The organism is Streptomyces sp. TLI_55 (assembly GCF_900206255.1).
In the GTDB taxonomy this organism is placed as follows: domain Bacteria; phylum Actinomycetota; class Actinomycetes; order Streptomycetales; family Streptomycetaceae; genus Streptomyces; species Streptomyces aquilus.
Genome location: NZ_OAOJ01000001.1, coordinates 5,927,454 through 5,982,106, shown reverse-complemented (window position 1 = coordinate 5,982,106; position 54,653 = coordinate 5,927,454). Strand labels below are relative to the sequence as shown.

The 54,653-nt window shown below is 70.4% G+C and carries 57 protein-coding genes (2 of these 57 cut by a window edge); 18 read left to right on the top strand and 39 right to left on the bottom strand.

Going from position 1 to position 54,653, the window contains the following annotated elements:
• The 3 genes from CRP56_RS27720 to CRP56_RS47725 all read right to left on the bottom strand — a co-directional run.
• On the bottom strand, positions 1-325 hold the beginning of the coding sequence (locus CRP56_RS27720) for an LLM class flavin-dependent oxidoreductase (RefSeq protein WP_097268467.1). 563 nt of this gene lie to the left of the window's left edge; 325 of the gene's 888 nt are visible here — the first part of the coding sequence; its start codon is at positions 323-325; the stop codon falls past the left edge of the window.
• Between the two features lie 132 nt (positions 326-457).
• Entirely contained in the window at positions 458-1,495 is a 1,038-nt protein-coding gene (locus CRP56_RS27715; RefSeq protein ID WP_097268465.1) for a hypothetical protein, read from the bottom strand.
• Entirely contained in the window at positions 1,483-2,142 is a 660-nt protein-coding gene (locus tag CRP56_RS47725) for a hypothetical protein (RefSeq protein WP_179851335.1), read from the bottom strand. Before CRP56_RS47725 ends, CRP56_RS27715 begins: the two co-directional genes overlap by 13 nt.
• Before the next feature lie 371 nt (positions 2,143-2,513).
• Here CRP56_RS47725 and CRP56_RS27700 point away from each other — a divergent pair, with 371 nt between their 5' ends.
• A complete protein-coding gene (locus CRP56_RS27700; RefSeq protein WP_097268460.1) occupies positions 2,514-2,894 on the top strand; it encodes a DUF192 domain-containing protein in 381 nt (126 codons plus the stop codon).
• A 22-nt stretch (positions 2,895-2,916) separates the two neighbouring features.
• Here the strand turns inward: CRP56_RS27700 and CRP56_RS48505 are convergent, their stop codons facing one another.
• From CRP56_RS48505 to CRP56_RS27690, 3 genes are read right to left on the bottom strand one after another with little or no spacing between them, the layout of a single operon-like run.
• Positions 2,917-3,048 (bottom strand): hypothetical protein, encoded by a 132-nt coding sequence (locus CRP56_RS48505; protein WP_257041100.1) that lies wholly within the window; start codon positions 3,046-3,048, stop codon positions 2,917-2,919.
• Positions 3,049-3,094: 46 nt separating this feature from the next.
• Positions 3,095-3,301, bottom strand: a complete 207-nt coding sequence (locus tag CRP56_RS27695; protein ID WP_097268457.1) for a DUF397 domain-containing protein — start codon at positions 3,299-3,301, stop codon at positions 3,095-3,097.
• Between the two features lie 8 nt (positions 3,302-3,309).
• Complete coding sequence (locus tag CRP56_RS27690) at positions 3,310-4,146, bottom strand: helix-turn-helix domain-containing protein (protein ID WP_097268455.1); 837 nt, start codon at positions 4,144-4,146, stop codon at positions 3,310-3,312.
• A 200-nt stretch (positions 4,147-4,346) separates the two neighbouring features.
• Between CRP56_RS27690 and CRP56_RS27685 the strand changes: the two genes are divergently transcribed.
• The 3 genes from CRP56_RS27685 to CRP56_RS27675 all read left to right on the top strand — a co-directional run bounded on the left by CRP56_RS27685 (position 4,347) and on the right by CRP56_RS27675 (position 6,031).
• Positions 4,347-4,745: an ATP-binding protein gene (locus CRP56_RS27685; RefSeq protein ID WP_097268453.1), complete on the top strand. Its 399-nt coding sequence runs from the start codon at positions 4,347-4,349 to the stop codon at positions 4,743-4,745.
• Between the two features lie 165 nt (positions 4,746-4,910).
• Positions 4,911-5,615, top strand: coding sequence for a DUF4232 domain-containing protein (locus CRP56_RS27680; protein WP_097268451.1), 705 nt, complete (start codon positions 4,911-4,913; stop codon positions 5,613-5,615).
• 38 nt (positions 5,616-5,653) lie between these two features.
• Positions 5,654-6,031: a nuclear transport factor 2 family protein gene (locus CRP56_RS27675; protein ID WP_079308016.1), complete on the top strand. Its 378-nt coding sequence runs from the start codon at positions 5,654-5,656 to the stop codon at positions 6,029-6,031.
• Between the two features lie 150 nt (positions 6,032-6,181).
• On the opposite strand, the gene CRP56_RS27670 is transcribed toward CRP56_RS27675, so the two are convergent.
• The 16 genes from CRP56_RS27670 to CRP56_RS27595 all read right to left on the bottom strand — a co-directional run bounded on the left by CRP56_RS27670 (position 6,182) and on the right by CRP56_RS27595 (position 19,936).
• Complete coding sequence (locus tag CRP56_RS27670; protein WP_097268449.1) at positions 6,182-6,568, bottom strand: hypothetical protein; 387 nt, start codon at positions 6,566-6,568, stop codon at positions 6,182-6,184.
• A 22-nt stretch (positions 6,569-6,590) separates the two neighbouring features.
• The gene (locus CRP56_RS27665) at positions 6,591-8,708 is read right to left on the bottom strand and encodes a PrsW family glutamic-type intramembrane protease (protein WP_097268447.1); all 2,118 of its coding nucleotides are present in this window, start codon (positions 8,706-8,708) and stop codon (positions 6,591-6,593) included.
• Between the two features lie 2 nt (positions 8,709-8,710).
• Entirely contained in the window at positions 8,711-9,337 is a 627-nt protein-coding gene (locus CRP56_RS27660; protein ID WP_097268444.1) for an OmpA family protein, read from the bottom strand.
• A gap of 8 nt (positions 9,338-9,345) precedes the next feature.
• Positions 9,346-9,930, bottom strand: coding sequence for a hypothetical protein (locus tag CRP56_RS27655; protein WP_097268442.1), 585 nt, complete (start codon positions 9,928-9,930; stop codon positions 9,346-9,348).
• A gap of 34 nt (positions 9,931-9,964) precedes the next feature.
• Positions 9,965-10,564 (bottom strand): pilus assembly protein TadG-related protein, encoded by a 600-nt coding sequence (locus CRP56_RS27650; protein WP_097268440.1) that lies wholly within the window; start codon positions 10,562-10,564, stop codon positions 9,965-9,967.
• The gene (locus CRP56_RS27645; protein WP_097268437.1) at positions 10,564-10,758 is read right to left on the bottom strand and encodes a Flp family type IVb pilin; all 195 of its coding nucleotides are present in this window, start codon (positions 10,756-10,758) and stop codon (positions 10,564-10,566) included. The genes CRP56_RS27650 and CRP56_RS27645 overlap by 1 nt, the downstream gene beginning before the upstream one ends.
• A gap of 96 nt (positions 10,759-10,854) precedes the next feature.
• Complete coding sequence (locus CRP56_RS27640) at positions 10,855-11,676, bottom strand: response regulator transcription factor (RefSeq protein WP_097268435.1); 822 nt, start codon at positions 11,674-11,676, stop codon at positions 10,855-10,857.
• On the bottom strand, positions 11,673-13,076 hold the full coding sequence (locus CRP56_RS27635; protein WP_097268433.1) for a sensor histidine kinase: 1,404 nt from the start codon (positions 13,074-13,076) through the stop codon (positions 11,673-11,675). The genes CRP56_RS27640 and CRP56_RS27635 overlap by 4 nt, the downstream gene beginning before the upstream one ends.
• Before the next feature lie 13 nt (positions 13,077-13,089).
• The gene (locus CRP56_RS27630; protein ID WP_097274525.1) at positions 13,090-13,977 is read right to left on the bottom strand and encodes a DUF5936 domain-containing protein; all 888 of its coding nucleotides are present in this window, start codon (positions 13,975-13,977) and stop codon (positions 13,090-13,092) included.
• A 24-nt stretch (positions 13,978-14,001) separates the two neighbouring features.
• Positions 14,002-14,946 (bottom strand): type II secretion system F family protein, encoded by a 945-nt coding sequence (locus tag CRP56_RS27625; protein ID WP_097268431.1) that lies wholly within the window; start codon positions 14,944-14,946, stop codon positions 14,002-14,004.
• A 13-nt stretch (positions 14,947-14,959) separates the two neighbouring features.
• Positions 14,960-16,297 (bottom strand): CpaF family protein, encoded by a 1,338-nt coding sequence (locus CRP56_RS27620; RefSeq protein ID WP_097268429.1) that lies wholly within the window; start codon positions 16,295-16,297, stop codon positions 14,960-14,962.
• 13 nt (positions 16,298-16,310) lie between these two features.
• Positions 16,311-16,679, bottom strand: coding sequence for a TadE/TadG family type IV pilus assembly protein (locus CRP56_RS27615; RefSeq protein WP_097268427.1), 369 nt, complete (start codon positions 16,677-16,679; stop codon positions 16,311-16,313).
• 1 nt (position 16,680) lies between these two features.
• Positions 16,681-17,001, bottom strand: a complete 321-nt coding sequence (locus CRP56_RS27610) for a septum formation initiator (RefSeq protein WP_097274523.1) — start codon at positions 16,999-17,001, stop codon at positions 16,681-16,683.
• Between the two features lie 71 nt (positions 17,002-17,072).
• Positions 17,073-18,329, bottom strand: a complete 1,257-nt coding sequence (locus CRP56_RS27605) for an AAA family ATPase (protein ID WP_097268424.1) — start codon at positions 18,327-18,329, stop codon at positions 17,073-17,075.
• Between the two features lie 7 nt (positions 18,330-18,336).
• Positions 18,337-19,053 carry a Flp pilus assembly protein CpaB gene (gene cpaB / locus CRP56_RS27600; protein ID WP_097268422.1) on the bottom strand — a complete coding sequence of 239 codons (717 nt, stop codon included), beginning with the start codon at positions 19,051-19,053 and terminating at the stop codon, positions 18,337-18,339.
• Between the two features lie 40 nt (positions 19,054-19,093).
• A complete protein-coding gene (locus CRP56_RS27595) occupies positions 19,094-19,936 on the bottom strand; it encodes a hypothetical protein (protein ID WP_097268419.1) in 843 nt (280 codons plus the stop codon).
• Between the two features lie 322 nt (positions 19,937-20,258).
• On the opposite strand from CRP56_RS27595, the gene CRP56_RS27590 reads away from it, so the two are divergent.
• Positions 20,259-21,953, top strand: coding sequence for a chitinase (locus CRP56_RS27590; protein WP_097268417.1), 1,695 nt, complete (start codon positions 20,259-20,261; stop codon positions 21,951-21,953).
• A gap of 13 nt (positions 21,954-21,966) precedes the next feature.
• Here the strand turns inward: CRP56_RS27590 and CRP56_RS27585 are convergent, their stop codons facing one another.
• The 5 genes from CRP56_RS27585 to CRP56_RS27565 all read right to left on the bottom strand — a co-directional run bounded on the left by CRP56_RS27585 (position 21,967) and on the right by CRP56_RS27565 (position 27,308).
• Complete coding sequence (locus CRP56_RS27585) at positions 21,967-22,251, bottom strand: hypothetical protein (RefSeq protein WP_097268415.1); 285 nt, start codon at positions 22,249-22,251, stop codon at positions 21,967-21,969.
• Between the two features lie 38 nt (positions 22,252-22,289).
• Positions 22,290-24,455, bottom strand: coding sequence for an RNA polymerase recycling motor ATPase HelR (gene helR / locus CRP56_RS27580; RefSeq protein WP_097268413.1), 2,166 nt, complete (start codon positions 24,453-24,455; stop codon positions 22,290-22,292).
• A gap of 121 nt (positions 24,456-24,576) precedes the next feature.
• Positions 24,577-25,806, bottom strand: coding sequence for a glycosyltransferase (locus CRP56_RS27575; protein WP_097268411.1), 1,230 nt, complete (start codon positions 25,804-25,806; stop codon positions 24,577-24,579).
• 150 nt (positions 25,807-25,956) lie between these two features.
• Positions 25,957-26,946, bottom strand: coding sequence for a hypothetical protein (locus CRP56_RS27570; RefSeq protein ID WP_097268409.1), 990 nt, complete (start codon positions 26,944-26,946; stop codon positions 25,957-25,959).
• Positions 26,943-27,308 carry a hypothetical protein gene (locus CRP56_RS27565; RefSeq protein WP_097268407.1) on the bottom strand — a complete coding sequence of 122 codons (366 nt, stop codon included), beginning with the start codon at positions 27,306-27,308 and terminating at the stop codon, positions 26,943-26,945. Before CRP56_RS27565 ends, CRP56_RS27570 begins: the two co-directional genes overlap by 4 nt.
• 146 nt (positions 27,309-27,454) lie before the next feature.
• On the opposite strand from CRP56_RS27565, the gene CRP56_RS27560 reads away from it, so the two are divergent.
• Positions 27,455-27,964 (top strand): SigE family RNA polymerase sigma factor, encoded by a 510-nt coding sequence (locus tag CRP56_RS27560; RefSeq protein ID WP_097268405.1) that lies wholly within the window; start codon positions 27,455-27,457, stop codon positions 27,962-27,964.
• Positions 27,965-28,023: 59 nt separating this feature from the next.
• Complete coding sequence (locus CRP56_RS27555) at positions 28,024-29,301, top strand: hypothetical protein (protein WP_257041097.1); 1,278 nt, start codon at positions 28,024-28,026, stop codon at positions 29,299-29,301.
• On the opposite strand, the gene CRP56_RS27550 is transcribed toward CRP56_RS27555, so the two are convergent.
• Positions 29,277-30,593, bottom strand: a complete 1,317-nt coding sequence (locus tag CRP56_RS27550) for an Nramp family divalent metal transporter (protein ID WP_097268403.1) — start codon at positions 30,591-30,593, stop codon at positions 29,277-29,279. The two genes, CRP56_RS27555 and CRP56_RS27550, sit on opposite strands and share 25 nt — an antisense overlap.
• Before the next feature lie 212 nt (positions 30,594-30,805).
• Here CRP56_RS27550 and CRP56_RS27545 point away from each other — a divergent pair, with 212 nt between their 5' ends.
• Entirely contained in the window at positions 30,806-32,152 is a 1,347-nt protein-coding gene (locus CRP56_RS27545) for a M14 family metallopeptidase (protein ID WP_097268401.1), read from the top strand.
• A 45-nt stretch (positions 32,153-32,197) separates the two neighbouring features.
• On the opposite strand, the gene CRP56_RS27540 is transcribed toward CRP56_RS27545, so the two are convergent.
• Positions 32,198-32,689 (bottom strand): hypothetical protein, encoded by a 492-nt coding sequence (locus CRP56_RS27540; protein WP_097268399.1) that lies wholly within the window; start codon positions 32,687-32,689, stop codon positions 32,198-32,200.
• A 127-nt stretch (positions 32,690-32,816) separates the two neighbouring features.
• Here CRP56_RS27540 and CRP56_RS27535 point away from each other — a divergent pair, with 127 nt between their 5' ends.
• Positions 32,817-33,740: a PfkB family carbohydrate kinase gene (locus CRP56_RS27535; RefSeq protein WP_097268397.1), complete on the top strand. Its 924-nt coding sequence runs from the start codon at positions 32,817-32,819 to the stop codon at positions 33,738-33,740.
• A 112-nt stretch (positions 33,741-33,852) separates the two neighbouring features.
• Positions 33,853-35,727 carry a caspase family protein gene (locus CRP56_RS27530; RefSeq protein WP_097268395.1) on the top strand — a complete coding sequence of 625 codons (1,875 nt, stop codon included), beginning with the start codon at positions 33,853-33,855 and terminating at the stop codon, positions 35,725-35,727.
• On the opposite strand, the gene CRP56_RS27525 is transcribed toward CRP56_RS27530, so the two are convergent.
• The 7 genes from CRP56_RS27525 to CRP56_RS27495 form a co-directional block, all read right to left on the bottom strand.
• On the bottom strand, positions 35,724-36,377 hold the full coding sequence (locus CRP56_RS27525) for an RES family NAD+ phosphorylase (protein WP_097268393.1): 654 nt from the start codon (positions 36,375-36,377) through the stop codon (positions 35,724-35,726). The two genes, CRP56_RS27530 and CRP56_RS27525, sit on opposite strands and share 4 nt — an antisense overlap.
• A gap of 44 nt (positions 36,378-36,421) precedes the next feature.
• Complete coding sequence (locus tag CRP56_RS27520; protein ID WP_097268391.1) at positions 36,422-37,099, bottom strand: hypothetical protein; 678 nt, start codon at positions 37,097-37,099, stop codon at positions 36,422-36,424.
• Positions 37,096-38,217: a hypothetical protein gene (locus CRP56_RS27515; protein ID WP_097274521.1), complete on the bottom strand. Its 1,122-nt coding sequence runs from the start codon at positions 38,215-38,217 to the stop codon at positions 37,096-37,098. Before CRP56_RS27515 ends, CRP56_RS27520 begins: the two co-directional genes overlap by 4 nt.
• A 159-nt stretch (positions 38,218-38,376) precedes the next feature.
• Positions 38,377-39,858 (bottom strand): GntP family permease, encoded by a 1,482-nt coding sequence (locus CRP56_RS27510; RefSeq protein WP_097268389.1) that lies wholly within the window; start codon positions 39,856-39,858, stop codon positions 38,377-38,379.
• Positions 39,859-39,967: 109 nt separating this feature from the next.
• Positions 39,968-40,378 carry a RidA family protein gene (locus CRP56_RS27505; protein WP_097268387.1) on the bottom strand — a complete coding sequence of 137 codons (411 nt, stop codon included), beginning with the start codon at positions 40,376-40,378 and terminating at the stop codon, positions 39,968-39,970.
• Positions 40,375-41,139, bottom strand: a complete 765-nt coding sequence (locus tag CRP56_RS27500; protein ID WP_097268385.1) for an IclR family transcriptional regulator — start codon at positions 41,137-41,139, stop codon at positions 40,375-40,377. Before CRP56_RS27500 ends, CRP56_RS27505 begins: the two co-directional genes overlap by 4 nt.
• The gene (locus tag CRP56_RS27495) at positions 41,136-42,254 is read right to left on the bottom strand and encodes a sugar kinase (RefSeq protein ID WP_373559769.1); all 1,119 of its coding nucleotides are present in this window, start codon (positions 42,252-42,254) and stop codon (positions 41,136-41,138) included. Before CRP56_RS27495 ends, CRP56_RS27500 begins: the two co-directional genes overlap by 4 nt.
• Positions 42,255-42,452: 198 nt before the next feature.
• Between CRP56_RS27495 and CRP56_RS27490 the strand changes: the two genes are divergently transcribed.
• Both CRP56_RS27490 and CRP56_RS27485 read left to right on the top strand, forming a co-directional pair.
• Positions 42,453-43,733, top strand: coding sequence for an amino acid deaminase (locus CRP56_RS27490; protein WP_097268383.1), 1,281 nt, complete (start codon positions 42,453-42,455; stop codon positions 43,731-43,733).
• Positions 43,734-43,761: 28 nt separating this feature from the next.
• Positions 43,762-45,366, top strand: a complete 1,605-nt coding sequence (locus CRP56_RS27485) for an N-acyl-D-amino-acid deacylase family protein (protein ID WP_097268381.1) — start codon at positions 43,762-43,764, stop codon at positions 45,364-45,366.
• 1 nt (position 45,367) lies between these two features.
• Here CRP56_RS27485 and CRP56_RS27480 read toward each other — a convergent pair whose 3' ends face one another.
• Positions 45,368-46,282, bottom strand: coding sequence for a trypsin-like serine peptidase (locus CRP56_RS27480; RefSeq protein WP_097268378.1), 915 nt, complete (start codon positions 46,280-46,282; stop codon positions 45,368-45,370).
• Between the two features lie 186 nt (positions 46,283-46,468).
• Positions 46,469-47,146 (bottom strand): hypothetical protein, encoded by a 678-nt coding sequence (locus tag CRP56_RS47720; protein ID WP_179851126.1) that lies wholly within the window; start codon positions 47,144-47,146, stop codon positions 46,469-46,471.
• 125 nt (positions 47,147-47,271) lie between these two features.
• Between CRP56_RS47720 and CRP56_RS27470 the strand changes: the two genes are divergently transcribed.
• The 6 genes from CRP56_RS27470 to CRP56_RS27445 all read left to right on the top strand — a co-directional run bounded on the left by CRP56_RS27470 (position 47,272) and on the right by CRP56_RS27445 (position 53,558).
• Positions 47,272-48,483: a pyridoxal phosphate-dependent aminotransferase gene (locus tag CRP56_RS27470; protein ID WP_097268373.1), complete on the top strand. Its 1,212-nt coding sequence runs from the start codon at positions 47,272-47,274 to the stop codon at positions 48,481-48,483.
• 81 nt (positions 48,484-48,564) lie between these two features.
• Entirely contained in the window at positions 48,565-48,960 is a 396-nt protein-coding gene (locus CRP56_RS27465) for an SCO4983 family protein (protein WP_079312342.1), read from the top strand.
• A 249-nt stretch (positions 48,961-49,209) separates the two neighbouring features.
• Positions 49,210-50,283, top strand: a complete 1,074-nt coding sequence (locus tag CRP56_RS27460) for a substrate-binding domain-containing protein (protein ID WP_097268371.1) — start codon at positions 49,210-49,212, stop codon at positions 50,281-50,283.
• Positions 50,280-51,449 carry a toxic anion resistance protein gene (locus tag CRP56_RS27455; RefSeq protein ID WP_097268369.1) on the top strand — a complete coding sequence of 390 codons (1,170 nt, stop codon included), beginning with the start codon at positions 50,280-50,282 and terminating at the stop codon, positions 51,447-51,449. Before CRP56_RS27460 ends, CRP56_RS27455 begins: the two co-directional genes overlap by 4 nt.
• Complete coding sequence (locus tag CRP56_RS27450; RefSeq protein WP_097268367.1) at positions 51,446-52,972, top strand: substrate-binding and vWA domain-containing protein; 1,527 nt, start codon at positions 51,446-51,448, stop codon at positions 52,970-52,972. The genes CRP56_RS27455 and CRP56_RS27450 overlap by 4 nt, the downstream gene beginning before the upstream one ends.
• Positions 52,959-53,558: a hypothetical protein gene (locus CRP56_RS27445; protein ID WP_097268362.1), complete on the top strand. Its 600-nt coding sequence runs from the start codon at positions 52,959-52,961 to the stop codon at positions 53,556-53,558. The genes CRP56_RS27450 and CRP56_RS27445 overlap by 14 nt, the downstream gene beginning before the upstream one ends.
• A 5-nt stretch (positions 53,559-53,563) precedes the next feature.
• Here CRP56_RS27445 and CRP56_RS27440 read toward each other — a convergent pair whose 3' ends face one another.
• Positions 53,564-54,653, bottom strand: partial view of a hypothetical protein gene (locus tag CRP56_RS27440; RefSeq protein WP_097268360.1) — the 3' portion only. Its footprint extends 83 nt past the window's final position; 1,090 of the gene's 1,173 nt are visible here — the last part of the coding sequence; the start codon falls outside the window, past its right edge — the gene reads right to left on this strand; the stop codon is at positions 53,564-53,566.

Here is a 54,653-nt window from a genome sequence, read left to right as displayed (position 1 = left end):
CGACCCGTGCCCCGACCTGCCCCATCCAGTCCTGCACCCCATGCCCGACCCCGACGACGGCCCGCCCCGGGAACATGCGGTGCAGCGAGGCGATTTCCATGGCGGTGATGGCGACGTTGCGCAGGGGTACGGGGAGAAGTCCGACGCCGACCTTGACCCGCTCGGTCCAGGCGAGCGCGGCGGCGGCGGTGGAGATACCGCCCTCGCTGAAGCAGTCCTCCCATAGCCAGAGTTCTTCGAGCCCGGCGTCGTCCGCGAGACGGGCTACGTCGCGGAGGCGTTCGGGGGGTAGTTGGGGGCGGAAGACTGCGCCGAGTGCGGTCATGGGGTCCTTCCTACCCATGGGGAGCGCGGTGGACAACTGCTTTACGCACCGACCCGCGCCGCCCCCGCACGACGAGTCGGGCGATCACTCTCCTGTGGGGAGTGATCGCCCGACTGTGGGATGTGATGATCGTCAGCGGTTGACGGCCTGGATCTCCTGTACGACGACATCCTGCGTCGCGCCGAAGTTGCCGTCGGGCAGATCGCCACCGGCGCCGCCGGTGCCGGTCCAGGTGATCTTCCAGGTGACCGTGGCCCGGAGGGGGTACGTGCCGTCGCCGGAGGAGCGCAGGTACTTCACTCCGCAGGGCGGCGTCTGGTCGGCCTTGCCCTTGGCATAGGGCTCGCCGATACGACCGTTGTTGATCTCGCAGACGCCGGATGCCGGGTAGGTGACGGCGTCGGCGGTGCCGGGCTCGATCTTCAGGGACACCGGTTCCGCGGTCGCGGTCGCCGAGATGTTGATCTCTTGGACGGAGGCCGTGACGGAGACCGGCTTGAAGTCGGCAGCGTCGAGCCAGGCCCAGGTCGGGAGGTTGACCTTGGTGGCGTTGGCGGGGGCCAGGGTCACTTTGGTGCCGGGGACCCGGATCTCGTTGTAGGCGAGTTCGGCGAGGATCTCAGGGGTGACGGCATTCTTGATGTTGGCGGGTGGAGCGTCGCCCGTGTCCACCCAGAAGTAGTCGTCCGTGAAGCACGAGTCCCAACCGGCCGGGTAGCTCTTGTTGACGTACGTGCCCCACCAGAACCCGTCGCCGCTCTTGTCCTTGTTGAAGCCCTTTTTCTCGTCGTTGGCGTTGTACTTCTCCCGCTGCGAGTTGTCCCACTGCGAGCCGGTGGATCCGGCCTCCCAGATCGGCTCCAGCTTCTTCTGCAGCTGATCGGGGGTGTACATCGGGGCGTACCAGCACGCGGGGGGCGTCCAGGACGTGGTGGAGGTCAGTGCGCCCGTGGAGTTGCCGCTGCCGTTCTTCGAACGGTCGAAGACGACGCCGCCGACGGTCACGCTCAGCGCGCCGTCGTCGCGCGAGTTGGCTCCCTGGTTCGTCCCTCCGTCGCCGACATCGCCGTGGTCGTCCAAGTCCGCGAAGGCGGTCTGTGACGCGAAGGCGGAAGCAAAAACGAGCGTCAGAACCGTTGCAACTCTCGCCAAGTCCCTTACGGCTGGCATGTCTTGTCCCCCCTGTCGGACACAACGTTCGCGGTCTGCCACACACCGTCGGCGTTCTTGGTGAGGCTCGAGTGGTACAGCACGTAGGAGTTGGCGGTCGCCGCCTCCTTCTCGACCTTCTGCGTCTTCTTGTCCTTGATGTAAGCCTTGCTCTCGTCGGAGCAGTAAGTGACGTAGGCCTTCGCCTTGCCGGAAAGTTTCACGTCGTAGTCGAAGTACCGGATCTCACCGACCCAGGTGTCACCGGAGTCGATGAAGCGCTGGACGTAGGTGATCGATGACTCCAAGGCCTTGTCCGTGTTGTAGAAACCGAGCGCCTTCGTCCCCGTGCTTCCCTTGAAGATCGCCTCGTTCAGGGATTTGACACTCAACGTGCTGTCCGAGAGGGCCGCGTCCTTCACCGCGTCGCCGGTCTTCTCGTACTCGAAGACGTTCTTGGCGTCGGACGGGAACGTGATCTTCGGGCGGCCGGCGGCACCCGCCGAGCTCGGGCTCGGGGACTGCGACGTCTCCTTGCCCGTATCGGCTCCCGCGATCTTGTCGTTGTCCTTCTTGGAGCTGTCATCGCTCCCGCACGCGGACAGCGTCAGGGCCGCTGCGGCGGTCAGCGTGAGCGCTGCGATCAGGGTGGGGCGGCGATTCACGATCGGCTCCTGGTGAGGCGAGGCTTCTCTTGAGCGAACCAACGCTATCCAGCGGGGTGGGGTGACACCAGGGTGAAGCGGCCCACTCGGTGGTGCGAAAGGGGCCAAATTGGCTGCACCCAGGCCCGCTTATGCGGTCACGGTTGCGTAACGTGCGGCGAACTGGTTGTTCCACTTATGAATGAGCAAAGGAGGAAGTGGCGAGGTCGCTTGCTGTGTCGGCGACGCGCTGCTGTCGGCGCCTGACCCTGCCTCTTCGGCCTCCTCTTGGGGCGACAGTTCACTTCGGCTCCCTGGGATGTGTGTGTCCTCTTGGGTGAAGCGACGCTATTCAGGGCACGTCAGTTGCAGGGAGTGAAGAGAGAGGCCTGGGCATGGGGCGGCGGTTGCGGGATGGGCTGGGGTTGTTGGTTGTGCGGGGGGAGGTGGGGAGCGTGTCTGTTCCGTTGGAGATCGCCGCCTCCTATCGGGCTCGCACCAAAGGACTGTTGGGGAGGGAAGGGGTTGAGGGGGCGATCCTGTTGTCGCCGGCCAACAGCGTGCACACCTTTCGGATGCGGATTCCGATCGACGTCGCCTATCTCGATCGCCATCTCGTCGTCCTCGCCGTACGGACCATGAAACCCGGGCGGTTGGGGATGCCTCGGGTGCGGGCTCGGCATGTCGTTGAGGCCGAGGCCGGGGCCATGGGCGGGTGGGGGCTGCGGCGTGGGGTGCGGGTGGAGGTCTTGGCGGAGGGGGATGCCGTCGAGTAGGGGGGCCGTCCGAGAGCTACGCTCACCAGCCCGTCTGCTCCTCCCCCAGCACCTCGCTGCCGATGTGCGCCGCCGGCTTGCGAGCCCTCGGCAGGCCTGGACGCCGTCGTACTTCGGCGAGCCGTAGTGAGCCTTGCGGGAGGACCTTCGCCATCGGGCGTACCTCCGCGACCGTGTGCAGCTCCGCCGTCAGCCGAGCCTCACATGTCGATGCGGGGCGCCGTCAACGTGTTTCCGTGAGCCAGGGCTTCGATGAAGGGGGTGAAGGTGGTGGTGGGGAAGGTGAGGGTGGCTCGGGTGGGGGTTTTGGAGTCCCGGATGGCTACGTGGGTGGGGGTGGTGGCGATTTCCACGCACTCGTTTCCGTCGTCGGGGCCCGAGTAGGACGACTTGCGCCAGTTGTCCATGGGGTGCCTCACAGCTCCTTCGCCAGGTGGTTGATGAAGTCACGCGACCGTTTGGGGTCGAGTGAGACACCTTCCACCTTACGGAAGCGCGTTCGAAAGGCGGCGAGCTGTGCCTCGCAGTCGATGAAGGCCGAGCCGTGGGGTACATCTCGCACCACGGTGTCCAGCTTGGGAACCGGGCCACCGACGTACGTCATGGTGCTGGCCGCCCTGCCGAAGCCGTCGAGGTCGAACGGGATCACGCGTACCGATGCGTCGTCCGCCTCGGACACGTCCAGAAGCGAGGCGAGTTGCGCCTTGGCGGCAGCGCGGTCGCCGACCCTGATGCGCAGGGCCGCCTCATGGATCACCAACTCGTAGGGGAAGTCGATCTTTTGGCCGGCCATTCGATGCTGGACGCGTACCTCCAGCTCTTCCGGGGTGAGTTCGGGGACCCTCGCGGAGAAGACACCGCGGGCGTACGCCTCCGTCTGCAAGAGGCCCGGCACGTAGAGGATCGCCACATCGCGGCGGAACACGGCGTGGTGGTTCAGTTCGGAGAGGTCCAGGAACGACGTGGGCAGCAGTCCTCGGTACTCCTCCCACCAGCCACGCGTCCGATCCGTGGCCATGGCGGCCAAGGCATCGACGAACTCCGCGTCCCCACAGGCGTAATGGGACGCCATGCGACGAAGTCGCTCCTCGCTCACGCCCGCGAGCCCGGATTCGATCTGAGTGATCTGGACTCTGTTCGCCCCGAGTAGCGCCGCCGCCTCGATGGTGGTGAGCCCCGCCCCCTCACGCAGCCTGCGCAGCTCGATCCCCAGGCGCATCTGACGCGCAGTCGGTTCGCGCCTCAGGACCATCAGCCGCCCCCTGTTTCAACCTGCCTGCCGATAACGCTCGTTCGGGGTCAGATTACGGGATCGGCTTGCTAGGTATTACATGCAAGCCCTACCGTCAGTGACGCAACGTACACGCTGCGGAAGTGCACCGCTCCGCCCTGCCATGGCGCCTGCGGCACCGCCACCGCGCCAACACCCCCCACCCCGAACGGAGTTCCTCCATGCCCGAATCCGAACCCTGGGAGTACACGCTCTACATCCCGAACGACACCCGCTCCGTCACCGTCAGCCGCCGCACCCTCCGGCTCATCCTCACCATGCACGGCCTGATCCGCCTCGTCGATGTCGCCGAGCTGCTGGCCACCGAGCTGGTCTCCAACGCCGTGCGGCATACGACGGGGCCCGCCGCGTTGCGGGTGCGCTGGGCGGCGGGGGTGTTGCGGATCGGGGCCTGGGATGCCGACCCCCAACCTCCCGAGCCGGTCAGGGAGTTGGCGCTCGCGGAGGAGGGGCGGGGACTGGCGCTGGTTCGGGCCTGCGCCGATCTCTGGGGGTGGCAACCCCTGTCGCGGGACGGCAGGAGCGGGAAGTACGTGTGGTGCGAACTTGCCGCCGCCTGACCCCTTTCACGCCGCTGACCTGGCGAAACGGAAGTGTCCCGTCCATGTCCTTGATCCGTAACGATCGCGGAGGGTGGCTGGATCGGTGCGCTCCGCTGTGCAGAATCAGAGCGCCGGTCCGGACAAGTTCACTTCAGTCCAGTTCACATCACTCGGGGGAACACCATGGGCGCTGCCCGTACCAGACTCCAGACGTACGTCCTCGGCGCCGCGGCCGTCGCCGCGCTGCTGGCTTCCACTGCGTGTGAGGCGGGCGGGGGTACGGATGAGGCGGCGGCGAGCGGTACGCCGTCCAGTTCGTCCAGCGCCCCCAATCCGTCCGGTGCGTCCGATGCATCCAGCAGCGCTCCGAGCGCGCCCGGTACCGTCACTCCCGGCGCCGACGACGAGAACGTCGACGAGACCACCGGTGAGGAAGCCCGGCCCTGCACCGACTCCGACGTCTCCGTCGTCTCGAAGGTCTATCCGCACGACGAGGCCCGGCATCTGCTCCTCACCGCCACCAACATCAGCGACTCGACGTGCACGCTCTACCTCTACCCGTACGTGTCCTTCGGTGACGGTGCCGTGGAGCAGATCGGTCCGATGGAGTCCAAGCCGAAGAAGCTCGCGACCGTCGCGCCGGGTGGGAAGGGGTATGCGGGGCTGCTGCTGTGGCGGGCCGGCGAGGAGACGACCGCCGTGAAGTCGATGACGATCGGCTTCGTGGACAGCGAGGACGTCGAGGCGGGGGTCGCGCAGCTCGCCGTCGAGTTCCCGGACGGGACCGACTTCCTGAACGTCGGGGATCCCGCCGTCAGCGCCACACCTCAGGTCACCTACTGGAACACCGGCCTCGCCGCCACCGAGAAGTTCATGTTCGCCCGGTGACGCTGAGGCGCTCGTACGCCGGCTGGTATTACTGATGCATGCAGGAAGAGACGGCGCGGTCCGCGATCGACACGTTCATCTCCGCCTTCAACGCCTCGGACGACGCGTATGTGACGTCGTTGCTGTCCCAGGCTCTGACCTCGGACGTGGTCTTCTGGGGGCCGTTGGGGCGGAGCGAGGGGATCGAGGCGGTCGAGCGCTTCGTGCTGGACATCCGGCGGCATCCGGCAGGGGCGGGCACGATGGTGCGCTGCTCGGCGGTGGACATGCCCGATGAGTGGGCGCGGTACGAGTGGGTCTTCACCACCCCCGACGGCGGTCCTCGCCTCGCCGGTACGGACGTCGTCCATCTGCGCCGGAGCCTCATCGACCAGATCATCGTCTTCGCCGGGGAGATCAAGCCGTCGGGCGCCTGAGCAGATCCGTTCCCCGGCTTCAGAACCGGATGATGCCGGGCCGACCCGCTCGCCATGCCGCAACGAGGTCTACGTCCAGGCACAGTCGGCCCGGCGAGGCCGTTACGCCCAGGACAAAGCTGTCCTCTAGGTAGACATCCTCGAATCCGCTCAGTTGTGGGTAGTCGACCCGTCTCCCTCCCCCGCCTCGGACGAGGCGAGCAGCTCTTGCAGGTCTCGTACGAGGATCAGGTCGTAGCGGCCGAGGGCGCGAAGGTTCTCGAAGATCCGCCGGGCCGTTTCTTCCTGGCGCTTCGGATCCGCGCCGAAGTCCCTGACGGTGAGGAGGGAGTCGTACCGCTCGAACGGCATGCCGTGGTCGTCTTCGTATTCGTGAGTGAACTCGACCTCCACGGCCGCATGACCGAGGTTTCCCGCACAGTCGATGAACTCGTTGTCCGTGGGCGTCAGTTCGACACCGCAAGCCGTGGAGATGTCCTGGACCAGTCGATTCCGCGGAAAACCAGGGCGGATGAAGACGTAGTGATACTCACTCACACGAAACCTCCATACAGCACCCTCAAGGCCAATGAATACTGTAACCGTCGCCGATTATCCGGATCGAGTTCATTCGTCCCGGCGGATTGTTGCGCAGGAACTTCCCCAGCCCTTCACGCGCCCCGCTCTCGTCCAGGCCGCTTCCCCGCGCATCGACCACGGCATCACGGGCCTGCTTCTTCGCTGTGTTCAGCGTGTTCTTGACGGAATTCGCACCCGCTCCGGGGTCCAGGGTCTTGAACTCGGTCGGAACGCCGTCCACGATCGCGTCCGGAGTTCTCTGCCCTTCCACTGATGACTCCTTGAGAGCCTTCACGTGACGGCCTTCGTTCTGCAGTGTCTCGGCAATCCGTCGTTCCTTGGGGTTGAACGTCTTTTCGGACTCGTCGAGGGAACCCTTCCGGGAGTTCCCACCGTCGCTCTCCGTTCGCCCTTCGCTGCCGTCGTTCTCCTCGCCCCCGCCCGCTGCCCCGATGACCATGAGCGCTATGCCGGCCAACCCCAGTCGCGCGGCCAGCGCCGCGCCCAGCGCGCCCTCCCCCGTGGCCGTGACGCCGGCCAGGGCGAGGCCCGCGCCCGGTGGGAACAGGGCCAGGAGGGAGAGGAGGAGCAGGGCGAAGCCGAGGTAGATGAGGAAGCGGTTCAGGGCGTCCAGGAGGTGGGCGGGTGGGATCGCCTGGCCCTCTGTGCCTGCGTCACCGGCCAGGCTTCGCCAGAGCAGGAGGGTTGCGGCGGTGGCCGAGCCCAGGGCCGAGGCGGTGCGGAAGCGGTGGGTGGCGAGGTGGGCGCCGAGGACCGGGGTGGCCGTGGTCGTTCGGTGCCAGGTGCGGAGCAAGGTTGCTAGTTGCCAGGCTATCCAGGCCAGGGCGGCTACCGCGAAGGCCCGTAGGAGCTTGGGGCCCGTGCCTGTCGTGAAGTACTCCTGCACCTCGGCCGTCGACCCGAACGAGCCCACCCCGAGGAAGAGGACGGACGGCAGGACCAGGACGCTGGGGATGAGGAGCCTCAGCAGGCGTCTGCTGCGGGAGGTGGCCGTGTCGGCGGTGGTGGCTTGTGCCGCTGCGCGTATACGGGCTCTCAAGTCAGGGGTACGCCATGCTCTCGGGTCGTCGGTCGCCGCTATGCGGGCGGCTATGTCGGCCACCGCCCGACGTAACGCGGTCTGGGCGGTGGCTTCATAAGACGCTTCGTAGAACAGGGAGCGGCGCAGGCGGATGAAGCGCAGGGCTATGAGCGGGGTCCAAGGGACGCGCAGCGACGCGTAGTGGAGTACCGCCGCGATCGTGTCGCCGTCCCGGCGTTCGGCGGGGAGGAGCGTGTCGGGGAGCTCGCGTTTCGCTCGGTGCAGGGCTACGGCGTCTGCCGTCATGGCCAGGAGCAGTGCGGCCAATGGGGCCAGGCGGAGGGGGGTCTGGAGGTTCGCCAGCCAGTCGTCCGCGGGGGTACGGGCGTGTGTGGCCGCGTAGTTGTTGAGGGTGTGGTGGGCCACCGCCGCGCCCAGCGGGAGCAGGGCCAGGGGCTTCCACCAACCCCTCGCTCGCCACAGCACTCCCACGCCCAGGCCCGCGAGCGCCGACCACACCAGGTGCGTGAACGTCCCGACCGCCACCTCGCCTCCGCGGCCCAGGTCCAGGGGTGCCACCGGTGCCGGCAGCCAGGAGGTGAGGACCTGCGCGAGGCCCGGGACGTACGGCGCCGACAGGCTCTCCGGCACGATCCAGCCGCTGTGGGCCGGGATGGCACGGTCCGCGTCCAAGGCGTATCGCAGCAGCGCCTCCAGGAGGCCGAAGCCGGCGCCCAGAGCGGCTCCCAGGAGCGTGAAGTCGGTGAGGCCCCACTGGCGGCGGACCTTGGCGTACAGGCCGACGAGGAGGAGTGGGGAGATCTTGACCAGTTCCTCGACCCAAGGTGCCGTGGTGTACGCGGTGGTGTTCACGACCCTGATCAGGGACTGGTTCGTCTGCTCGGCGATCAGTCTCGTGTACGTCAGTTCCAGGAGCGCCGCCGCCGTGCCGCACGCGTACACGCCGACGAGGACGGCGAGCAGCGTCGTCGTCACGCCCACGGAACGCGTGGGTACGGAGAGCAGGAGCAGTTGTACGACCCCGTACATGGCGGCGGCCACCATGAGTACGGTCACGGTCAGCCCTCGGAGCGCGGGAAGGAGACCTCCACCCTTCGGTTCTTCTTCCGGCCCGTCTCCGTCGAGTTGTCGGCGATCGGGTACTGCTCGCCGTAGCCGCGTACCTCGTACGTGATGCCCGCGTCGTTCAGTTCCTCATCGAGGACGTCCTGGACCGCGTTCGCGCGCTGGCGCGAGAGGACGTCACCGTGGGCCGACGAACCCAGGTTGTCCGTGAAGCCGAACACCCTGATCCGCGTCGCGTTCTGCTTCTTGATCTCGTCCGCGATCGCGGCGATACGGGCCTTGGAGTCGTCGCTCAGCTTCGCGCTGTCCTTGCTGAACAGGACCTCTGCCTGGAGGGCGAACTTGACGTCGGCGTTGGTGTCCTCACGGCGCTCCTCGCCGCCCTCGTCCTCGACCACCTGCTTGATGTCGAGGACCTTCGGCTCGGCGAGCGTGGCGCCCTCGGGGAGTTTGAGGTCGGGGTCGTTGGGGTCGACCTTGACGGGGGCGGAGGCCGTGGCTTCGGTGCCTGGGGGGACGCTGGGGGTCTCGTCGGCGTGCGCGGTCGTGATGCCGTAGACATTCGTGACGATCAGGACCGCGGCCGCGGCCCAGGCCACGCGGGGGGTGGGGAGGGTCATCGCCTGCCTCACCCGGAGATCTTGATCGTGGCGCTTGAGAAGGTGGGGAGTTGGAGGGTGACTTCTGTGGTGGATTGGGGTGGGGAGGGGAATTGCATGAAGACGGGCAGTTCCTCGCCCGCCTTGAGGATCGAGAGGCCGGTCGTCGTCAGGGGGCGGCCCTCGGTGTCGCGCAGGACGTAGTAGCGCTTCTTTTCCTTGGAGTCGACGAGAGTGGCTCCGCCGAGGGACCTGTCGTGCGCCATGATCTCGGTTTCGTCGCCGCGCAACGCATACGGCACCGTGATCGGCTTGGCACCGTCGTTTTTGAGCGTGCCGTTCACGGTGACGAATCCGCCCGAGTCGCGTGCGGCATCGCCGATCTGAAGGATCAGCCCGGTCGATCCCTTCAACTCGGCCTGGACGTCGTCCGACTGGCCCTCTTGAGGGCTCGGGTCAGATCCTCCCTTCTGGGGAGCGGACGTTGACGACTCCGGCTTCTTGTCGTCGTCTCCGCCTCCGCCGCAGCCGGCCACTCCGACGGCCAGTCCGGCCGCGAGCGCCAGCGCGGCCACCCCTCTACGGGCCTGCGCAGTGAACCGAATGCTGCTCATGCGTCTGCTTCCTTCGTCACTCGTCGTTCGCTTGTCAGTCGGCCAGGTGGACGTCGAAAAGGTCCTCGGGCTTGGGCAGATCGCCGAGCTGCTCCGGGTCCAGGTCCCAGTTCTCGCCGTCCTTGCAGGTGAGGCGTGGCAGCACGTCGTCCGCCGCGTCCTCCCCTGGAGGTTCGAACGTGCATCGAGACTCGATCTCGGCGGTGGCGGACGCCTTGGACCGCTTGTTCTCCGTGCCCGGGATGACGGACTCCCCCACGGACTTGTTGGTCTGCACCTCGACCGTGAAGGCCAACGGCCCCTCCGGGTCGCAGACCAGCACCACGGCGTCGTTCTGCGCCGCCAGTTGGTCCGCCCGCCCGCAAGAAGGATCGAGCCCCTCCGCGTTGCCGTCGAAGATGTCCTGCCACTTCGTGGGGTCGAGGACGTCCGTCACCCATTGGCCCGCGAGTTGGTCCCGCCGGTCCTGGGCTGCCGCCAAGGCCGCCGCGTCAGCGGCGGTCTGGGCACCGTTCTTGTTCGCCGCGGCCTGGCCGACCGCAAGGTACGCGAACGCGAGAAAGAGCAGGCCGCCCACCACGGTGATGTAGATGGGGAAGGCCTGCCCTGTGTCTCCGCGAGCGCGCCCGCGCATCAGCCCGTGATTTCGCCGATCTTTGTAGTGATCGCGTCGGCGATCGTGCCGCCGAAGTCCGTTGCGAGCAGCACGAGGATGATCGCGACGACCACCGCGATGATGCCCAGGTATTCCACGGCCGTCTGTCCCTTGTCGTTTCGCTCGACGCGGGCCTTGAGGTACGAGACCGTGGTGTTGATCCAGTTGCTCATGGCGTTGCCCTCCGTTGTCCGTGGTGCGTGCAACGTACGAGGCGACGCCCTTCTTTCCAGAGGGTCCCAGGGCCCAAATCCGGGCCCAAATCGCGCTCACCGCGGGTCTCCGTGTGAATTCGGGGCCGTTCCGAGCCACTTGGCGGCGGCCTCGGCTCGGCTGGTGCTGTGGAGTTTGGCGAAGATGCGGTTGATGTGGTTCTTGACCGTCTTCTCGCTGATGAAGCAAGTGGCGGCGATCTGCTGGTTGTTCATGCCGGATGCGATGAGCTCCATGATCTCCGCCTCCCTCATGCTGAGTTGATACCGAGACTGTGCCACAGGTGGTTGCAATCGCGAAAGCGGTTTGGCGAAAGTCCCTTGTGAGTGGCGGTTTGGGATCTCTGTATCGTATGCAGTTGCACTTGCTCGGCCGAGGTTCTCGGGCAGGGGCCCGGGCTGCGAGCTGCGCAGTCCGGCCATCACCGCGCCCGCCGCCGACGCGGTGAAATGGGCGCTGCCCGAGCCGACGTCCCGTACCGCCGCCACCAGTTGGTCCGCGGTGAACTCGCCGTGCACCAAGTAGCCGCCGGCGCCTCGGCGGAGGGCCTCGTGGACGATCTCCGACTCGCTGCTGTACGTCAGCATCAGCACCGGGGCGATCGGTACCAGGTGCGGGAGGGCCGAGATGCCGTCCACCCCGGGCATCCGGACATCCAGGAGGATCACGTCGGGGCCGTGGAGGCGTGCGGCCTCGTAGGCCTCGCGGCCGTCCGTCGCCTCCGCCACGACCGTGATGTCCTCGCGGCCGGAGAGGAGGGCGGTGAGGCCCGCGCGGACCACCGGATTGTCGTCCGCCACCAGGACCCGTAGGTGGGTGCGTCCTGCTGCCTCGGCGGGCTCGACCTGGTCGTGCGGGATCGTCTGGTCGGGCGTCATGCGGCCTCCTCTCGGATCGTGGCCAGCGGGAGTTCCAGGCGGACCTCCGTGCCCTTGGAGTGGTCTCCTCGGCCGATGCGGATACGGGCGCCGACGGACACGGCTCGTTCGACCATGCCCACCAAGCCGAAGTGGCCTGCTCTGCGGAGTTGTTCGAGGGTGGTGTCCTGAGGGAGGCCGCGGCCGTCGTCGTAGACCGTGATGCGCAGGAGGTCGCCGTGGATCCCTGCGCTCACGTCCACCTGGGTCGGGGAGGCGTGGCGGTGGGCGTTCTCCATGGCCTCCGTGGCGATGGTGAGGAGGTTGCGGGCCACCGTGGGTGGGAGTGGGGGGAGGGTGGTCTTGTCGTCGCCGGTGGGGTGGTAGGTGGCGGGGATGTTCGTGCGGGTGCTGAAGTCCGTTGTTCTGGCCGACAGTTCGGCCATCACGTCCGTGGTCTGGTCCGGGGTTGCCTGGCGGCGGAGGTCTGACAGGAGTTCGCGGGATTCCGCGGCTGCTCTGCGGGCTGAGCGGGCCACCAGGTCGGCCTGGCTTTTCAGCTGGGTCGGGTCGGTGTTCGCCGCTGCCGCCGAGGCCGCCAGGCCGTCCGCCGCCAGGGCCACGCCGTGCAACGTCTTCGCCACCGAGTCGTGCATCTCGCGGGCCAGGCGGGCGCGTTCCGTGGCGACCGCTTCTGTTGCTGCCAGGCGGGCCTGGACCTCGGTCAGGGCCTGGGTGGCTGCGCCGAAGCGGAGGAGGAGGTTGCGCAGGGTCACGCCCATGGCGCCCGTGACCACGCAGAGGCCGGGGAGGAGCAACGCCTCGGCGACTGTGGGGTGGAGGTCCTTCGAGGCGGCGTAGACGGTGACGAGGATCAGGCCCTGGAGGGAGGCGAAGCAGCCTGCGCCTCGCCAGCCGTAGACGAGGCCCGCGAGGAGGGGGGTGCAGACGCTGACGTAGGCGAGGGTGGTGTCGGGGCCGGCCGAGATGAGGAGGAGGGCGCCGAAGAGGGTGTCCGCGGCCAGGAGGGTGGGGTGGCGGAGGAGTAGGGGGCCGAAGCGTTCCCAGTCTCTGAAGAGGGCGTACGAGCCCATGAAGGTGACGAGTACGGCTGCGGCGACCAGGCGTGCGCCGAGGCCGGGGGCGGCGTTGAGGAGGGCGGCGGGGGCGGCTAGCGCGATCATGGCCAGGCGGAAGCCGAAGACTTGGCGGCACATTGCCTGGAGGGCGTTGGCTTGGAGGGGGATGGTAGGTGCGGGTGCGTGGGTGGGCATCCGGCCTTCGGCCGGATTGGGGTTGCCACCCGCACCACCCGTGCAGCTTTCGTCGTCGAGTGCAGGTGGCCCCTGTGGGGGCTCAGCGCCATCGGCGCCTGACCGCACAGTCGCAAGGGCCTCCGCCCTCACCCTCGTCATCGCCATGCCGGCCTCCGCCCTACTTCCCCGTGATCGAGCCGAAGTCCGTCCCCGAGCCCAGGATCAGGCCGGCGCCCAGCAGCAGCATCGTCGCCGGGACCATGAACGTGGTGATCATCATCGTGGCCTTGGGAACCGCGCGCGCGGCCTTGCGGCGGGCGTTCTGGGCGTCGGTGCGGCGCATGTCCTTGGCGAGGGCGATGAGGGTGTCGACGATCGGGGCGCCCAGTTCCTCGCCCTGTTGCAGCGCCGTCACGAACATCGCGACCTGTTCGGAGTCGTTGCGGCGACGCAGTTCCGCGAACGCCTGCCTGCGGCTCATGCCCAGGTCCATCTGGCGCAGCGTGATGCGCAGTTCGTCGGCCCACGGCCCCTCGTACTTCGTCGCGACCCGGTCCAGCGCCTGCCGGAAGCCCAGGCCCGCGCTGACCACCACCGCCAGGACGTCCAGGAAGTCCGGCAGCGTGCGCTCGATGACGTCCTTGCGGACCCGGATCGCCGACCAGATGCCGACCTCCGTCCAGAACGCGCCGAACGCGAAGAGGAGGAGGGCGAGGAGCCAGCTGCCCCGCATGATGCACAGCAGGCCGCCGAAGCCGCCCAGGAAGCCGTACACCGCCCGGCGTGCCGCGTAGCGGTCGATCGTCAGGCCGCCCGGATTGCCGGCGAGGTCGATCTTCCTGCGGTACTTGGCCACCTGCTTCGGGCCCATCAGCCGCAGTACCGCCGGGGCGTACCGCATCCCCAGCCGGTCGATCACCGAGTCCACCGCGCCCGTGCGCGTGGCGCCGACCTCCAGGGCCAGCATCAGGTCGCTCGGCAGCTTCGCGTCCGCCCGGTACATGCGGATGCCCGCGAAGATGCCCCAGACGGACAGCCCCATCAGCAGTGCGAGTGCGATTCCGATCGTCATGGCCTTCGCTCCCCTCCCTCACACATCGATACGGGACAGACGGCGGATCAGGATGAAGCCCACCGCGTACATCGCGAACGCCACGATCACCACGCCCTGGCCGATCGGGGAGCCGGTCATGCGGTCCAGGGCGCCGTCCTTCACCCCGTTCATCAGGAACAGGGAGCCGATGCCGAGGACCGGGACGGCGTACGACGTCATGTTGACCTGGGAGAGTTGCGTACGGACTTCCCTCCTCGTCTCCTTCCGCTCCTCCAGCGTCTCCGTCAAGTTGCGCAGGGCACCGACCACTTGGCCGCCCGCCCGGTTGGAGAGGACCAGGGTCGTCACCAGGACCACCAGCTCCCTCGACGGCAGCCGCTCCGCCATCTCCCCCAGCGCGTCGTCCAGTGACGCGCCCAGCGCCAGCTGGTTCGCCACCTTGCCCAACTCCTCCCCCGCCGGGGCCTCCAGTTCCTCGGCCGCCATGCCGATCGCCGTGCGCAGGGCCAGGCCCGCCTGGGTGGCGTTGGCCAGGATGCGTGACAGCTCCGGGAGTTGGTTGATGAACTTCTCGATGCGTTTCTGGCGTTGCCAGTTGAGGAACTGGAGGGCCGCCCAGATGCCCAGCAAGCCCGCGATCGGGCCGAAGAACGGGGCCAAGGAAGCCTGGCCGATCAGGAACAGGCCCGCCGCGCTCGACATCATGTAGACGAAGAACTCGCCAGGCGTGATGTCGAGGCCGGTCGCCGCGAGCCGTAGCTCCAGCTTCCTGCCGAACCGGGTGCGGCGCAGCCGTCGGTCCAGTTTCGGGAAGCGGCGCCTGCGCAGGCCCGCCTCCACCTGGCCGGTCGCCGAGAGGCGGTCGATGAGGGCCTGGCGCTGGGCCTTGCCCATGGCGTACGCGTGCAGGCCCGCCACCGCGAGGCCGCAGGTGAGCAGGGTGAGGCCGGTGGCGAGCTGGACGAGGGTGTGCAGTTCCATCGGGCGCGTCCACCTACCTGGTTTCTCGGGTTGTCAGCTCGGCCACGGACTGGGCCACGCCGAAGGCCTGCGGGATCGGCTGGCCCGCCATGTAGAGGCGGTTCGCCGTGGGGCGCGGCAGCGGGGCGTACGCGAAGGAGCCGTAGACCCGGCCGTCCGCCGCCATCGGCTCGGCGTCGAAGCGGGCCACCGTGGCCAGGCGGTACGGCTCACCGCCGTGGCTGTCCAGCACGGCGATCTCGGTGATCCGGCGGGCCCCGTCCGGGAAGCGGGTCAGCTGGATGATGACATCGACCGCGCTGTTGATCTGGTCGTGCAGCGCCTCGAAGGGGACGCCCACCTCGGACATCGATGCCAGGGTCTTGAGCCGCATGAGCGCGTCCTCGGTGCTGTTGGCGTGGACCGTGGCGAGTGAGCCGTCGTGGCCCGTCGACATCGCCTGGAGCATGTCCAGGGACTCGCCGCCGCGGACCTCACCCACGACGATCCGGTCGGGGCGCATCCGCAGGGAGTTGCGGACCAGGTCGCGGATGGTGATCTGGCCCTTGCCCTCGACGTTCGGGGGGCGGGACTCCAGTCGGATGACGTGTGCCTGCTGGAGCTGGAGTTCGGCCGAGTCCTCGATGGTGATGATGCGTTCGTGCTCGGGGATGAGGCCGGAGAGGGCGTTCAGGAGCGTGGTCTTCCCGGTGCCCGTCGCGCCCGAGACGATGATGTTGAACTTCGCCCGCACCAACCCCGCCAGCAGATACAGCATGTGCTCGTCCAGAGAGCCGAAGCCGATCATCTCGTGGAGCGTGAAGGAGCGGGGGAAGCGGCGGATGGTCAGGGTCGCGCCCGTCAGGGACAGGGGCGGGATGATCACGTTCACGCGCTCGCCCGACGGGAGACGGGCGTCCACCATCGGGTTCGACTCGTCCACCCGGCGGTTGACCGTCGACACGATCCGCTCGATGGTCTGCATCAGCTGGTCGTGGGAGGGGAAGCGGAGCGGCAACTGCTCGACCCTGCCGCCGCGTTCGACGAATATCGCGTCCGGGCCGTTGACCATGATCTCGGTGATCGACGCGTCCTCCAGCAAGGGCTCCAGGATGCCCAGCCCCAGCGCCTCGTCGACCACCCTCCGGATCAGCTGCGAGCGCTCGACCGTCGACAGGACCGGGCCCTCACGGCTGATGATGTGCCCGAGCACCCGCTCCAGCCGGGCCCGGCGCTCGGCCGCCGCCAGCGAACTCATCTCCGCGAGGTCGATCTCCTCCAGCAGCTTGGCGCGGTACGACGAGACGAGGTGGCCGTCCTCGCCCCGGGCGCCGTTCTCCTCGGGGGTGCTGATGCGTGCGCGCAGGCTCATGGTCGTACCTCGTTCAGTGGTCGAGCGGCATGGTGGCGGTCTTGGTCGCGTTACCGAAGTCCCAGACGAGGAGCGGGATGTCGACGGTGGCGGTGACCGTCACCGTGTCGTCGCCCTGGGCGGCCGAACAGGACACGGACAGCCAGTCGCTCACCGCGTTCGCGCAGCCCTCCTGTGCGCTGCGCTCCAGCGAGGCCGCCCGCGCCCCCGCCCTGGCCGCCGTACCGGCCTGCTGGGCGGCGTAGGCGATGAGCCCGACCTGGACGCCGGCGAGGGCGACGAGGAGCAGGATCGGGATGAAACCCAGGTACTCGATGGCGACTTGGCCCCGGTCACGCCGGGCTCGGTCACGGACTTTCGCGCCGCTTTTGTCGTACGACATCTCAGTCCTTCTCCTCCTGCACAGCCCCCGCGTGGCCCTCGACGGTGAACGGGAAGCCGATCGAGCCGGGGAAGAGCACGGGCACCTTCAGGGACACGTCGGCCGTGACGTAGTCGCCGTCCCCCGTGCAGGTCACCTCGGCGTCGCCCTGCCACGCGCCGGGCAGGTCCTTGAGGCCCGCCTCCTGGCAGGCCGCCTGGCCCTCCGACGCCGTCCCCGCCCGTACCGCCTCGTCGGCGGCATGTCCGGCCAGCGTGAACGTGTAGCCCACCAGCACGAACTGCCACACCAGCACGAGCGTGGCGATGATCAGCGGTGTCATCCCGAGGAACTCGATGGTGACCTGACCGGAGTCCCGCGGGCCTCGCCCGCCATCGCTGTACCGGCGCCGCCTCACGGCCCGATCTCCCTGCGCCTGCGGAAGCTCACCGCGCCCCGGTCGCCGCGACCGCCGCCCTTGTGCGCACCGGCCCCCTCCCGTGCCTTGACCAGCCCCAGCTCCCCCGCCAGGGCCCACAGCGCCTGCTTGACCGTGCTCTTGTTGTCCAGCTCGTGCACGCGGCCCGCGTCCACGACTCCCTGGAGTTCCTTGAAGTGGGCGGGGATCGCGGTCCCGGCGACCGGCGTGCCGGTGATCTTCTGGATCAGGTGCGGCTGGATCTCCGTACCGCGGGTGTGCCGGTTGACGACGACGGTCGTCTCCTCGGCCTTGCGGATCTGGAGCCGGTCCCACATGCGTACGGCCCGCTTGGCGCCGCGTACCGCGACCACGTCCGGCGTGGTGACCAGCAGGGCCGCGTCCGCCATCTCCACCGCCGCCGCCCCCGCGCCGCCGAGCTGCGCGCCGCAGTCGACGACGACCACCTCGTAGCGCGAGCGCAGGGCGCTGACGATCTGGCGGGCGGCGCGGTCGGTGACCTCCTCGCCGCGTTCGCCCTCGCCGGGGGCGAGGAGCAGGGCGACGCCGGTGTCGTGGCGGTAGACGGCGTCCGCGAGGACCCTCGGGGAGATGTCCGTGATCGCCGCCAGGTCCACCACCGACCTGCGGAACTGGACGTCCAGGAAGGAGGCGATGTCGCCGGTCTGGAGGTCCATGTCGACCAGCACGGTGGAGCGGCCGGACGCCTGGGCGGCCAGGGCGAGTTGGATGGCGGTGAGGGTGGCGCCCACGCCGCCCTTCGCGCCGCTCACCGTGACCACGGTGCCGCCGACGCCGGTGAACACGTCGGCCCCGGCGCCGAGATGACGTCGTACCCCCACCGACCAGGCGGCGACGGCCTGCACGCGGTTGGCCAGCTCGTCGTAGTGGAGCGGGAGGGCGACCAGGCCGCGGGCGCCGTAGTCCATGGCCGCCTGGAACAGGCCGGGGCTCGCGTCGGAGGTGACGAGGATGACGCCCACCGCCGGGAAGCGCAGGGCGACCTCGCGGATGAGCTCCAACGCGGGGACCGGGCCGATGCGTTCGTGGACGACGACGACCTCGGGGAGTTCGTCGACGGACTCGGCGGCGAGGCGGGCCAGGGTGTCGACGAGCTGGGTGGAGTCGACGACCGGGGCGACCGGTTCGGCGTCCGGGAGCTGGCTGAGGAGGGTGGTGATGGAGCGGACGGCGTCCGCGTCACCTACGGCCGGCAGGATCCTCGTGGGCATACGGCTCTCACTTGTCCTTCGCGAGTTCGTACGTGCGGTCCTGGTCGGGAACCGGCCGGTCGCCGCCGGGAGCCACCAGGGCGAGCCGGACCCGCTCGGCGAACGACTCGGCGTAGGTGAGGCGCTGGGCGTCGAGGGTGGAGAGGGCGAAGGTGATCGGGACGGCCTCCTTGGAGCGGCGGTCCCGGTTGCTCTCGTCGGGGTCGAGCGAGGTCAGCTTGCCGACGTCGAGGACTTTCGCGTTCGTCACGATGATCTTCGACTGGGAGGGCTGGGTGGAGCTGCCGTTCCGTTCGCCCTCGAAGGTGGCGTACACGTTGACCGTGGAACCCGGCGTGATCTTGCCGGCTACGCCGGTCGCCGCGTCGATCATGATGGCGACCTCCTGCTGCCCGGGCTGCAGGGCCGGCTGCGCCACGATCATGTCGCTCTGCAGCAGGGAGCCCTTCTCCAGCTTGGTCACCGCGATCTTGCCCTCGATGTCGCGGAGATCGGTGACGGCGTTGGCCGACAGCCAGCGCTCGGGCATCGAGATCTTCTCGAACTGGGCCCTGCTCAGCGCCGTGTAGGGCTGGATCTCGGCCTTGACCTCGTACGCGGTGACCTCGGGGCCGACCTTGGACTTCACGTCGTCGATGACGGACAGCACACCGGCGAAGGCCGCCAGGGCGCAGACGACCGACAGGATCAGGAGTATGACGCCGCGGCGCTGACGGGAGTTCATGAACCGGACAACCTCATTGGGGGATGTGGGTCGGCAGGGCTCACCCGGTGGTGAGTTGGTGCTGTTCGAGGGGCGATGTCGCGGAGCAGAAGACACAGCGGTCGCCGATGACGTCGATGCCGCACCAGTGGCAGCTGGACTGCCGGACGGACGTCACCAGTTGGTAGAGGACCGAGAGGTCGGGCAGGAAGGTGCAGAACTCGACCAGCTTCGGGGTGCCCCACCAGAGGGCGGACTCGACGGGCAGCGGGGCCTCCCGCAGTCCCTGGACGTTCCAGGCGGGCGCGAGGGTGCCCGCGATCCAGTCGGTCTGGAGCTGGCCCTTGGCGACCAGCATCGAGGTGGCGAACTCGGGCCCCGACAGGGACGCTTCGGGGCCGATGCGGACGAGTTGCGGCTCGGGGTGGGCGATCACGCCGAACTGGCTGCCGGGCACCCAGGACTTGGCGTGGGACTTCAGCCCGACGGGGACGCGGTCGAGCTTGGTGACGGAGCCGAGGACGGCACCGGCGTGGATGTAGTGGGTGAGCAGCCGGCCGGCGGAGGCGAGCACGCCGGGACTGAGGTCGCAGGAGGCGAGCTGCCGCAACTGGCGGGCCAGGACGGCCAGTCCGAGGGGCGGCAGATCGGGACGGAAGAACGCGATCCGGTCGCTTTCCAGCAGCGAGCGGATGGTGTGCAGCCGCCGCTCGACACCGGGTGCGACCACCCGCGAGCACACGACGATCACATGCCCGCACTGGTCGATCAGCTGTTGCAGGGCCGCCAGCGCCTGGTCCAGCGGCTGCCGGTCGAGGTCCTTCAGGACGACCGCGGGCACGGTCCGTTCGTCCAGCGGCGGCAGTGCCATGTCGGCACCGGTCACGGCAATGGCAGTTGGCACGCGCAGCTCCCCGTTCCCATGCCTCGCCGGCCCGACCGGCGTTACCCGACCCACCCAGTCGACTTCACTGCGTGACTACGCAAGCACTCTAACCACGCGGTTGTGACCGGAGAACAGCGTTTGTGTAGCTGGCGAGGAACTGCCGTTACACAAGTTGCGTCAAATCGGGGCAGGTTGAGCATCTCGCCCGACACATTTCGGCCCTGGGGCCCTTGCCAGGGTCGCCGGGTGGGCCCAGGGACCCATGCCGGTCGGACGGTCACGGCGGGCACTTTGGTCTGGACCTATTGACAGATGGATTGGTCTGGACCAGCTTATTGTCATGTCCCCACAGAGACGATCGACCCGGCTCTGGTCCGGAGTCGTCACCGCCGCCCTCGTCGCCTTCTCCCTCTCCCTCGCGGGCGCGGGACAGGCCTCCGCAGCCGACGTCAACAACGCCAAGAACGCCGGATTCGAGTCCGGCCTGACCAACTGGACCTGCACGGCGAGCAGCGGGGCGACCGTCTCCTCGCCGGTCCACTCGGGCGCCGCCGCCCTGAAGGCGACCCCGGCGGGCCAGGACAACGCCAAGTGCACCCAGTCCGTCGCCGTGAAGCCCAACTCGACGTACACGCTGAGCGCCTGGGTCCAGGGCGGCTACTCCTACCTGGGCGTCACCGGCACCGGCACGACGGACGTGTCCACCTGGACCCCCGACTCCGCGTCCTGGAAGCAGCTGTCGACCACCTTCACCACCGGCGCCTCGACGACGTCGGTCACGGTCTACACCCACGGCTGGTACGGCCAGGCCGCCTACTACGCCGACGACCTCTCGGTCTACGGCCCCGACGGGGGCGGCGGCACCGACCCGACGCCGACGATCCCGGCCGCACCGGCGGGCCTCGCGGTCTCCGGTACGTCGTCCTCGTCGGTGTCCCTGACCTGGAACACGGTCTCCGGCGCGACGGGCTACAACGTCTACCGGGGCGGTACGAAGGTGACGGCGGTGACCGGCACGTCGGCCACGGTGACGGGCCTCGCGGCCTCCACCTCGTACTCCTTCCAGGTCACGGCGACGAACTCGGCCGGTGAGTCCCCGAAGTCGGCGGCGGTGACGGGCACGACGACGGCGACCCCGACCGGCCCGGCGCTCCCGAAGCACGCGGTCACCGGCTACTGGCAGAACTTCAACAACGGCGCCACCGTCCAGAAGATCTCCGACGTCCAGTCCCAGTACGACATCATCGCCGTGGCCTTCGCGGACGCGACGACGACGCCGGGGGCGGTGACCTTCAACCTCGACTCGGCCGGTCTCGGCGGTTACACCGTGGACCGGTTCAAGGCGGACATCGCGGCGAAGAAGGCGGCCGGGAAGAAGGTGATCATCTCGGTCGGCGGCCAGAACGGCACGGTGTCCATCAACGACTCCACCTCGGCGGCCAACTTCGCCAACTCCGTCTACTCCCTGATGCAGACGTACGGCTTCGACGGCGTCGACATCGACCTGGAGAACGGCATCAACGCCACGTACATGACCCAGGCGTTGCGGTCGCTGTCCTCGAAGGCGGGCTCGTCGCTGATCATCACGATGGCGCCGCAGACCATCGACATGCAGTCCACGTCGAACGGCTACTTCCAGACCGCGCTCAACATCAAGGACATCCTCACCGTCGTCAACATGCAGTACTACAACAGCGGTTCGATGCTCGGCTGCGACGGCAAGGTGTACTCGCAGGGCTCGGTGGACTTCCTCACCGCGCTCGCCTGCATCCAGCTGGAGGGCGGACTCGCCCCGTCCCAGGTGGGGTTGGGCCTGCCCGCCTCGACGAGCGGCGCGGGCAGCGGGTACGTGTCACCGACCGTCGTGAACAACGCCCTGGACTGCCTGACCAAGGGCACGGGGTGCGGTTCCTTCAAGCCGTCGAAGACCTATCCCGACCTGCGGGGCGCGATGACCTGGTCGACGAACTGGGACGCCTCGGCCGGGAACGCGTGGTCGAACGCGGTGGGGCCGCACGTGCACGGGCTGCCGTAGGCGGCCGGACGGCTCACTCGCCGTCGAGCATCTCGTAGGTCTCGGCGAAGATCTCGGGCTCACAGGCGTAGTGCTCGCCGCGCACTCCCTCGATCAGCATCCAGCCGGGCGGGATCTCGTCCGGCGCCGAGCCCCGCTCCATGGTGCGGATGCGGAGGACCCGCCCGCTGTCCCGCTCTTCCGAGGCGACGAAGTCGTCGCCGAGGAAGGCACGGACGGCGGGCAGATCCTCTTCTCGGCCCGTCCAGAGCAGCGCGCGCACGGTCACCGGAAGCTTGCGGGCGCGGACGACGGGCATGAAGGGCTCCTGAGTGGTCGACGTCGTGCACCACATTGTCAGGAGCTGGACAGAACAACCAGCCGTTCGGTCGCGCGTGTCATGGCTACGTAGCGGTCCACCGCCCCCTCCACCCCTGTCCCGAAGTTCTCCGGGTCGACCAGGATCACGAGGTCGAACTCAAGGCCCTTCGACAGCTCGGGCGTCAGGGACCGGACGCGGGCCGTGGGCTCGAAGGTCTCGTCGCCGATGACACAGGCGATGCCCTCGGCGGGGTGGTCGGCGAGCCAGGTGTCGAGGATCGAGGGGAGGTCATCGACCGGGCCGTGCAGAACCGGGATGCCGCTGCCGCGGATGGAGGTGGGGACGTTGGCGTCCGGGAGAGCGGCGCGGATGACCGGCTCCGCCTCCGTCATCACCTCTTCCGGGGTGCGGTAGTTGATACTCAGCGACGCCATGGTGATGCTGGTCAGGCCGACGCGGCGCAGGCGCTCCTCCCAGGTCTCGGTGAAGCCGTGGCGGGCCTGGGCTCGGTCGCCGACGATCGTGAAACTGCGGGACGGGCAGCGCAGCAGGAGCATCTGCCATTCGGCGTCGGTGAGTTCCTGTGCCTCGTCGACGACGATGTGCGCGAACGGGCCGGCGAGGAGGTCCGGTTCGGCGGTGCTGAGTTCGGACTCGTCCACCAGGTTGCGCTGGAAGTCCGCGCGGCCCAGCTGGGTCATCAGGCCCTCGCCGTCCGGGTCGGCCGCGATCAGGTTCTCGACGACCCGCGCCATCTGCTCGCGCTGGACGGCGAGGGCGGCCTCCTGCCGGCGCTTGCGGCCGTCCGCCTTCGGGTCGCCGAGGCGCTGCCGGGCCGCGTCGAGGAGGGGGAGGTCGGAGACGGTCCAGGCGGTCGGGTTCGCGCGTTGCAGGGTGCGGACCTCGTCGCGGGTCAGCCACGGCGCGCACAGGCGCAGATAGGCGGGGACCGTCCACAGGTCGCCCACCACGTCCGCCGCCTCCAGCAGGGGCCAGGCGCGGTTGAGCGCGCCCACCAGCTCCTTGTTCTGCCGCAGCACCCGGCGGAACAGCTGCGGCGGCACGTCGTCGCGGCCCTCGTACTTCTCCTCCAGGATCGCGACCAGCTTGTCCCAGATCTGGCCGCGGGCCTCGTTGTGCGGGGTGCCCGGTTCCGGGGCGTCGAAGGCCTCGGCCCAGTCGGCGGCGGTGAGGCGCAGGTCGGTGTGGTCGACCGTGACGGTCAGGCCCTCGCTGGGCGGCTCCTCGTAGAACCGTACGGCCTTCTCGATCGCCTTCACCAGGTCCGCCGAGGACTTCAGCCGGGCCACCTCCGGGTCGGGTTCCAGGCCCGCCGCGGCGCCCTCCTCGACCAGGTCGCGCAGGATGCAGGTCTGCACGCCCTCCTCGCCGAGGCTGGGGAGGACGTCGGCGACGTAGGAGAGGTAGGGGCGGTGCGGGCCGACGAAGAGGACGCCGCCCCTGCGGTGGCCGAGGCGCGGGTCGGAGTAGAGGAGGTGGGCCGTGCGGTGCAGGGCGACGACGGTCTTGCCGGTGCCGGGGCCGCCGTCGACGACGAGCGCGCCGCGGGAGCCGGCGCGGATGATGGCGTCCTGGTCGGCCTGGATGGTGGCGAGGACGTCCCGCATCCGGTCGGAGCGGTTGCTGCCGAGGCTGGCGATGAAGGCGGACTGGTCGTCGAGGGCGACCTGCCGCTCCAGTCCGTCGGCGGTGAACACCTCGTCCCAGTAGTCGCTGATCCGGCCGTCGGTCCAGCGGTAGCGGCGGCGGCTGGTCAGGCCCATGGGGTGGGCGTGGGTGGCGGCGAAGAAGGGCTCGGCGGCCGGGGAACGCCAGTCGATCAGCAGTCGGCGCCCCTCGCTGTCGGTGAGGCCGAGGCGGCCGACGTAGAGCGGCTCGGGGTCGTCGGCGGTGACCATACGGCCGAGGCACAGGTCGAGGCCGAAGCGGCGCAGGGTGCGCAGCCGGGCGGTGAGACGGTGGATCTCCGCGTCCCGGTCCATCGCGGCCCGGCCCGCGCCGCCGGGCGCCTTGAGCTCGGCGTCGAGGCGGGCGGAGAGGTCGGCGATCGACTCCTCCAGGCTCGCCGCGATCGCCGCGAAGTGCCGCTCGTCACCGGCGATCAGGGTGGGGTCGGCCTTGGCGGAGAGACGGTCGGGGAGGGCGAACGCCGTGGTGGTGGCGGTTCCCTGGGGATTCACGTGATCAGCTCCGATGCGAGGCCGGATGTGGCCGTTACGGCTGTTTGCGGCTTTTTGTTGATTAGTACGACATTACGTGGACGGTGAGGCTCCGGGCGCGGCGCCGTGGCGCCGGGCGACCCTACGCGGCGGCGGCCTCTTCGAGCAGCAGCTTCGCCGCCACCGTCGCCCCGTCCGTGCGGACCTCGGCCGCCAGGGACCGCGCCCGTTCGCGGGTCTCGGGGGCCAGGGCGACGGTGAGCGCGGCCGTCAGGGAGGCGTAGGTGGGTGTCGGGCCGTCGTGGGCCGCGCCGATGCCCAGCTCGGCGATCCGGCCGGCCCAGTAGGGCTGGTCGGCCATCTGAGCCACGATCACCTGGGGCGCTCCGGCCCGGGCGGCGGTCGTGGTGGTGCCGGCGCCACCGTGGTGCACGACGGCGGCCACCCGGCGGAACAGCTCCTGCTGGTTGACCTCGCCGACGACGAAGCAGTCGTCCTCGCCGTCGATCAGCGCGAGGTCGGCCCAGCCGCGCCCGAGCAGCACCCGGTGGCCCTGCGCGCGGACCGCCGCCACGGCCGCCCGGGAGACGCCGGCCGCGTCCCGCAGCGGCATGCTGCCGAAGCCGACGTACACCGGCGGGGCGCCCGCCGCCAGGAACTTCTCCAGGTCGCCGGGGAGCGGCCGGGCGTCGGTGCGGAGCCAGGCGCCGGTCTGGACGACGTCGAGGTCGGCCGGCTCCTGCCAGGGGCTCAGGGCCGGGTCGGCCGCCAGGAACGGGCGGTCGGTGAGGACGTGGTGGCGGAGGTCGGGCACCGGGGGCAGGCCGAGCGCCGCGCGCCGGGCGTTGACCGCCCCGCCGAACAGCTCGTTGAGGATCTCGGCGTTCTGGTCCCACAGCACCCGGTTGTCCGTGACGTCCGCCGGGAGCGGGTGGCCGGGGAAGGCGAGCGGGGGGTGGTGCGGGGAGGGCAGGTAGGACGGGAAGTAGGAGACGAACGCGTACGGGACGCCCGCCTTCTCCGCCGCCGCCCGCGCACCGGCGGCGGCCGGGAGCAGCCCCGTCGCCACCACCAGGTCACTCCCCTCGGCGACCGAGGCGACGGCGTCGTACACCGAGTCGAACAGCCCGGCGGCCCGCTCGGCCATGGTCGGGGGCAGCTTCGTCGGCTTCCCGGTCAGGGCGTCCGCCGCCAGCGCCCGCACCGACGGCCCGATCGGCACCAGCGGGACACCGAGGCCGGCCAGCAGCTCCTCGAAGTCGGGCGGCGCGCAGACGTGCGCCTCCGCGCCGAGTTCCCGCAGCGCCAGGGCGAGGCCCGCCATCGGCTCCACGTCTCCGCGCGACCCGTACGTCAGCAGCACAACACGCATCCGGGACTTCCTCATTTCCGCAGGTGACGGCTTCAGGCCGACGATTCTGCGGCACGAGGGGGGCCTTGCCGCAAGGCCCCCGGTGCGCTATACATTGAATATGGCAAGAGGTGTCCGCACCTTCTTGCCTTTCGTGTTTCCGGGCTCGGGTCAGCCTTGCAGGGACGTGCGGTGGCCGTGCGCCGGGTCCGCAGGGCAGACGAAGACGTTGAGGCTGCCGACTCGACCCACACTGACGTGGGTGGGGGCGAGGACCTCGTCCTCCAGGGGAATCCAGCTGCGGCTGCCGCCGTGTTCCGAGGGGCGGATCGCCAGCAGGAGTTCCATGGCCGTCCCGCAGGAGCAGACCATCGGGTGCGGTCCGGTGACACCCCAGTAGGCGTGACCGCCCACCTTCCAGCCGGCGGCCACCGCGAAGTCGGCGTCGTAGCTGAGGGGTTCGCCGCCGTCCTCTTCGCTCTCCCAGAGCCCCTCCTCCCACTCCTCGATCCTCGACTGGACCTCCTCATCGAGGAGTTCGGGCCACTCGTACTCCACGACCCCAGGCTCCGGGTGCAGTACGCAGGGCTCGGGGACCAGACCCTCGTAGCCGACGACCGGCGGGAGCGGCGGGTTCGTGAGTACGGCGTCCGTCGCGGCCCCGGAGTCGCGCCAGCGCAGGTGGACGGCGGGGGTGTGCGGGAGGCCGTGTGCCTCGAAGGGGCACCACAGCACCTGGAGGAGGTCGCGGCCGGGCGGTGCCGGGAGGTTCGGCACGTCACGGGCGTACAGCTGGGCCAGGGCGAGGAGCGGGACGGGGTGGGTGTCCCCGATGTCCGGCACCTTGTGGCGGCGTTGGAGGGCGGTGAGCCGTTCGCGTTCCTCGTCGGTGAGGGCGCGGTCGTGCGCGGCCGCGTGGATCCGCCGCTCCTCGTGGATGTCCTCGATCCTGCGGCCCTTGTTCCTCCGGTGCTCCTGTGTGCAGGCCGGCCAGGGTTCGTCCGCGGGCCACAGCAGCGGGCCGCCCACCGAGCTGTCGTACGGGGTGGGAGTGCCGGGGCGGGGGTGCAGGCGGGTGGTGGTGCCGCGGTGGGCGGCGAGTTCGGGGAACAGTGCCTCGATGTCGAGAGGCCGGGGCGGGGTCGTACGGGTACGGCTCATCGCAGCGGCTTGTAGTAGCCGAGGATCGCCTGGAGGCCCGCGAACCATTCGCGCAGGCGTTCCTTGGGCTTGGCCTCGACCTGGCACTCGTAGAGCTGGCCGTTGTGGAGGACCACCGCGACGACCAGGGCCTTGCCGTTCGGGGTGGCCTTGTAGTGGACCGTGTGGATCTCGGGCCAGCTGAACTCGGCCTCCGCGTCGCGTATTTCGAAGGTGATGCCGGACATGTCGACGACCACGGAGTTGTGGCGGTCCACGGCGAGGAACTCCGGGGCGGCGGGGGGCGGCGGTTGGGGCGCGTACTGCGGGGGCGGGGGGCCGAAGGCTCCCGGTGGCGGGTTGTAGGGCGGCGGCTGGGTCATCGGTCCCCCGGGGAGTGCCTCGTGCGACGGTCGTACAACTTCCGTGACGCAACCTATCGGGGCGCCCGTGAAACATTTCCCGGGGCCCACCGCATCAGTACAAGTGAGGACGGTGCACGCCGGGCACCCACGAGCAGGGGGAACACATGAGACAGGTCCTCGCGGACCAGTACGCGGAGTTCGCGGCGGCGCGTGCGGGGCATCTGTACCGCTCCGCGTGCCTGCTCACCGCAGGTGACACGCATCTCGCCGAGGATCTCGTGCAGGAGACCCTGGGCCGGCTCTACATCGCGTGGCACCGGGTGAGCCGGGTCGACAACCCCGCCGGGTACGCGCAGACCGTGCTCACCCGGACCTTCCTCGCCCACCAGCGGCGGCGCAGCAGCACCGAGCGGGCCACCGACGCCTTCCCCGACCGGGCCGCCGCCGACCAGCGCGACGTACCGCTGCGGCTGACGCTGCTGGAGGCGCTGGCGCGGCTGCCCGTCAAGGACCGGGCCGTGGTCGTCCTGCGCTACTGGGAGGACCGCTCGATCGAGGAGACCGCCGACGCGCTGCACGCCAGCTCGGCCGCGGTGCGCACCCGGTGCACGCGCGCGCTGGGCAGGCTGCGCGAGCTGCTCGGCGAGGATCTCGGCGAGTACGCGCGCTTCTAGCCCAAGTCCCGCCCCTACGACTTCACTTCACTCCGACCCCGCGGAAACGGTGGTTTGCCATGCCCGTACACCAGGACAGCGATCCCTTCGAGGACCGCCTCGCCGCCGGACTGCGCGATGCCGGTCAGACCTTCGCCCCCGACCCGCACGCCCTCACGACGGCCGGGCTGGCCCGTGGGCGCCGGCTGCGGCTGCGGCGCCGGGCCGCGGTGGTGGGCGGCGCGGCCTCGCTCGCGCTCGTGGGGGTGGGCGGGGCGCTGCTGCTGCCGGGTGGCGGATCGGACGCGGACCGGTCGTCGGTGGCGTCCACGCCCAGCGGCAAGGCGACCGCGGCGGCCGTGTCCGGTGAGCAGCTCATCAGCACGCTCAAGGAGCAGCTCGGGTCCGGCAAGTTCAGCGAGGAACGCGGTCGCGGTACCGAGGACAGGGGGACGTACGCGGCGCTCGTGTGGGACGACGGGGACGGGGCAGCCGCCGTCTCCGTGAACCTGGACCGGGTGCAGCCGGGCGGGGACGAAGCCCGTCAGCTGGCCGCGTGCCCGGACAAGCTGTTCATCCCCTACGACGACTGCAAGTCCAGCCGGCTCGACGACGGTTCGGTGCTGAAGATCGTCCAGGGGTACGAGTATCCGGACAAGCGCGTGCCCACCAAGTGGTGGTACGCCGATCTCGTCACGGCCAAGGGGCAGCACGTCTCGGTGAGTGAGTGGAACGCGGCGGCCGAGAAGGACGCGCCGGTCACCCGTGACCAACCGCCGCTGGACAACGCCGGGTTGCAGAAGGTGGCGACCGCGCCGGCCTGGCTGAAGGCGATCGACGCCCTGCCCGCGCCGCCCCCTCAGGAGCCGGAGCCGACGCACTCCGCGCCCGTCACCGATGTGACCAAGAGGCTCGTCAGCCTGCTCCCCGACACCATGGACGTGGTCTCGCACAGCAGTGACGAGGGCGAGTACGGCTATGTGGTCGTCAACGACGGCAAGGGCAAGAGCCTCGTCGAGATCAACGTGCAGCCGAACATGGGGGACCTCCTCGGCGAGAGCATGTTCAGCGGTGCCGAGGACGTCGGCGACGGGACGATGCTCGTCACCCACGAGGACGCCGGTGACAAGGACGTCGCCGGTGCGGTCAGGTGGACCGTGGACACGGTGCGGATCAACGGCCTGCGGGTCGTGGTCAGCGCCTACAACCAGGGCGGGCCGCACGAGGCGCCCGGTCGTGAGAAGCCCGCCCTGACGATCGATCAGCTCAAGACGATCGCGCTCAGCTCGGCGTGGGGGCCGAGCCGGGAGGACCTCTACGGGCACAAGAGCGGTCAGAAGAACTCCGACCAGGGCTGATCCCAGATCTGCTTCACGCACAGCACCAGGAACAGCAGCCCCGCGATCACCAGCATCGCGTTGCTGAGCGGGCCGTTGCGCCATGCGGCGGGGGTGCGGGAGGAGTTGAGGAGCCAGATCAGGGTGCCGGCGAGGAAGGGGAGGAACGCCGCGCCCAGGACGCCGTAGAGGATGATCAGGCGGAAGGGCTGGCCCTGGAAGAGCAGGACGATGGGCGGGAAGGTCAGCCACAACAGGTACGCGCGGAAGGGCCAGGAGCGTTCGCGCGCACCGGAGGCGACCTCCTCGCCCTTCGCCGCGTGTGCGGTGCGGTAGCGGGCGACGAAGTCGGCGAACATCAGGCTCACGCCGTGCCAGACGCCGATGAGGGAGGTGAAGGACGTGGCGAAGAAGCCGACCAGGAAGAACTTGGCGGTCGCCGAGCCGTACTCCTCCTCCAGGATGTCGCTGAGCTGGATGAGGCCCTTGTCGCCGCTCGCGATCGCCACGTTCGCCGAGTGCAGCAGTTCCGCGCCGACGAAGAGCATCGCAATGACGAAGATGCCGGTGGTGGCGTAGGCGACGCGGTTGTCGAGCCGCATGACCTTCATCCAGCCGGTGTCGGTCCAGCCCTTGGCGTTGACCCAGTAGCCGTACGCGGCCAGCGTGATGGTGCCGCCGACGCCGCCGATCAGGCCGAGGGTGTTGAGGACCGAGTCCTTCTCGTCGGGCAGGACGGGGAGGAGACCGGCCAGGGCGTCGGGGAGGTTCGGGGTGACGCGGATCGCCAGGTAGACCGTCACCACGAACATGACGCCCACCAGGACCGTCATGACCTTCTCGAAGACCTCGTACTTGTTGAACCAGACGAAGACCAGACCGACCAGGCCGCAGCCGACCGCCCACCACTCCAGGTCCATCACGTCGGGGAACAGGGCCTGCAGCGGCAGCGCGCTCGACGACATCGCCGCCGCCCCGTACACGAAGCCCCAGATCACGACGTAGACGACGAAGAACCAGCTGGTCCAACGGCCCAGGCTCGCCCAGCCGTCGAAGAGGGTGCGGCCGGTGGAGAGGTGCCAGCGGCCCGCGGCCTCGGCGAGGGAGATCTTCACCAGGCAGCCGATCACGGCGGCCCACAGCAGGGTGTAGCCGAAGTTGCTGCCGGCGATGAGGGTGGCGACCAGGTCGCCCGCGCCGACGCCGGTGGCCGCGACGACGATGCCGGGGCCGATGTACTTCCAACTGGACTTGCGCGGTGTGGGGGTGGTCGATACCTGGGTGGCGGTGGGGTTTCCCGTGGTGTCAGCCATGAAGGTCAACAAACCGCAAAGTCACGGAAGTGGCAAGGGGGCCTACGGGTGTCGCGCACCGCGGCCGTCCGCGCGGAGGTGAGGATTCGATTCGCGCCAGCGTGGCTTTATGCGCTCTTGACCTGCTCATGCCATACGTCGACGATGAGCCGCACACCCGCACCACGTACGTCGCACTGAATCGCCACTCCCCACTCCCACAAGGAGACTTCATGCGACTTCGGACACGAGGCGCAGGCGCCCGGGGCGGCAGACGCACCGCCGCGTTCGCCGCCCTCCTCGCCCTGGCGCTCGCCGCGCCCCTGACCTCCATGGACGCGTCCGCCGACAGCGCCCGCAAGCCGGCTCCGTCCGCGGACGACATCCGGCAGTACGAGATCCACCAGCACACCAACCCGGTGACCCGCACCGCCATCCAGCAGACCGGTGTCACGGTGGACGAGGCCGACGAGGAGACCGTCGTGGTCTCCGGGCGGGCCGACCAGATCAAGAAGCTGCGCCAACTCGGATACGAGGTCCAGGCGTTGGGCGCCGCCCCGGACCGGCTGGCCCAGGACGAACTGCGGCTGTACGACTTCCCGTCGGCCGACTCGCGCTATCACAACTACGCGGAGATGACGAACGAGATCAACGCCGTCGTCGCGGCCCACCCGGACATCGTGAGCCAGCGCGTGATCGGCACGTCGTACCAGGGGCGGAACATCGTCGCCCTCAAGATCAGCGACAACGTGGGGACGGACGAGTCCGAGCCCGAGGTGCTGTTCACCCACCACCAGCACGCGCGCGAGCATCTCACCGTCGAGATGGCGCTCTACCTGCTCGACCAGCTGACCTCCGGCTACGGCACCGACTCCCGCGTGACCAACCTGGTCAACAGCCGTGAGATCTGGATCGTGCCGGACCTCAACCCCGACGGCGGCGAGTACGACGTCGCCACCGGCTCGTACCGCTCCTGGCGCAAGAACCGGCAGCCCAACTCCGGTTCCTCGTCCGTCGGTACGGACCTCAACCGCAACTGGGACTACCGGTGGGGCTGCTGCGGCGGCTCGTCCGGGTCGACGTCCTCCGAGACGTACCGCGGGGCGGCCGCCGAGTCGGCTCCCGAGGTCAAGGTCGTCGCGAACTTCGTGCGCAGCCGGATCGTCGGCGGGGTGCAGCAGATCAAGGCCGGCATCGACTTCCACACGTACAGCGAGCTGGTGCTGTGGCCGTTCGGGTATACGACGTCCGACACGGCCACGGGCATGACCGCGGACGACCGCAACGCGTTCGCCACGGTCGGGCAGAAGATGGCCGCGAGCAACGGCTACACCGCGGAACAGTCCAGCGACCTGTACATCACCGACGGGACCATCGACGACTGGCTGTGGGGCAACCAGAAGATCTTCTCGTACACCTTCGAGATGTATCCGACGTCCAGTTCCCAGGGTGGGTTCTATCCGCCCGATGAGGTGATCGCTCGGGAGACCTCTCGGAACCGGGACGCCGTGTTGCAGCTGCTGGAGAACGCGGACTGCATGTACCGGTCCATCGGGAAGGCGGCCCAGTACTGCAGCTAGGTGCGCCCCGCGGCGGAGCCGCGAAATGTCACAGCCCCGCGCCCCTCAGTCGGACTCCTCGAAGTAGGCATCGAGTACAGCGTCCAGCTGCTCTTCCCACTTCTTGAAGTCCGCCCTGGCCGTCGCCTCGATCTCGATCGGGTACCAGCGGCGGTCAGGGGTGTGGACCGTGATCGTGAAGCGCTTGCCGAAGCGGGGTGACTCCGTCTCGACCGCGCCGATCTCGTCCCAGCCGAACTCGCACCGCTCCTCGTCGAGGCTGAGGCGGACGCCCTTCGCGTCGGCGACGATCTTCGCGCGGCGGTCGGAGGCCTCGAAGACGGGGCCCTCGGCCGCCGTCTCCTCCTCGGTCTCCGCCTCTTCGGCCGTCTCCGGTTCCCCGGGGGCGGCCTCCTCCTGCGCGAGGGGCTCCTCGGCGTCCGCCGGCTCGGCGTCCTCGGGCTCGCCGGACACGGGTGAGGTCAGCCCGGGGATGAAGGCCGGGTCGAATCCGGCGCCTTCCAGGGGCTTGCTGCTCGAACCTATGCGCTGCTCCACGGTCGGAAGTATGGCGGACGAAGCTGTGTCGTGGGGCCCCGGGGGCCGAAGCGGCGGGAGAAGGCCTTGCGGAAAATTTCTGCAAGATCTTGCCCGCCCGGAAACACCGCTGCTTGACTCGGCTCCCATGAGCCCCGAGACCGATGTCCTCGTCCTGGGCGGCGCCGGCGTGGACACCATCGTCCACGTCCCCGAACTGCCGCTCCCCTACGCCGACAGCTACATGATCGAGCCGGGCATCGTCAGCCGCGCCGGGCAGAGCGGGGACTTCGTCGCGCTCGGCGTGCACGCGCTCGGGCTGCGCGTCCATCACCTCGACGTCCTCGGCGACGACCACGAGGGCGACCTGGTGCGGGCGTTGCACCGGGACCGGGGCATCCCGTTCACCGAGGTGCGCTCGGCCTCGGGAACGAAGCGGGCGGTCAACCTGGTCGGCCCGGACGGGCGCCGGCTCTCCCTGTACGACGTCACGCGCGGCCAGGACGCCGACGGGTTCCCCGAGGACACCCTGCGCACCCTGGCGGGCGCCGCCCGGCACGCGCACGTGGTGATCACCCACCCGTGCGCCCACACGCTGCCGGTGCTGCGCGCGGCCGGGGTGACGGTCTCGACGGACCTGCACAACTGGGACGGTGAGAATCCGTACCACGAGGCGTTCGCCCTCGCCGCCGACCTGGTCTTCCTGTCCACGACCGCGCTGGCCGACCCGGAGGCCACCATGAGGGACATCGCCGCTCGCGGCCGGGCGGGTGTCGTGGTCGCGACCGCCGGGGCGGAGGGGGCGTACCTGCTGGCCGACGGCGAGCTGACGCATGTGCCCGCCGTCCAGCCGCCCGCTGCGGTGGTGGACTCCAACGGCGCCGGCGACGCCTTCGCCGCCGCGTTCCTGCTCGGCCGGCTGACGGGCGCGGACCCGCTGCGCTGCGCGCGGTACGGGGCGGTCGCGGGCGCGTACGCCTGTACGGTGCCGTCGACCCGGGCGGATGCCATCGGCCGGGACGAACTCCTGGCGCGGGTGGCCGAGTTGGAGGCGGAGAAGGCCTTCGGGTGACCCGGCCGGGGGCGGGACCCCGCCCCGTCACCGCAGCCGCGGCCCGAATCCGCCCCGCTACCGACCGGTTCCGCCCGCCCCGCGACCGTCCCGCCTGACAGACTTTCCGGCCATGGGGACGATCTACGCGTTCATGGCGGGCGTCAACGCCTACCCGCCGCACATCGCCACACCGCTGTCCGGCTGCCTCAACGACGTACGAGCGGCACGGGAGTTGCTGGAGGAGCGAGGCGAGGACGCCGTCGCGGTACGGGCCGTGCTGGACGGGGAGGCGACGGTCGCGGCCGTCGAGGAGGGGGTCCGGGCCTTCCTCGGGGCGGCCGGGCCCGGCGACACGGCGTTGTTCTGGTTCTCGGGGCACGGCAGTGAGCGGGTCGCCACCGGCGCGGAGTTGCTCGTCGAGGCGACGGGCTGGAGTCAGGCGCTGGTCTGTGTGGACGGCCCGCTGTCCGACAAGCGCCTGGGCGCGCTGCTGGACGAGGTGGCGGGGCGCGGGGCGCAGGTCGTGGCGGTCCTCGACTGCTGCTTCTCGGGCGGCGCGACCCGCGAGGACCGCGTCCCGGCCGGCCTGACCGCCCGGCACGCGCCGGCCCGTCCGGAGTGGCCCGTCGCCCGCGACGCCGCACCCCCGCGCGGCGCCGCCCGCCATCTGCTGCTCGCCGCGAGCCGGCTCGACCAGCTCTCCTACGAGGACTGGTTCGACGGGCGCCGCCAGGGCGTCTTCACGCACGCCCTGCTGGGCGCGGCACGGGCGGCGGGCCCGGACGTCACCTACCGGCAGTTGCTGGCGGCGGCGGACGCGCGGGTACGGCGGTCGGGGGGCCGGCAGCAGCCGGTGCTGTTCCCTGAGACGGCCGCGGTCGCCGATCTGCCGTTCCTCGCGGGTGCGGTGGCGGAGGGGGCCGTCGGTGACCATCTGCTGCGGTGCGGGCCGGAGGGGTGGGAGGTGGACTGCGGGACGGTGCACGGGCTGCGGGGCGGGGCGGATGCCGGGGGGACGGAGTTCGCGGTGGTCGGGGTCGGGCTCGTCGTGCGGGCGCGTGTGGTGCGGGCCGAGCGGGCGCTGGTGGAGCCGGTGGGCTGGGTGCCGGACCCGGAGCGGGTGTACCCGGTCGCGCCGACCGCCCTGTCGACGCCGCCCGCGACGGTGAGTGTCGAGGGGGCGGACGAGCGGCTGAGGGCCGCCATCGCCTCGTACGACACTCCGCTGCTCCACGTCGTCGACAGGCCCGAGGAGTTCGGTGACCTGCACTTCCGGGTGGTGCCGGGCGGTGGTGCGGTGGAGGTGCTGGGGCGGGACGGGACGCGGTTCGTGGAGCCGCTGCGGCTCGGCGCGAGGTCGGCGGAGCGGGACGGTTCGGCCGCCGGGGCGGCAGCGTCGTACGACGCCAAGGGCCTCGTCGACTGTCTCGTGCACCTGACCCGCTGGCACCGGCTGCGGGACCTCACCTCCCGCCCCTCCGTCCTGGACAACCAGGTGCGGGTGGAGATCGCCCCCTGGGGCGGCGGGGACCCGCTGGTGCCGGACGGGCGCGGGGAGATCGTGTGCGCGTACGGGCCGGACCGGGAGCCGCCGTTGGTGTCCGTCCGGCTCGTCAACCGTTCGCAGCGGCCCCTTTGGTGCGTGCTGCTCGATCTCACCGACAGCTACGCCAGTGATCCGGCGCTGTACCCGGGCCACTTCATCGGGCCGGGACGGACGGGGCACGCGCTGGACGGGGGGCCGGTGCGGCTGGCTCTGCCGGCGTCGAGGGCCGTCACGTCCGGCGCGGAGGCGCGGGACTGGCTCAAACTGATCGTGGCGGAGAGCGAGTTGAACACCGTGCCGTTCCGGATGCCGGCGTGGAGCCCGTGGGCGGCGGGCGCGGGCGAGGAGGTGCTGCGCTTCGGCGCCCCCTCCGACGGCCGCGACCTCGGCCCGGCCGGCCAGGCCACCCCGGGCCGCTGGGCCACCCGGACGATCACCCTGCGGACCGTCGTCCTCTAGGGCGCCAACTGGACGTAGTACGGCTGGAGTACGGAGTTGAGCCACTCCTGGCCCTCGGCCGTGTCGAAGTCCACGGTGTCCTCCTCCTCGGCGCGCAGGGCGCCGGCCGGGCTGCGGTCGCCGAACAGGACCACCGTGCGGTCGGCCGGTTCCCGCTTCGACGCCCACAGCAGGCCCTGGGCCCAGGGTTCGGTGTGCCGGCGGATCCAGTGGGCCCAGTCGCGGGTGTACGGGTACTCGTGGGCCTCGGTGTGCACCAGCCAGGTGTCCTGGTGGACGGCGGCCAGGTCCTGGGCGCTGACCAGCGGCAGGACGTTCAGGTCGGCGGCGAGCCGCAGGGTGCTCAGGCGGCGGCCCTCGACCGCGCGGCGCGGCAGCAGGCGCGGTCCGCCGGCCGGGTCGAAGGGCAGGGAGCGCAGCAGGGTCTCGCAGACGGCGGCCGTGGGGCCGAGACCGGCGTAGAGATAGCCGTAGGTGTCGCAGGAGGTGGCGTCGAAGCGGCCGCCGCCGTAGAGGCAGTGGGAGGGCCTCGGGTTGAAGCCGGCGGCGGGGCGGTGGGAGCCGTGGATGCGGTAGAGCGGGGTGCCGCGGGTGAGCGTGACCTTGCCGGGGGTGCCGGTCAGGGCGTCGGGCGGCCGGTAGTTGGGCACGGTCAGTCACTTCCCATCCGGCAGGCCGTCTTCCGTTCTCGGACTCATTCCCCACTCTCCATCAGAAACCTTGCTGTATCGACGAGTTGGCGGTCGCGGCCGGTGCCCAGCAGGCTCACCGGGCTGGTGCCGAGCCAGGCGTTGGCGGACAGCCACCAGTCGGCGGCGCCCCACGGGTCGCGGTCGGCGGCCAGCAGGGCGTTGACCTCCAGGACGACCAGCCAGGGCAGGGTGTCCTCGGAGAACTGGAACCGCGGCAGGCGCAGCCGTCCGCCGACGCCGGGCAGCCGGATCAGGTCGGGCGCGAAAGGGGCGCCGCCGCGCTGGAGCAGCGTCTCGGCGTCCAACGCGGGCTCGGCGAGCAGCCGTTCGCGCACCGGACCGAGGACGGGGCCGACCATGCGGTGCCCGTCGATGAGCAGGACGGCGAGGTCCTCGGCGGCGAAGCCCTGCACGGTCGGCCGCCCGCCACCGGGCACCGGCGTCCCGGTGTACCGCGCCCCGGTGTCCGCCCCGAACTCGTCCGGCAGCCACTCCGCGAGCAGGTCGGCGGCCTGCCGGGCGGCGGCGTCCCGCAGCCGCTCGTCCCGTTCCCCGTCGCGGACCACGCCGACCAGGCCGGCGAGCCGCTCGCGTTCCTCGGCGCCGAGACGGCCGGCGACCCGGTCCCAGCGGGCCGCGGCGGCGGCGAGGACGACGTACGGATCGTCGGGCGCGCTCATCGGTCGTCCTCCGCGGGGGCGTGGGGGGCCAGCAGGCGTTCCAGCAGGTCGGCGCGGGCGTGCCGGCGCACGACGAAGTGGATGTCCCAGTCGGCGCCGCGGGCGAGTTCGGCCTCGACGGCGGCCCACAGCGCGCCGAAGCTCTCCAGCGGGGTGAGGCCGCCGCGCCCGGCGCCGAGCAGGGGCAGGCAGACGGAGCGCAGGGGCGGGTCGTGCGCGCCGGACTCCTCGGCGAGCAGCGCGAAGACGCGGGCGACGCCGCGGGTGATGTCGGCGGGCTGGACGTCGTAGTCGTTGGTCTCGGGGCGGGGTACGGCCACGGCGACGTGGTAGATCCGCCGGATGCCCTGGTCCGCCAGTGCGCCCGCCGAGGTGACCGCGACCGTCCCGGGCTGTGCCGCCCGGCCGGGAGCCCCGTGCCGGGCGGTCCAGCCCCGTAACTCGTCGTCGATCCTGTCGTCGACGAGTCCCCCGACGGGGTCCCGGTGCGCGCCCGCGCGGCGCAGGGTGGCGGAGACGGACGACTTGTAGGGCGCGGGCAGCGCGAAGTAGATGTTCGTCGGCGAGACGACGACGTCGATGTCGCGCAGCAGGTCGACGGAGTGGACGTGCAGGGTGACGGGGACGGTACGGCGGTCGATGCGCGGACGCAGGGTGCGGTGGGCGGCGGGCATGCGGACGGGCGACGGGTCGTACGGCGGTGCGGGCGCCTCCCTCCGGGGCACCCCCTGGGCGACGAGCTGGACGACCTGTTCGGCGACCTGCCCGAGGACCATGAGCTCGTGGTGCTTGCGGAACCGCTCGACGCTCACCCCGTACACCTGGGCGGCCCGCCGGCGCCGGTCGGCGGCCGGCCAGTCGCGGGTGCCCTGGGCGAGGCCGAGGCTGTACTCGGCGGCGGTCTGCAGGGTGCCGCCGCCCATCCTGGAGACGGCGAGCCGCAATACCTTCTCCACCGGCCCCCCTGGCGACTCGCCGTCTCCCCGCGGGAGTTCACGGGCGGCCCCGGCGAGTGCCGGTACGTCGAGCGCGCGCAGCCTGACGACTCCGGCCCGCCGCACCTTCCGCACCTCCGCGAGAACCGCTCCGTGATCGGGCACGTGAGGCGACGGCGGCATGACGATCAGCATCGCACCGCCGTCGCGACCCTCACAAGCCCGCTCCGTACAACCATTCCAGCGCACGCCCCGGTCGCGAACGGGTCGCGTCCGGGGCGAAGTCAGGGCACAGGGAAGGGAGTTACGAGACGAAAGCGGCTCAGGGCACGGGGAAGGGAGTTACGAGACGAAGAGGCTGAGCACGGCCGCCACCACGAACCCGACCACCGACAGCACCGTCTCCAGCACGGTCCACGTCTTCAACGTGTCGCGTTCGCTGATGCCGAAGTACTTGGCGACCATCCAGAAGCCCCCGTCGTTGACGTGCGAGGCGAAGATGGAGCCGGCCGAGATGGCCATGATGACGAGCGCGACGAAGGCCTGGGAGTGGTCGCCCTCGGCGAGGAGGGGCGCCACGATGCCGGCCGTCGTCACGATGGCGACCGTGGCCGAGCCCTGGGCGACCCGCAGGACCACCGAGATCAGGTAGGCGAGGACGATGACCGGGAGGCCGACGTCGTTGAAGGTGTCGGACAGGGCCTGGGCGACGCCGCTGGCCTTGAGGACGGCGCCGAACACCCCGCCCGCACCGACGACCAGCAGGATGTTGCCGACCGGCTTGAGCGACGAAGTCGACACCGTCTCCAGGGACTTGCGCGACCAGCCGCGGCGGATGCCGAGGAGCCAGTACGCGAGGAGCAGGGCGATCGTCAGGGCGACGAAGGGGCTGCCGAAGAACTCGACGACCGAGCGTCCGGTGGACGGGTCGAGGGCGATCGAGGAGAAGGTCGCGGCGAGGATCAGGACCAGCGGGGTGCCGATGATGCCGAGGACCGTGCCGAGCGGGACGGGGTCCTCACGCGGTACGACACCCTGTGCGCGCTGCTCCTCGATCACCGCCAGCCGCGCCTCCGCCGCCGCCTCGACCATGTCCTGCGGTACGGCCACGAAGATGCGGCGGCCGACCCACGCCGAGAACGCCCACGCGGCCAGCACCGCCGGGATGCCGCAGACGACGCCCATGAGGATGACCCAGCCGAGGTCCACGTGCAGCAGGCCGGCCGCGGCCACCGGGCCGGGGTGCGGGGGCAGGAAGGCGTGGGTCATGGACAGGCCCGCGAGCAGCGGCAGGCAGTACAGCAGGATCGACTTGCCGCTGCGCTTGGCGGCCGCGTAGACGATCGGGGCGAGCACGAAGATGCCGACGTCGAAGAAGACCGGGATGCCGAAGATGAGGCCGGTGAGGCCCATGGCGAGGGGCGCCCGCTTCTCCCCGAAGAGGTTCAGCAGCCGGGACGCCAACACCTCGGCGCCGCCGCTGACTTCGAGGATCGCGCCGAGCATCGTGCCGAGGCCGATGATGATCGCGACATGGCCGAGGATGCCGCCCATGCCGGACTCGATGGTGGAGACGGCGTCGGAGCGCTGGACGGTGCCGAAGAGTTCGGTGACCGACAGGCCGGCGAGCAGGCCGACGGCTATGGAGACGGCCAGCAGCGCCACGAAGGGCTGGATCCTGACCTTGATGATGAGGAAGAGGAGCAGGGCGATACCGAGGGCGGCGACGGTCAGCAGACCGGCGGTGCCGTCGACGAGGAGGAGCAGGCCGCCGGTGTGGGGTGGGGCCTCGGCAGGGGCGGTCGCGGCGAGCGGAAGGGACATGGGGGTCCTCTGCGTAAGTCCATCGAGCTTTCGGGCAGGGCGAATCGCGGCATGGCCACCCGTGGGGGGCCATGCCGGCTGCTTACGGAGTGCGGGAGTTGAGGGGGCGTCAGCCGAGGACGGCGAGCGCGTCGATCTCGATCAGGAGACCGGCGGGGAGACCGACGTAGACGGTCGTACGGGCGGCAGGCGGCTGGGTGAGCCCCTGCTCCTCGAAGTAGGTGTTGTAGATGCCGTTCATCTCGGCGAAGTGGTCGACGTCCGTGAGGTAGACGCGGATCATCATCACGTCGTCCCAGGAGGCGCCGCCCTCCTCCAGGATCGCCTTGACGTTGGCGAGGGTCTGGAGGGTCTGCTCGCGCAGGGTGGGCCCGGCGGGCGTCGGCGCCTGCCCCTCCACGGCCGGCAGGAACCCGACCTGCCCGGCGACCTGGAGGATGTTGCCCTTGCGCACCCCGTGCGAGAACTTCGCGGGCGGGGTGGTGTGGGTCTTGGGGGTGAGGGCGATCTTCTCGGTCATGGGGTGACTTCCTTGACGGGGGGTCTGCCGGAGTACTCCCCGCTGATCGTGTCCGCCGTACGGCGGACCAGCGGGAGCAGGGTGAGGAGTTCGTCGGCGGTGACGACGACGTTCGGCGCGGAGACCGACATCGCGGCGACGACACGGCCGTCGGCGCCGCGGATCGGGGCGGCGATGCAGTTGATGGACTCCTCGTGGCCACCGAGGTCGGTGGCCCAGCCCTGTTCGCGCACCCGCTCCAACTCCTTGAGGAAGGCGGGGGCGTTGGGGGTCGAACGGGCCGTGTACAGGGGGTAGTCGAGCTGGTCGGCGAGCGTGCGGCGCTCGGCCTCCGGGAGGTCGGCGAGCAGCAGCTTCGCGACGGCGGCGACGGTGATCGCGACGGGCTTCCCGATCCGGGAGTACATCCGCACCGGGTAGCGGCTGTCGACCTTGTCGATGTAGAGGACGTCCCCTTCCTCGTACACGGCGAGGTGGACGGTGTGGCCGACCTGTTCGTTGAGGCGTACGAGGTGGGGGTGGGCGATCTCGCGGATGTCGAGGTTCTCCATCGCCTCCTGGGCGAGGGCGATGAGGCGGGCGCCGAGGCGGTAGCGCTGGTCGGACTGGCGGTAGACCAGGCCGTGTTCGTGGAGCGTACGCAGGAGGCGGAGCGCCGTTGACTTGTGGACGCCGAGGCGGTCGGCGACCTGGCCGAGATCGGCGGGGCCCTCGGCGAGCAGCGGCAGGATGCTGAGCGCGCGGTCGACGGTCTGGCTCATGGGGTGCGTACCTCCTCCGGGGCCTGCGCGGCTTGCGTCCAGCCGGGGCCGAGTCGAAGTGTCTCCCACGCGTGGTCGTCGAGGGCGACGAGGCGGTCGGCGTGTGCGCGGGTGGGGGGTGTGGTGAGGTCGCCGGGGGTGGTGAGGGTGGCGGCGGCCCAGAGGTGGCCGAGCCTCAGTCGCTCCCGTACGGGGAGTCCACGCAGGGTGCCGGACAGGAACCCGGCGGCGAAGGCGTCTCCGGCGCCGGTGGTGGAGACGATGTCGACGGTGGGGGCGGGTTCGAAGGTGCGGGGGGTGGGGGCTGGGGTGGGGGGCGTTTCGCCGGCCCGCGCTGGCGGGGTGCCGCTGCGCCCACCCGTGCCGCCCAAGCGGCACGACTGCCCGCAGCTAAGCGCGCCCAGGGGCGCGGGGAATTGCGCGACCAGCCCCCACTCGCCCGCGGCCGACACGAAAGCGGTAGCCCCCCTTCCTCCTTTCTTCACCACCAGCACCGCCGGCTCCGGCAACAGCTCCCGGATCCCGTCCGGCCCGCCGGCAACCCCCCACGCCTCCTCCGCCTCGTCCTCCCCCACGAACACGATGTCGGCCCCTCGGGCCAGTTCGAGCAGCGCTCCCGGCCCGTTGGCGTCACGCCGGAGTCCCGACCGGTGATTGACGTCGAAGGACACCACCGGCCGCCCCGTGCGGGGTGCCGTCAGCTCCCGCATCAGCCGCAGGCACTCCTCTGACAGCGCCGCCGTGATCCCGGACAGGTGCAGCACCCTCCCCGCACCCACCTCCACGTTCTCCACCGACATCGCCGACGCCGCCGACCCCGCCCGGTAATAAGCGACCTCGTGCGCGGACGTCCCCCGCTCCCCCGCCGTACGGAAGTACACCCCCGTCGGCCGCAGCGCGTCCCGGCGTACGCCGGTCACGTCGACGCCGTACGACCCGATCGTCTCGACGAGATGGTCACCGAAGCCGTCCACCCCCACCCGGCTCACCCACCGCGCGGAATGCCCCGCCGCGGCGAGGGCGCACGCCACGTTGGACTCCGCGCCGCCGATCGCACGGTCGAAGGACGGTACGTCGGCGAGGCGGCCCGGTCGGGTGGGCAGGAACGTGACCATGGACTCGCCGAGCGAGACGACGTCCACGACGTCCACGACGTCCACGACGTCCAGGGCGTTCACGATGGTCGTGGCTCCTCGTCGTCTCGGGCCCGGGCGGCTCCATTGACCCGGCGTTGGCCTGGATGTTAGACAGCGACGAGCGACATACGCAATGAACGTTGCAGAGAGTGCAACCGACCTGATCAGGGAGGCCCCGTGTCGCATGACACCGGTTCCGAAGCCCTCGCCCGCCTCGCGGAGGAACGCGTCGACCACCGCTTCAAGGGCCTCCCCCCGGACGCCGACGGCCTCACCGTCGGCGAGCTGACCGCCCAGCGCCGCAACCTCTTCACCGACGGCTTCACCACCCCGGTGCTGGCCCTCTCCGCCGAGCGCCTCGCACACAACCTCCGGCTCATGGAGACGTACGCCGCCCGGCACGGCCTCGCCTTCGCCCCGCACGGCAAGACGTCCATGGCGCCGCAGCTCTTCCGGCGCCAGATCGAGCACGGCGCCTGGGGCATCACCCTCGCCGTCCCGCACCAGGTCCGCGTCGCCCGGGCGTACGGCGTCCAGCGGGTGTTCCTCGCCAACGAACTGACCGACCCCGCCGCGCTCCGCTGGATCGCCGGTGAGCTGGAGTCGGACCCCGCCTTCCGGTTCATCTGTTACGTCGACTCCGTGCGCGGCGTCGAGCTGATGGACCGGGCCCTGCGCGGGACCGTCCGGCCGGTGGACGTCGTCGTGGAGCTGGCCGCGGGGGAAGGCGCGCGTACCGGTGTCCGCACCGAGGCCGAATGCGCGGCGGTCGCCGATGCCGTGGCCGGGACGGAGACCCTGCGGCTCGTCGGTGTCGCCGGGTACGAGGGCGAGGTGCCGCAGGCCGATCCCGAGCGGGTGCACGCCTGGCTGCGGCGGCTCGTCGCGCTCGCCGTCGACTTCGACAAGGGGGGACGCTTCGCCGGGCACGACGAGATCGTGGTCAGCGCGGGCGGCAGCGCCTGGTTCGACGCGGTCGCCGACGTCTTCGCCGAGATTCCCGAACTGTCGCTTCCCGTACTGAAGTTGCTGCGCTCCGGTGCCTACGTCTCGCACGACGAGGGCCACTACCGGAAGGTCACCCCCTTCAACCGGGTCCCGGAGGAGGGCGCCTTGGAACCGGCGTTCCGGCTCTGGGCGCAGGTCGTCTCCCGGCCCTCCGCCGAGCAGGCCTTCGCCAACGCGGGCAAGCGCGACGCGGCCTACGACCTGGGCCTGCCGTCCGCCCAGGTGGTACGCCGGGAAGGGACGGCGGAGCGGCCCGCGACCGGCGTCGAGGTCACCGGGCTGTCCGACCAGCACGCCTGGCTGCGCACCGGCCCGGAGGCGGACCTGGAGGTCGGCGACTGGCTGGGCCTGGGCCTGTCCCACCCGTGCACGTCCTTCGACAAGTGGCAGCTGATCCCGGTGGCCGAGGCGGACGGCACCGTCGTCGAGTACATCCGCACCTATTTCTGAGTCCGTACCTATTTCTGAGGGGCCCGCCATGGAAGAGCTCGTCATCCGGGACGCGGACGTCGTCGACGGCAGCGGTGAACCCTCCTACCGCGCCGATGTGGTGGTCGACGGCGGCCGGATCGTCTCGATCGTCAAGGAGGCCGCCGACGCCGGGTGCCAACGTCCCACCGCGCGGCGCGAGTTGGACGCCGAGGGGCTCGTCCTCTCCCCCGGCTTCATCGACATGCACGCCCACAGCGACCTCGCCCTCCTGCGCGACCCCGACCACAGCGCCAAGGCCGCACAGGGCGTCACCCTCGAAGTCCTGGGCCAGGACGGGCTGTCGTACGCCCCGGTCGACGACCGCACGCTCGCCGACGTGCGCCGCGCCATCACCGGATGGAACGGGTACGGCGATGACATCGACTTCGACTGGCGGACGGTCGGCGAGTATCTGGACCGGCTCGACCGGGGCATCGCCGTCAACGCGGCCTACCTGATCCCCCAGGGCACGGTCCGGATGCTCGCCGTCGGCTGGGAGGACCGCGAGGCGACCCCGGCCGAGCTGGACCGGATGCGGCAGCTCGTCGCCGAGGGCATGGAGCAGGGCGCGGTCGGACTGTCGTCCGGGCTCACCTACACGCCGGGCATGTACGCCAAGGACGCCGAACTGACCGAGCTGTGCCGGGTGGTGGCGTCGTACGGCGGCTACTACTGCCCGCACCACCGCTCCTACGGGGCGGGCGCGCTGGAGGCGTACGAGGAGATGGTGGCCCTGACCCGAGAGGCGGGCTGTTCGCTCCATCTCGCCCACGCCACCATGAACTTCGGCGTGAACAAGGGCCGGGCGCCGGAGCTGATCGCGCTGCTGGACAAGGCCCTCGCGGACGGCGCCGACATCAGCCTCGACACGTACCCCTACACACCGGGCAGCACAACTCTCGTCGCCCTGCTGCCGAGTTGGGCGAGCGAGGGCGGTCCGGAGGAGATCCTCAGGCGGCTCGCGGACGACGCCACCGCCGAGCGCATCCGGCACCACCTGGAGGTCGTCGGCTCGGACGGCTGCCACGGGGTGCCGGTCGAGTGGGAGACGATCGAGATCTCGGGGGTCGGCGATCCCGCGCTGGCGGACCAGGTCGGCCGCCGTGTCGACGGCTGGGCGACCGCGCGCCGGCTGCTGCTCGCCGACCGGCTGGCCCCGTCGATCATCCAGCACGTGGGACACGAGGAGAACGTCCGGCAGATCATGCGCCACCGCGTCCACACCGGCGGCTCGGACGGCATCCTCCAGGGGGCGAAGCCGCATCCGCGGGCGTACGGCACGTTCCCGCGGTATCTCGGGCACTACGTACGGGAGTTGGGGGTGCTGTCCCTGGAGGAGTGCGTCGCGCATCTGACCGGCCGCCCGGCGGCGCGGCTGCGGCTGCCCGACCGGGGACTGGTCCGTGAGGGCCACCGGGCCGACCTGGTGCTGTTCGATCCGGCGACGGTGGCGCCGGGGGCGACCTTCGAGGAGCCGCGCACCCTGCCGACCGGCATTCCCCACGTCCTCGTGGACGGGAAGTTCGTGATCGAGGACGGTCGGCGCACGGACGTGCTGGCGGGACGGGCGGTCCGTCGTAGTCCCGTACGACGGAACGCCACCCGGGCCTGACCTACGGCTTCGGCAGCACACACCCACTGGCGCTGAGGTTGAGCTTGTTGCCGGTCGTGAAGCAGGCGGGTATCTGGTAGGTCTCCTCGGCGTAGTTGATGCCCTCGCGGACGGTGACGTTGCCGTTCGCGTCGACCTCGCACGGGTTGTTCTCCGTGCAGCGCTGGCCGTCCTCGTTGCCGGTGTTGTTGACGGCGACGACCTTGCCGGTGGCGTTGTCGATCACCGGGGAGCCCGAGGTGCCGCCGATGGTCTGGCAGGCGGAGGTGTAGCGGACGGAGTCCTTCCAGGTCCAGTCACCCTCCTTGAGGCGGTAGACGAACCCGTCGATGTTGCAGGCGTAGGTCCGCTTCCAGTAGCCGGACACGACGGTGATCGCGGTACCGGCGGTCGGGTGGGTGTCCTGCACGGTGAGCGGGCTGATGCCGTAGGAGCTCTTGATCGCGGAGTACGTGGTCGTCAGGCGGTAGATCGTGACGTCCGTGTCGGTCATGGTCGAGTAGACGACCTGGTTGGCGCGGAGCGTGGCGACCTTGGTGCCGGCCGAGTTGAGCAGACCGAAGGTACGGGTGGAGGACTGGCCGGTGATGACCTCGCCGGGCTCGGGGAAGCCGGTCTCCAGGCAGTGGCCGTTGGTCATGACCAGCGCCGGGTCGGTGTCCGCGGAGTTCGGGAAGCGGACGACCGAGCCGGAACAGTTGCTGAGCGAGACGGTACCGGCGAAGTTGACGGCCGTGACCTGGGGCGCGAGCACCCGGTTCAGGCTCGCCGTGGCGGACGTGACCGTGTCCCGCACCGTGGAGACGGCAGTGCCGCTGTCCACCGCGCTCGTGGTGTCCGGGGCCGCGACCGCGGGTGCCGCACCGAGCCCGGCGAAGGCCAGGGCGATCACTGCGGCACCGAGAGGCTTCTTCATGTGGGGGTCCCCTCATTGCGACGAGGGTGACCGGAGAATCTCCGGCCACCCGCCAAGTTGTCATGCGCATTCTCATCACGCGGGAGGGTGGCCGGGCAAGGAGTTCCTTCGAGCGATGGGGGTTTCCCTATGCGTCCCCTGTCAACAGGCTTGCTGTTGCCCAGAGTTGGGGACTTCATGCATCCGCTACCTGGGTCGTTTGGTGTTGCCCCGGCCTTTGCCGGGCTTGCCGCCGGAACCGGCACCGGAGTCGGGGCCCGGGTCGGACTGGGTCGCGGTCGGCGTGGGCACCGGGGCGGGGGCGGTCGTGGTGGCCGAGGCGCCGGGCGCGGGCACGGCCGTCTTGTCCGACTTCGCGGCCGACGGCTGCGCGGACGGGGCCGCGGAGACGGGCGCGGACCCGCTGACCGGGGAGCCCGTCTCGCCGGGCGCGCTCAAGGCGGGTTCCGTCGACACGTCCGGCGCCGCCGACCCCGTAGGCGCACCCTTGTCCTCCGGGCCGTCGGACGACCCGGAGAGCGAGAACCCGGCGATCAGCGCCGCCACCGACACCGCACCCACGGCCCCGGCCGCGACCGCCACGCGCCGCGAACGCCAGGGGCCGGTCTTGGGCTTACGACGGGAGCGGGGGCCGGCGCCGCCGCCCGGAGCGGCCGGAAGCTCCAGGGGCGCTGGCGCCGGGAGGGTCATCGGCGGCAGCTCGGCCGTCTCGTCGTACGCGTTCTCCCACCCGTGCGCGAGGGCCGGGTCGGCGTACGCGTCGTAGGAGGGGGCCGGCCCGGGCTGCGGGTGGTACACGTTCGGCGCAGCCTGGGGCGCCCCGGCCGCGCCGATGCCGTTCTCGTACTGGGGTGGCCTGGACATGGCCGCGCATTGTAGGGACGCGGGGGGTTCCAGAGACACCCATCGGCGATAACCTCCCAAACCGCCCGTCTCACGTGATGGGAAACACCGCCCAAGGGTCGTTACCGGGCCGTAAGCTCCCTGACATGCAGGTGATCCAGTCGACCAAGCTCGCCAACGTCTGTTACGAGATCCGGGGCCCGGTTCTCGAGGAGGCCATGCGTCTTGAGGCGGCGGGTCACCGCATCCTCAAGCTCAACACCGGCAACCCGGCCGCCTTCGGGTTCGACTGCCCGCCGGAGATCCTCGAGGACATCCTGCGGAACGTGTCGTCGGCCCATGGCTACGGCGACGCCAAGGGGCTGCTCGCCGCGCGCCGGGCCGTCGTGATGCACAACCAGACCCTCGGCATCGAGACCGACGTCGAGCACGTCTTCATCGGCAACGGCGTCTCCGAGCTGATCGTGATGGCGATGCAGGCGCTGCTGGACGACGGCGACGAGGTGCTCGTACCGTCCCCGGACTATCCCCTGTGGACCGCCGCCGTCTCCCTGTCCGGCGGTACGGCCGTGCACTACCGGTGCGACGAGCAGTCCGACTGGATGCCGGACCTCGCGGACGTGGAGCGCAAGGTCACCGACCGCACCAAGGCGATCGTCATCATCAACCCCAACAACCCGACGGGTGCGGTGTACGACGAGGCCATGATCCGCGGGCTGACGGACATCGCGCGCCGCCACAACCTGCTGGTCTGCTCCGACGAGATCTACGACAAGATCCTCTACGACGACGCGGTCCACGTCCCGACCGCTTCCGTCGCGCCCGACCTGCTGACCCTCACCTTCAACGGCATGTCGAAGGCGTACCGCGTGGCCGGGTACCGGGTGGGCTGGATGGCCATCTCCGGCCCGCGCGCGCACGCCGACTCCTACATCGAGGGCCTGACCATCCTCGCCAACATGCGGCTGTGCGCGAACATGCCGGGGCAGCATGGGGTCGTGGCCGCGCTCAGCGGACGGCAGACCATCGAGGACCTGGTGCTGCCCGGGGGCCGGCTGCGGGAGCAGCGGGACGTGGCGTACGAGCTGCTGACGCAGATCCCGGGGGTGAGCTGCGTGAAGCCCAAGGGCGCGCTGTATCTCTTCCCGCGCCTCGACCCCAATGTCTTCAAGATCAAGGACGACCGGCAGCTGGTCCTGGACCTGCTGCGGCGCGAGAAGATCATGGTCGTCCAGGGGACGGGCTTCAACTGGAGCGAGCCGGACCACTTCCGCGTGGTGACCTTGCCGACCGCGCGTGATCTGCGGGATGCGGTGACGCGGATCGGGAACTTCCTGGACGGTTACAGCCAGCCGTAGCGCCACCCAGATCTACGACCGACTCAACTTTAGACAGAATCTAAGCTAGGATGGCTTCCTGACAGTGACGGAGGCCCTCTCATGTACGAACCGATCCGCACCAAGTCGGTCCACAGCACGATGGCCGACGCTCCCACGGACTTCCCGCACCGCAGCCGTGAGGAGGAGCTGGACATCCAGCTCGCGGGGCATCTGTCTGCGCTGCTCGCGGTCACGGACGAGCTGCGTGCGCTGGAGCCGTCCACCGACCTGGACACCGCCGCGGAGCGGCTCGCCGAGCAGGTGACGCGGTTGCGGGGCGGCGGTACGCCGGTCCGTGCGGTCGCCTCCGGCGCGGGTGACGTGGCGGCGCTGCATGAGCGGGCGCATGCCCTTGCGGGGCGGGCGCTGGTGGTCGCGGCGTCGCGTGCGGACACGGCGGTCGCGATTCTTGCCGCCGAGCGGATGGATGCCCACGCTCTGAGCAGCGTCGGCTGACCCCACGAACGGCCCCGGTCCGCGTGCACCCGCAGCGACGCGCGGACCGGGAGCCATGCACTGCGTCGGCTTGAGCCAGGGTGCCTATTCGCCATAGAGGTTCATGTCTTCTCGCGGGTGCCGGTTCGTCGTGGTTGAACGCGCAGTTCCCCGCGCCCCTGGAGGGCGTTGCAGTACCGGAGATGGTCGGTCACCGTCCGTTCATTCATCGCGGCGGGGAATGTTTCGTTCCGCGAGCACTCTCCTCCCGTGAGACGAATCATCGGAATCGTCCTCGCGGTTCTGCTCGTCGGCGGTGTGGTGGTTGCCGTCGTCGCAGGTCGCGGTAGTGAGGACAAGGGCACGGCAACGAAGACCGTGCAAGGTGTGATCGGGTCGGAGAAGGCGGAGTTCTTCGCCGATCCCGATGTGGTGAAGGCCCTCGCCGCCAAGGGCTACACCGTGAAGGCCGAGACCTCCGGGTCCTGGGCCATGGAGGGGCTGGACCTCAAGGGGTACGACTTCGCCCTTCCCTCCAGTCAGGCGCCGGCCGTCGAGCTCGCCGAGAAGTACAAGGTACGGGGGACTCTCCCCCGCCCCTTCTACTCGCCCCTCGTCGTCGTGGCGCACCGAAGCGCCGCCGAGGTGCTCGCGGGCAACGGGCTGGCCACGCTGGACGGCAAGAGCCGCGGCACCCTGGACATGGGCGCGTATCTCGACGCGGCCCGCGCCGGGCGGACCTGGCAGCAGCTCAAGGGGGCGGGAAAGTACGGAGAGTTGGGCGGCACGCTCTACATCTCCAGCACCGACCCCGAGTCCTCCAACTCCGGCGCCCTCTATCTCGCCGCCACCTCCTACGTCGCCAACGGCGGCAAGGTGGTCGCGAGCGACGCCGACATCGCGCGGACCGCGCCGCTGCTGAAGAAGCTGGTCAGCGTCCAGGGCACCCAGCAGACCAGCACCGACGCCTCGTTCCGGGACTTCGTCAGCGGGGTCGGCAACCCGCTGGTCCTGGTGTACGAGTCACAGGTCGCCTCGCTCCTGGCGGGCGGGCAGCAGCCCGATGACCTGGTCGTCCTCTACCCGGACACCACGGTCAACAGCGACCACACCGTCGTACCGCTCACCGAGGACGGCCGGGCGCTCGCCGAACTCCTGTCCAGCGACCCGCAGTTGCGCAGGCTGCTGGTCCGGCACGGGTTCCGGCCGCAGGGGGCGGCCACCGCGTTCGGCTCGGCCGACGCGCATCTCAAGCAGGAACTGACCGGCGTCCGCCAGGCTCCCGTGCCCACCTCCGCGGTGCTGCACGAGCTGGCCCGCCGCGCTACGGGGGAAGACAAGTGACCGACATCGACAACGACTTCGTACTCACTCCGCCGGAGGCCGTCGCCGCCGTGCCGCGCGAGCGGGCCGGTGGGCTGGTGCCCGTCGACGACTCCGTCCGTACGGGGATGGCGCAGAAGGCCGCCGACCATGTGGCCGGCCTCGCCGCGCTCGACGCCCGCTCCCCCGAGTTCGCGGGGAAGGTCGGCGAGATCACCGGGCTGGGGGCCGGGGACATGCGCAGTGCCGCCGCGCAGTCCAACCGGATGCTGGAGCGGACCGTGCGCAGCCTGCCCGACAAGGGCGGGGACGCGCAGGCGCAGGTCGCGGGCTCGCTCGTGGAGTTGCGGCGGGTCGTGGAGGACCTGGACCCGCGTGACCTCGCCGCCGCCAAGGGGCGGAAGTTCCTGTCCCGGCTGCCGGGTGGCAACAAGGTGCGGGACCACATCGCCAAGTACGCCTCCGCGCAGGGGACGTTGAACCGCATCGTGGGCGCGCTGCGCGGCGGGCAGGACGAACTGCGGCGGGACAACGCGGCGTTGCAGACCGAGCGGGTGCGGCTGTGGGAGACCATGGGCAAGCTCCAGGAGTACGTCGTGCTGACCGAGGCCCTGGACACGGCCGTCGAGCAGCACATCGCCGGGGTCGCCGACCCGCAGCAGGCCGACGGTCTGCGGGCCGACGTGCTCTTCCCGGTCCGGCAGAAGCACCAGGACCTGCTGACCCAGCTGGCGGTGTGCGCGCAGGGTTACCTCGCCATGGACGTCGTACGCCGCAACAACGAAGAGCTCATCAAGGGCGTCGACCGGGCCGCGACCACGACCGTGTCGGCGTTGCGGATCTCCGTGATGCTGGCCTCGGCGCTCGACAACCAGAAGAAGGTCGTCGAGCAGGTCAACGCGTTGCGCGGGACGACCGAGGAACTCATCCGGGGCAACGCCGAGATGCTCGAGACGCAGAGCGGGGAGATCCAGCGGATCGCCGCCGACCCGGCCGTGGGCGCGGAGACCCTGCGCAGTGCCTTCCAGCAGATCTACCGCACCCTCGACGCCATCGACACCTACAAGGTGCAGGCGACCGAGGCGATGGCGTCGACGGTGGAGTCCCTGACCTCCGAACTCCAGCACGCCTCCGCCTACTTGGAGCGCAGCCGGTCCCAGGGCGCCCTGGAAGGGGGTCTCGGATGAGACGAGCACTGACCTGCGCCCTCGCCGCCGTCGCCCTGCTCGCCGGCTGCACCGCAGGTGAGCAGAAGAGCGGCGGGTCGGACCCCGACGCGCTGCACATCCTCGCCTCCAGCGAACTGAGCGACATGGAGCCGATCCTCGAACGGGTCGGCGCGGACCTCGGCGTCCCCGTGGAGCTGTCCTACGCGGGCACCCTGGACGCCGTGGACCGGCTCGCGAAGGGCAAGGCGGACGGGCGGTTCGACGCGGTGTGGCTGTCCTCCGACGACTATCTGCGACTGCGTCCCGAGGCGGCCCGGAAGATCGTGTCCGAGACCACCGTCATGGCCAGCCCGGTCGCCCTGGGCGTCAAGCCCGCCACCTTGCGCGAGCTGGGCTGGAACCCGGCCGACGTGACCTGGTCCCAGGTCGAGAAGGCCGTCGCGGACGGCCGGCTGACCTACGGCATGACGGACCCGTCCCGCTCCAACTCCGGCTTCTCGACGCTGATCTCGGTCGCCTCGGCCCTCTCCGGCGCCCAGTCCGCGCTCACGGACGCGGACATCGCCGAGGCCCGCCCGCGGCTGAAGGAGTTCTTCAAGGGGCAGAAGCTGACCTCCGGGTCGTCGGGCTGGCTGGCGACGGCGTACAAGCGGCGCGGGAGCGTCGACGCGCTCCTCAACTACGAGTCCGTCCTCAAGGGCATCCCGGGCCTGACCGTGATCCGCCCCCGCGACGGTGTCGTCACCGCCGACTACCCGCTCTCCACGCTCGCCTCCGCCGACGCCACCGACCGCGACACCGTGCGGCGCCTGGGCGAGGCGCTGCGCACCCCGGAGATCCAGCGCGAGATCACCCAGCGCACCCACCGCCGTCCGGTCGTCGCCGGGGTCGCGCCCGCGGCCGGGCTCGACACCACCCGGCGGCGCGAACTGCCCTTCCCCGGCAGCCGATCGGTGGCCGACGGGCTGCTCGACTCGTACGAGAACGAACTGCGCCGCCCCTCGCGGACCGTGTACGTCCTGGACACCTCGGGCTCCATGGAGGGCGAGCGCCTCGACGGCCTGAAGGCGGCGCTCACGGACCTCACTGGGGACTTCCGGGAGCGCGAGGAGGTGACGCTGATGCCGTTCGGGTCGGACGTGAAGAGCACAAGGACCCATGTGGTGGACCCCGCGGACCCGCGGTCCGGACTCGACGCGATCAAGAAGGACACCGCGGGGCTCGAGGCCGACGGGGACACGGCCATCTACACCTCGCTGGAGAAGGCGTACGACCGGCTCGGCGCCGACGAGGACACCTTCACGTCGATCGTGCTGATGACGGACGGCGAGAACACGGCCGGGGCGGACGCCGGCGAGTTCGACGACTTCTACGAGCGACTCGACGGCACCGCACGGCAGATCCCCGTCTTCCCCATCCTCTTCGGCGACTCCGACCGGTCCGAGCTGGAGCACATCGCCGACCTGACCGGCGGCCGCCTCTTCGACGCCCAACAGGGCTCGCTGGACGGCGCCTTCGAGGAGATCCGTGGCTATCAGTAGGTATCTGGAGTCCCGCAAGAACATCGCGGGGAGTGTGTGCGGGCTGGTGGGGGTGGCGCTGACGCTGGCGGGGGTGGCCGGTCCGTACTGGCCGTTCGTCGTCGCAGGCCTGTACGGGGCGGGCGCCCTGGTCGCCCCGCCGGAGCGGCCCGCGCTGCCGGACTTCCCGGACGCCTCGGCCCAACTGGACGCCCTGCGCGGCGACTTCGAGAAGCTGTGCGGCTATCTGGCGGAGGTCGAGCTGCCCCCGGCCGCCGCCGGGCGCCTCACCGAACTGACCGACCTGCTCACCGCGTTGCTGGACCCCGGCTGGGCGACCGAGCTGCTGACCCAGGACCCGGAGGGCGTCCACACCCTTTCGCGGGCCGTACGGCAGGACGTTCCCGAGGCCGTCGACACCTTCGTACGCACCAGGTGGTGGACCCGGCTCGCGCCGGGGCAGGAGGCACCGGAACGCCATCTGGAGCGGCAGTTGACGCTGCTCCAGGAGGAGGCCGAGCGGCTGGCGGGCGCGCTGCGGGAGACCGAGGCGCGCCGGCAGGAGTCGCACACGCGGTATCTGGAGGACCGGGGGCGCGCCAACTGACGGTACTAGTGGAGGAGATCGCTCACGACCGCGATGATCACCATCAGTACGAGCAGCAGGCCTAGCACCTTCAGTGCGGCGAACCGGTGAGCGGGCGGCGTGGGCGTCGGGGGTGCGGGCGGTGTCGGGGGCGGGACCGGCGCCGGCAGGGGGCCGTTGAAGACGTCGTGGCGGGTCCGGGTGATCCGCTCGCACCAGGGGCAGGACGGCAGATGGGCGCCGTAGCTGTGCAGCGGGCGGGCCTGGCAGACCTGGATCTGTGAGCGTTCCTGGTCCAGCGCGCGCAGCCAGGCCTCCGCCGGGGGCCGGGCGGCGGGCGCGTGGACGCCGGGGCCGAAGGCGGCGCGGGCCAGGGTGAGCAGGCCGGGCGGCAGGACGGAGGGGTCGACGGTGCCGCGCGGGATGACGACCTGCTCGGGGCGGACCACGTAGGAGCAGCTGGCGGCGATGTTGTCCTTGACGGTCGACTCGGAGGTGCTCTCGTGCGGGACGCCGCCGAAGGGGTGGTTGCCGGCGGTGAGGAGCTGGTAGACGAGCACGGCGAGGGCGAAGTCGTCGCTGGCGCGGCTCGCGGGGCTGCCGGACTGCCGTTCGGGGGCGGAGTAGTCGGTGGTGTGCATCAGGCACGGGAACTGCTCGCCGGTGACGGGGTCGGTGAAGGCGATGGAGTCGCAGTCGAGGAAGGTGACGAAGCCGTTGCCGTCGACGACCACGTTGCTGCTGGAGAAGTCGCCGATGACGAGGTCGTCGTGGTGCATGCGGGCGGTCATGAAGGCGAGGTTCCAGGAGACGCCGAGCAGGAACCGCCAGTCCGCCTCGGGGAACAGCCGCAGGCGCTGGGCGCGGGTGAACAGGCCGACCAGCTGGACGTGTTCGGGCTCGCCGAAGCGGTGCATGGCGTAGCCGAGGAACGCGCCCTCGGGGCTGCGGGCGAGCGCGGTGGGCCAGGCCAGTTCGGGCGGCTGGGACCGGTCGGTGGGGCGGGCGGCGAGTGGGGACATGGTGAGCATGCGGGCCAGCCGGCGCTCCTGGTCGGGGCCCGGCGGGTCGCGGTAGAGCTTGACGACGGTGCGGTGGTCGCCTTCGACGGGGAAG

What these genes read in the sequence shown, in the direction of transcription:
- CRP56_RS27645 (WP_097268437.1), bottom strand. Translation starts at nt 10,758, where the DNA reads ATGAGCAACTGGATCAACACCACGGTCTCGTACCTCAAGGCCCGCGTC.
- CRP56_RS27680 (WP_097268451.1), top strand. Translation starts at nt 4,911, where the DNA reads ATGGGCGCTGCCCGTACCAGACTCCAGACGTACGTCCTCGGCGCCGCG.
- CRP56_RS27485 (WP_097268381.1), top strand. Translation starts at nt 43,762, where the DNA reads ATGGAAGAGCTCGTCATCCGGGACGCGGACGTCGTCGACGGCAGCGGT.
- CRP56_RS27615 (WP_097268427.1), bottom strand. Translation starts at nt 16,679, where the DNA reads ATGTCGTACGACAAAAGCGGCGCGAAAGTCCGTGACCGAGCCCGGCGT.
- CRP56_RS27500 (WP_097268385.1), bottom strand. Translation starts at nt 41,139, where the DNA reads ATGAGCCAGACCGTCGACCGCGCGCTCAGCATCCTGCCGCTGCTCGCC.
- CRP56_RS27585 (WP_097268415.1), bottom strand. Translation starts at nt 22,251, where the DNA reads ATGCCCGTCGTCCGCGCCCGCAAGCTTCCGGTGACCGTGCGCGCGCTG.
- CRP56_RS27570 (WP_097268409.1), bottom strand. Translation starts at nt 26,946, where the DNA reads ATGAGCCGTACCCGTACGACCCCGCCCCGGCCTCTCGACATCGAGGCA.
- CRP56_RS27575 (WP_097268411.1), bottom strand. Translation starts at nt 25,806, where the DNA reads ATGCGTGTTGTGCTGCTGACGTACGGGTCGCGCGGAGACGTGGAGCCG.
- CRP56_RS27625 (WP_097268431.1), bottom strand. Translation starts at nt 14,946, where the DNA reads ATGGAACTGCACACCCTCGTCCAGCTCGCCACCGGCCTCACCCTGCTC.
- CRP56_RS27660 (WP_097268444.1), bottom strand. Translation starts at nt 9,337, where the DNA reads ATGACCCTCCCCACCCCCCGCGTGGCCTGGGCCGCGGCCGCGGTCCTG.
- CRP56_RS27555 (WP_257041097.1), top strand. Translation starts at nt 28,024, where the DNA reads ATGCCCGTACACCAGGACAGCGATCCCTTCGAGGACCGCCTCGCCGCC.
- CRP56_RS27620 (WP_097268429.1), bottom strand. Translation starts at nt 16,297, where the DNA reads ATGAGCCTGCGCGCACGCATCAGCACCCCCGAGGAGAACGGCGCCCGG.
- CRP56_RS27560 (WP_097268405.1), top strand. Translation starts at nt 27,455, where the DNA reads ATGAGACAGGTCCTCGCGGACCAGTACGCGGAGTTCGCGGCGGCGCGT.
- CRP56_RS27505 (WP_097268387.1), bottom strand. Translation starts at nt 40,378, where the DNA reads ATGACCGAGAAGATCGCCCTCACCCCCAAGACCCACACCACCCCGCCC.
- CRP56_RS27610 (WP_097274523.1), bottom strand. Translation starts at nt 17,001, where the DNA reads ATGACACCGCTGATCATCGCCACGCTCGTGCTGGTGTGGCAGTTCGTG.
- CRP56_RS27690 (WP_097268455.1), bottom strand. Translation starts at nt 4,146, where the DNA reads ATGGTCCTGAGGCGCGAACCGACTGCGCGTCAGATGCGCCTGGGGATC.
- CRP56_RS27535 (WP_097268397.1), top strand. Translation starts at nt 32,817, where the DNA reads ATGAGCCCCGAGACCGATGTCCTCGTCCTGGGCGGCGCCGGCGTGGAC.
- CRP56_RS27640 (WP_097268435.1), bottom strand. Translation starts at nt 11,676, where the DNA reads ATGACGCCCGACCAGACGATCCCGCACGACCAGGTCGAGCCCGCCGAG.
- cpaB (WP_097268422.1), bottom strand. Translation starts at nt 19,053, where the DNA reads ATGAACTCCCGTCAGCGCCGCGGCGTCATACTCCTGATCCTGTCGGTC.
- CRP56_RS27675 (WP_079308016.1), top strand. Translation starts at nt 5,654, where the DNA reads ATGCAGGAAGAGACGGCGCGGTCCGCGATCGACACGTTCATCTCCGCC.
- CRP56_RS27700 (WP_097268460.1), top strand. Translation starts at nt 2,514, where the DNA reads ATGGGGCGGCGGTTGCGGGATGGGCTGGGGTTGTTGGTTGTGCGGGGG.
- CRP56_RS27495 (WP_373559769.1), bottom strand. Translation starts at nt 42,254, where the DNA reads ATGGTCACGTTCCTGCCCACCCGACCGGGCCGCCTCGCCGACGTACCG.
- CRP56_RS27635 (WP_097268433.1), bottom strand. Translation starts at nt 13,076, where the DNA reads ATGGCGATGACGAGGGTGAGGGCGGAGGCCCTTGCGACTGTGCGGTCA.
- CRP56_RS27685 (WP_097268453.1), top strand. Translation starts at nt 4,347, where the DNA reads ATGCCCGAATCCGAACCCTGGGAGTACACGCTCTACATCCCGAACGAC.
- CRP56_RS47720 (WP_179851126.1), bottom strand. Translation starts at nt 47,146, where the DNA reads ATGTCCAGGCCACCCCAGTACGAGAACGGCATCGGCGCGGCCGGGGCG.
- CRP56_RS27480 (WP_097268378.1), bottom strand. Translation starts at nt 46,282, where the DNA reads ATGAAGAAGCCTCTCGGTGCCGCAGTGATCGCCCTGGCCTTCGCCGGG.
- CRP56_RS27605 (WP_097268424.1), bottom strand. Translation starts at nt 18,329, where the DNA reads ATGCCCACGAGGATCCTGCCGGCCGTAGGTGACGCGGACGCCGTCCGC.
- CRP56_RS27465 (WP_079312342.1), top strand. Translation starts at nt 48,565, where the DNA reads ATGTACGAACCGATCCGCACCAAGTCGGTCCACAGCACGATGGCCGAC.
- CRP56_RS27545 (WP_097268401.1), top strand. Translation starts at nt 30,806, where the DNA reads ATGCGACTTCGGACACGAGGCGCAGGCGCCCGGGGCGGCAGACGCACC.
- CRP56_RS27695 (WP_097268457.1), bottom strand. Translation starts at nt 3,301, where the DNA reads ATGGACAACTGGCGCAAGTCGTCCTACTCGGGCCCCGACGACGGAAAC.
- CRP56_RS27520 (WP_097268391.1), bottom strand. Translation starts at nt 37,099, where the DNA reads ATGAGCGCGCCCGACGATCCGTACGTCGTCCTCGCCGCCGCCGCGGCC.
- CRP56_RS27565 (WP_097268407.1), bottom strand. Translation starts at nt 27,308, where the DNA reads ATGACCCAGCCGCCGCCCTACAACCCGCCACCGGGAGCCTTCGGCCCC.
- CRP56_RS27450 (WP_097268367.1), top strand. Translation starts at nt 51,446, where the DNA reads ATGAGACGAGCACTGACCTGCGCCCTCGCCGCCGTCGCCCTGCTCGCC.
- CRP56_RS27550 (WP_097268403.1), bottom strand. Translation starts at nt 30,593, where the DNA reads ATGGCTGACACCACGGGAAACCCCACCGCCACCCAGGTATCGACCACC.
- CRP56_RS27515 (WP_097274521.1), bottom strand. Translation starts at nt 38,217, where the DNA reads ATGCCGCCGTCGCCTCACGTGCCCGATCACGGAGCGGTTCTCGCGGAG.
- CRP56_RS48505 (WP_257041100.1), bottom strand. Translation starts at nt 3,048, where the DNA reads ATGGCGAAGGTCCTCCCGCAAGGCTCACTACGGCTCGCCGAAGTACGA.
- CRP56_RS27715 (WP_097268465.1), bottom strand. Translation starts at nt 1,495, where the DNA reads ATGCCAGCCGTAAGGGACTTGGCGAGAGTTGCAACGGTTCTGACGCTC.
- CRP56_RS27470 (WP_097268373.1), top strand. Translation starts at nt 47,272, where the DNA reads ATGCAGGTGATCCAGTCGACCAAGCTCGCCAACGTCTGTTACGAGATC.
- CRP56_RS27510 (WP_097268389.1), bottom strand. Translation starts at nt 39,858, where the DNA reads ATGTCCCTTCCGCTCGCCGCGACCGCCCCTGCCGAGGCCCCACCCCAC.
- CRP56_RS27590 (WP_097268417.1), top strand. Translation starts at nt 20,259, where the DNA reads ATGTCCCCACAGAGACGATCGACCCGGCTCTGGTCCGGAGTCGTCACC.
- CRP56_RS27530 (WP_097268395.1), top strand. Translation starts at nt 33,853, where the DNA reads ATGGGGACGATCTACGCGTTCATGGCGGGCGTCAACGCCTACCCGCCG.
- CRP56_RS27655 (WP_097268442.1), bottom strand. Translation starts at nt 9,930, where the DNA reads ATGAGCAGCATTCGGTTCACTGCGCAGGCCCGTAGAGGGGTGGCCGCG.
- CRP56_RS27650 (WP_097268440.1), bottom strand. Translation starts at nt 10,564, where the DNA reads ATGCGCGGGCGCGCTCGCGGAGACACAGGGCAGGCCTTCCCCATCTAC.